Source organism: Arthrobacter sp. MMS24-S77, assembly GCF_054888235.1.
Map to the genome: position 1 here is coordinate 4292098 of NZ_JBTZRN010000001.1, position 57671 is coordinate 4349768.

Below are 57671 nucleotides of genomic sequence, written 5' to 3' on the forward strand. Positions count from 1 at the left end.
AATCCACCCCCTTTCTCCCGGCCAAGCGACGGTCCTGCTGCGCGGCAGCAGTGCGGATGAGCTATGCCTCGGGGACGAGATCCTGGACTTGTGCAGAAAACGCGGTGCCACACTCTTCCATCTCACAGGCCCGCGGTCCCCGAATCCTCAGAGTGCGTGGCTGCCTGCCTCGGCGGGTGCCACCAGACTGCGGGACTACGTGCCGGACATCGCCGACGCCGATGTCTACGTCTGCGGCCCATCCGCTTGGGCACGCAACGTCCTGGCCGAGGCAAAAAGCGCCGGAGTCCGGGAGGAACAGCTCCACTACGAAAGGTTCGACTGGTGAGACTCAGGGCAGGAATATCAGCGGCGCTGGCGTCGGCGGCGATCCTCCTGGTCGGTTGGCAGGCAGGTTCACATGTTGCGGACTCCAACGCTTCGGCGGTCACGACGTCCGCCGCGGGAGCCACGGGCGGGGCCGGCACCACGGGCGGCACCCCCGGCGGCACGGGCACGACGACGAACGGAACCACCGGGAGCAGCGCTTCCGGATCGTCCTCGGGAACCGGAGCCGGCTCCAGTTCCAGTTCAGGCACCGGCGCGAGCGCTAAGGCCGGCGCGGCGGCCAAAGCAGGCGGCACCTACGCTGGCGAGGCAGTGCAGACCCGGTTCGGAACAGTGCAGGTGCAGATAACGGTCAAGGCCGGCGTAATCACGGATGTTACTGCCCTCCATCTGACCGACAATGAGCAAAGGTCGGTCCAGATCAGCAACAGGGCGGCGCCCCTGCTCCGCTCCGAGGTCCTGAGCGCACAGTCGGCGAACGTCCAGACCATCGGCGGTGCCACCGTGACCAGCGATGCGTACTTGACGTCGCTCCAGGCAGCCCTCGATGCAGCCCATCTCTAAGCCCAGTGGTCCAGGGCAGGGCAATATGGAGCCGCGACTTCGCTCCCGCACGTTCCCCAGCATGGGCACTGTGGTGAGCCTGGCCGTCCCTGCAGCTCCGGCGACGGCTCCCCAAGCTGTAGTGGACGAGCTCGAGGCGGCCATCGCCGTCGTCGAGCAGTTGTTCAACGGGCTGGATCGGACGTTTAGCCTCTACCGTCCCGACTCGGAGGCGAGCGCGATGGCCCGCGGCGAGCTGGCCCTGACGGATGCCTCGGCGGACATGCGCCGGCTGTATGTCGAGGCCACCGAATGGCGCGCCCTCACGGAAGGTGCGTTCACAGCGGAACGGCCCGACGGCGTCGTGGACTTGGCGGGGATCGTCAAGGGACATGCGATACGGGAAGCCGGAACGTCGCTGCTCGCACTGGGCTTGGAGGACTGGTGCCTCAACGCGGGTGGGGATGTGCTGGTGGACGGTTCGCCGACACCGGGCAGCGCGCGGCCGTGGCTGGCGGGGATTGTTGACCCGGCGGATCGGACGACGCTCCTGACCGCGTTTCCGCTCGTCAACAAGGGCAAACACGCGCTGGCGACCTCCGGAACCAGCGAGCGCGGCCACCACATTTGGTCAGCAGGCCTTCAGACCAAGCGGGACGAGGGGTTCCGGCAGGTTTCGGTCACGGCAGCGGATATCGTCACGGCCGATGTCCTGGCCACCGCCATCATGGCCGGCGGCGCCCGGACCCTCGCGCTGGCCACCGCGCGCTGGGACGTGGACGTGCTTGCCGTGAAGAACGACGGCGGGTTGCTCGCTACGCCGGGATTCAGGAACCCTGCAGTTAGGGCCGGGTGAGCTGTGGGTACTTCGGGCTGAGGCCGTCGCCCGACGATTTGCCCGTCACCCGGCGGACGACCCACGGCGCGGCGTGTTCACGGGCCCAGCGCGCGTTGGCCCACAATGCTTCCACCCGGGCAAGCTGGGGCTGCGCAACGGGCGGCGGCACCTCAAGAGACCCTTCGTGTTCCAAGACAGCAAGGACGCGGTTGGCCATGTTGATGTGGCCAGCAGTGGACATGTGCATGCGGTCCTGCGCCCACATGTGCCAGTCGTGGTATTCGCTGAAGCGCCAGTAGTCCACCAGCAGCGCACCGTGTTTTTCGGCGATTTCCCGCACCAGTTCGTTGTAGATCGCCGTGCGTCCGCGCATGGTGCCGAAAACCTTGGAACTGCGCGCGTCGAAACCGGTAAAGAGAAGCAAGGTGGCACCAGTGGCGCTTAGCTTCTCGATGCCGGCTTCGTAGTCCTCCATGAGCCTGTCGATATCGACTTTGGGACGGAAGATGTCGTTCGCTCCCGCGTACATGGTCACCAGCGTCGGTTGAAGCGCGACGGCGGCGTCCACCTGTTCTGCCATGACTTGCCGGAGCTTCTTGCCACGGATGGCCAGGTTGGCGTAGCCGAAATTGTCGTTGCTTTGGGCCAGCTGATGGGCAACGAGGTCCGCCCATCCCCTGACTCCGTTGGGCCGCGAAGGGTCGGCGTCGCCAAGCCCTTCGGTGAACGAGTCTCCCAATGCGACATACCGGGCAGAAAAATCCATGGCGCCAGTCTTTCATCACTGCGGGGCGGCCGTCACCCGCGTCCTCGCCGGCACGCGGCCGAAGTGGCCGCGGTCGCCGCCGTCACCCAGCTCAGCGTTCGCGAAGGATCCAGTGATCGTCGTCCAGGCGCGCCACGATCTTCTCGCCGATCCGCGCGAGGTCCGCGACGTCGTCGTCGGTCATGGCGTCCAACATCAAGGCGCGGACCGCATCCACATGCCCCGGAGCGAGGGACACGATGGTGTCCATGCCGGCGTCCGTCAGGTGCGCCACCGTGACGCGGGCATCGCCCGGGTGCGCCTCACGTTCCACCCAGCCGCGTTTCTGCAGCTTGGTGACGACGTGCGACAACCTGGACAGGGACGCGCTGGTGCGGGCAGCAAGCTCACTCATCGGCAGGAACCGCCCATCTGCTTCGGACAGCATGGCGAGCACGTTGTAGTCGAACAACGACAATTTGCCGGCGGCTTGCAGCTGGGTGTCCAGTGCTGCGGGCAGCAGGGTGTTGATACTCAGGAGGGCCAGCCAGGCACGGCGTTCGTCGGCATTGAGCCAGCGCGGTTCGGTCATGGATTCATCTTAGAAGGAAATCAATGCTTGACACTTCAACTTAAGGTCATTATTATTTTAGTTGAAGCTTCAAGTAAGTGAATGCGGACCAATCCGCAGGACCATGAGCACTCAAACAAAGGAACAACAATGGCTGACATCACCATCATCGGCACTGGCAACATGGCGTCCGGGATTGCTGCCCGCGCCGCCACCGCAGGCAAGAGCATCCAGGTCCTCAGCCGCGACGCCGACTCCGCTGCTGCGCTGGCCGCGACGGTCAACGGGACCTCCGGCACTACGGGATCGCCGGTGGAAGGCAGCATCGTGGTGCTGGCCACTCCGTTCGACGCCTCCAAGGCAGTCCTTTCTTCCTATGGCTTGGCGCTCAACGGCAAGACGATCGTGGACATCTCCAACCCCGTTAACTTCGAAACCTTCGATTCCCTTACCGTCCCCGCCGGAACCTCGGCAGCCGAAGAACTCCAGGCCCTGGTCCCGGGCGCATCCGTGGTCAAGGCGTTCAACACCGTCTTCGCAGCCACTCTCGCCGAGGGCGAAGTAGACGGCCAGACCCTCGACGTGCTGGTGGCGGGTGACGACGCCGAGGCGACAGCCGCCGTCGTCGACTTCGTCAAAGGTGCCGGGCTGCGCCCGGTGAACGTCGGACCGCTGCGCCGCTCGCGTGAGCTCGAAGCCTTCCAACTGCTCGTCATGACCTTGCAGATCAGCGAAGCCCACCCGGACTACAACTGGAACTCCGCGGTCAAACTGCTGCCATAGTCCATTGCAGTTTCGGAGGGCGGCCCCTTGCGGCCGCCCTCCGCGTTGTAGGCTGGGCGGCATGTTCGTCGTTTCACTGACATACAAAGTTCCCGACGAGATCGTCGACTTCCACCGCCCCGCACACATGGATTGGGTCAAAGAAGCGTTCGACGCCGGCACTTTCCTTGCGTCCGGACGCCGCGTTCCGGCGATCGGCGGCGTGTTGTTGTCCAACGTTGACCGTGCAACACTTGACGCCTCCCTGGCGACGGACCCGTTCTACGTCAACGGAGTAGCCGACTTCGAGATCATCGAATTCACGGTCACCACGGCGTCCACCGGGTACGAAAACCTGCTGGACTAACGCGCGGTTCTCAAAGCCGGGCCGGTTCCAGGGAAGTTCCCAGACGCTCCGGCAAGACCACCGGCATGAGCGCCGGCCAGCGGGCGCTGAGGTGATCCCCGCTCGACACTCCCCTGAAGCGACGCGAAAGCCAGGGTGCCACGTCGCGCCTGAGCCACGCGGCGTCGTCGGCCATTTTCTCGACGCGGCCCCGCGGCTGCAGCGGCCCGAGCACCGGTGAGCCGAGCGAATGCGCGGCGCCCAAAACTTCCAAGACTTTCTTCGCCATGTATTCGTGTCCGATTCCGGACATATGCAGCCGGTCCGGGGCCCACATGCGACGGTCCTGGTACTTTTCGAAGCACCAATGGTCCACCAGGAGCGTTCCGTACGCGGCGGCGATACGCCGGATGTGCTTGTTGAAAACGGCCGTGCGGAGCTTGAGCGGTTCCAACACGGGCGAGAGCGGCACGTTGTACTCGGTGAACAGCAAGACTTGGGCACCACTTTCCGCGATCCGGGCAACAGCGTCCTCGAATCCACGGACCAGTATGCGCATGTCCAGCCGTGCGCCGAGGAGATCGTTGCCGCCGGCGTGGAAACTGACCAGCGTGGGAGCCAACGCAAGCGCGGGGTCCAGTTGTTCAGCCACGATCTGTTTGAGCCGACGTCCGCGGAGGGCCAAGTTGGCGTACTGCGTCTGCTGCCGGTGCCTCGCCAGTTCCTCTGCGACACGATCGGCCCAGCCGCGGCAATCGTTCGGAAGGCGAAGGTCAGTGTCGCCGACGCCTTCGGTGAAGGAATCTCCGACGGCGACGAATCGTAGCGGTGTACGCGTGGTCATCTCATGTCCCCCCGTTGTTTTGAGCTTTGCCCTCGGCGCCCGGAGCACCGGCGGCGCCCCTTCCGGCCACGTTGATCGTGGGCGAGCCGGCGGTGGCGGCCGCTGCAGCGTTGCTGGCGGCAACGGCCCGGCGTGCGGCTGCTGCGGCGGATTGGCGTTCCGCGAGTTTCCGTAGCCCGGCTTTCCGTGGAACCTTCACCAACTCCGGCCAGCGCGGGCTCAGCGTGTCACCGAGCGTGACGCCGCGAAGTTTACGGCCGAATAGAGGGAGGACCCAATCGTTCACCCAGCGGCGCTGCCGGCGTTCCCAATCCCGCAGTTTGAGCCGTTGCGGGGGTTCCCAATCCTTGGGAGAGAACTTATGCGGCACGCCGAGGTGATCCAGGACCTGCGCCGCCATGTATTTGTGTCCGGCCTTGGACATGTGGAGACGGTCCGAAGCCCACATCCGGCGGTCGTGGTAGGCGTCAAGGCACCAATAATCCACCAGCACGGCCCCGTATCTGGCAGCCAGTTCGCGGACGCGCTCGTTGTAGAGGGCGTTGCGCTTCTTGAAGGGTTCCAGCACGGCGGAGACTTTGACGTCGTACCCCGTGAACAAGACCAACGTGGCTCCTGTCGCTGCCAGGCGAGCCACGAGTTTTTCGTATTCGGCCATGAGTTGGTCCATGTCCGTGCCGAAGTCCAGGATGTCGTTGCCGCCGGCGTAGAGCGTGATGAGAGTGGGTTCCATGGCCAAGGCCCGGTCCAACTGTTCCTCAACGACATGGCGGAGGCGCTTGCTCCGGACGGCAAGGTTGGCGTACTCCCAGCCAGGTTCAGCCTTGGCCAGCTTCTCGGCGACGCGGTCGGCCCAGCCCCGGACGCCGTTCGGGAGCGTCTTGTTCCGGTCCCCCACGCCCTCGGTGAAGGAATCGCCCAAGGCAACAAACCGCCGTCGACCGCTCTGGTCAGCATGAAGCACGTTCCCAGCCACGACGCCAGCCTAGCCCGGCCCGGTTGCCCGCCGGCAAAGCCCAGGTTAATTCGACGCTCGCTCACTTATGTGGTGTTTTGACCAAACGCCCGCTCACTTATGGCGTGTTTCGGCCAAACGCCGGCTCACATGATGTGAGCGAGCGTTCCGGCTTTTGGCCGCATATGTGAGCGAGCGTCGGCGAAAAGGACCATATATGTGAGCGGGCGTCGCACGAGGGGCGGATTAGATCTCGGCTTTCCCTTTGCGCCAGTAGCCCATGAACGCCACTTGCTTCCGGTCGATCCCCACATCCCGGACAAGATACCGGCGGAGCTCCTTGATGACCCCGGCCTCGCCCGCGATCCAGGCGTAGAACGGCAACGCGCCAGCGGGAACGTTCGGGTTGCGGCTCGCTTCGATCGCAGCAGTGTCCATGCGCAGCGGGGTTTCCCACAGAATGTCCTGGTCCACGTTGACGTCTTCCGGTTCGGGGCCGGCGGCGCCGTCGAGCGAGATGATGCCCACCCAGCCAGGGGCGGGAACCGCTCCGCGGACCGCGTCCTTCAGCAGCTCGCCATGAGGCCGCGACCGGCCAATGACGGCGCCACGTGCGAGCCAGGTGATTTCGATATCGGCCTCGGTGGCGAGGTCCTGGAAGTCGCCCGCCTCGGGTACTTCGAGGAAGGCATGGCCGGTGATGCCTTCAGGCAAGGTCTCCAGGATGGCACTGACGGCCGGCACAGCCGTTTCGTCCCCGGCAAGGAGGACGCGCTGCGCCAAGCCGGGACGCCATTCGATACCCGAGTAGATTTCGGCCGTGATGCAGTGCGCTGCCCTGTTGTTGGGACCGATGATGGTCATCGAATCCCCGGGTTTCGCGGCGAGCGCCCAATTGGCTGCCGGACCCCCTGTCCGCTGGGCGGCCCCGCCGCCTGCCGGACCCCCGCCGTCGTCGTCGAAATGCATCACGAAGTCGACGTCGATCTCCGGATAGACGGCGTCCAGCCTCTCGTTCCGCACGGTGTAGGTCCGCATCGAACCTCGCACCGCGGGGTCCATGGCCAACCATTCCTGGTACCAACCGGCGTCGGCCGTTTCGAAGGCGGGCAGAGGCAGCGGGCGACCATCGGCGTCGAGCGAGGGAATCATGAGCTTGATGCGCAGGTCCAGGGTGCTGCCTGAAACTCCGAAACCGCGCAGGCAATATCCCCCGAACGTGATGCGGCGAAAATTGGGACTCAGATCCTGGACTGCGGTGACTGTGACGTCGAACGCGAGTGTCATTGGCTCCGTGGTTGCGTTCCGCACAGCGGGATCTGCGTTCATGAGGCGAACTCCAATTCCTTAGGTTTTGACGGAGCGACCGTGTGGTGCCGACCGATCGGAAGAATGAGCGGGGTGCCCGAAAGTGGATCCGGAACCACCCGGGACTCCAGGCCGAAAACGTCGCGCACGAGATCCTCGGTGACCACTTCCAACGCGGGCCCCTCGGCAACGATTGCCCCTGCCTTCATGGCGATGACGTGGTCCGCGTAACGGGCTGCCAGGTTGAGGTCGTGCAACACGATGGCCACGGTGGTTCCGCGGCTGCGGTTGAGATCGGTGACCAGGTCCAGCACCTCCACTTGGTGTGCCAGGTCCAAGTATGTGGTGGGCTCGTCAAGGAGCAGGACCTCGGTCTCCTGTCCGAGGGCCATCGCGATCCACACCCTCTGGCGTTGCCCACCGGACAATTCGTCGACGTTTCGTTCAGCAAGCTCAAGCGTTGAAGTGGTTTCGAGTGCGCGCTGCACGGCGAGATCATGCTCCGACAAGTCACCGGTTCGCCAGCTGCGGAACAATCCCTGGTGCGGATAGCGGCCGCGGCCCACGAGCTCGCGGACGGTAATGCCATCCGGGGCAAGGGGGTGCTGCGGAAGCAGGCCAAGCGTGCGGGCGAGTTCGCGGGCCGGACGGGAGTGGATGTCCTTGCCGTCCAACGTCACGACGCCGGCACTCGGCCTCAACAGCCTGGACAGCCCTCGGAGCAGCGTGGACTTTCCACAGGCGTTGGCGCCCACGATCATGGTCACTTTGCCTTCGGGGATCCGCGTCGAAAGTCCTTCGACCACCCGGCGTTGCTCGTATTGGAGCGTCAAGCCGTGTGCGCTGAGTTGTGCCATGTCAGGCTTCCTTTCGGTTGGACGTGACCAGAAGCCACAACAGGAATGGAGCGCCGAGGGCGCCGGTAATGACGCCGACCGGCAGGACGGTGCCGGCCAGAACCAGGGGCGCCACGTTGTACGCGAAGTAGTCGGCCGCGAGGACGATCAAGGCGCCAGTGAACGCCGACGCCGGGAGGCTGGGTCGCCCCACAACCCTCCGGGCGATCGGCCCGGCAAGGAAGGCGACGAAGGCGACCGGCCCGGCAGCCGCCGTCGCCACTGCTGCAAGCGCGACAGCGGTGATCACCAGCCCGAAACGCACTGCGTTAACGCGGATTCCCAGTCCGGCCGCGGCGTCGTCGCCGAGTTCGAGCATGCGCAGCGGGCCGGCAAGGAAGGCCAGCGCGGGAACGAGTACAACAAGCGACGCGAGCAGGACGCCGACTCGCTCCCAGTTGGCCGAATTCAAGGAACCGTTGAGCCAGATGAGGGCCTCGGAGGCTGTCCGGATATCTGCCCGGGTCATGAGGAAGTTCACCGCTGCCCCCAGCGCGGCGGCGATGCCTACGCCCGCGAGGATAAGCCGGTTGCCTGCCGCGTTTCCGCGCCGGCCGCCGTAACGGCCGCCGTCTGAACCCCCGCCGCCTCGCGAAATGGCGTAGATGGCGAGCGCGACGCCAATTGCCCCAACGAGCGCTGCCGCGGACACAGCCGCACCGGACGCGCCGAACACGACAATGGCCAAAACCGCTGCCGCGCTTGCTCCGTAGCTGATGCCGATGACGTCGGGGCTCGCGAGCGGGTTGCGGAGCATGGTCTGGAAGAGTCCGCCGGAGAGCCCGAATGCCACGCCGATCAGGATGCCCAGCACGGCACGCGGCAGTTTGTTCTCCATGACGATGAAGCTTGCGCCCGGGATCTTCTCGCCGCCCGTCAAGTGGGCAGTGAGGATCCTGAAGAAATCGGGGATGGTGACCGTGTAGCTGCCAAGGAGCACGGTCACCGCAAAGAGGACCACGACGCCGGCGCCTAGGAGCGCGGTCCTGTTGCGGGGGTTCACAGCGAGGCCCCCTTGCCCCGGCGGACGAGCCACACGAAGACCGGAGCACCGACGATGGCCGTCATGATTCCTGCTGGAACTTCCCCCGGCAGCAGCACCACCCGGCCGATCACGTCCGAAGCGAGCAGGAGTGCCGGTGCGAGAAGCATGGAGAACGGCAAGATCCGGCGATAATCCGGGCCGGTGAAAAAGCGCACCGCATGCGGAACCACGAGACCCACGAATCCGATGGGACCTGCCAGCGCCGTGGCCGATCCGCAGAGCAGCACGATTCCGAGCGCGGTGACGCCCCTGGCCAGCGCGACATTCTGGCCTAGCCCACGGGCAACGTCGTCACCGAGCGCCAGGCTGTTAAGGATCCGGCCGCTGCCGAGCACGATCATCGCGCCAATCAAAAGGAACGGCAGCCCGGTCAGCATCACCGACCAGTCGCTGCCGGCGATTCCACCCACCTGCCAGAAACGGAAGCGGTCCAGCGTGTCCTGGCTCGAAACCAAGATGACGTTCATGAGGGAATAGAGTCCAGCGCTCATCGCCGCCCCCGCCAAGGCGAGCTTCACCGGCGTCGCACCGTCACGCCCCATGGACGCAATCAAATAGACGACGACGGCCGCCGCGGCGGCGCCGACGAAAGCGAACCAAATGTAGCCGCTCGCCCCCGAGATACCGAAGAGGTAGATCCCGGTGACCACAGCCAGTGCCGCTCCCGCGTTGACGCCCATGATGCCCGGGTCGGCCAAGGGGTTGCGGGAGACTCCCTGCATCGCGGCACCGGCAAGGCCGAGAGCAGCCCCTGCCACCAAGCCGAGCACAGTGCGTGGAATGCGGGTGTGGACCACGGCGTGGTTGCCGTCGTCCGGGTTGAACTGGGTGAGGGCTTGCCAAACGGTTTCAAGGGACATACCCCTCGCACCGATCGTGAGCGAGGCGGCACAGACAAACACAAGCACGACGACGGCGGCCAACAGCCAGCCGGCCCTCGCGCGAACTGGCAGGTGTTGCCCCTTTGCCTCGATTTTGGGGTCATGAGCTGCCAATTCGCGCGTGGTTCCCCCAGGGGAAGGTGGGCCCGCCGCCGTCGTACTCTGTGTCATGTCAGGCGTGTCGCTTACTTCGCGGCCGCGTCGGCACCCTTGGCCAGCTGGGGCAGGAACGTGTCCAGTGCCCATGGCAGGCTCAGGGGCGAGGATGCGGAGATCGCCAGGGTGAGGGTGTTGTCAGAGTCGGCGACCAAGGCGCCCTTCTTGATGGCGGGGATCTGGCCCAGCAGGGGGTCCTGCTTGATCTGGTCCGCGGTCTTGGAATCCGGAACCCAGGTTACGAAGACGTCCGAAGAGAGCTCGTTGGCCTTTTCAGCGGACCATGGAACGAAGAATTCCTTGGAGCCCTTGCTGGCGTTCTCCACCACGGGCGCGAGCTTCATTCCGATTTCGGAGAGGAAACGCGGACGGTTGTCGTTGGCTGTGTAGACGTTGACGCCGTCGCCCTTGGCAGGCTCGAGGTTGCCGTAGATGAAGGACTTGCCGGCCAGCTGCGGAAATGCGGAGACCTTGGTCTTGATGGTGGCCTCGGTGTCCGAGACGAGCTTGGCTGCCTCTGAGTTTTTGCCCAGGGCCTTGCCGATGATCGTGGTGGCCTCCTGCCATGGCGTGCCGTACGCGAGTTCGGGCTGCGCCACCACGGGGGCAATTTCGGACAGCTTCTTGTAGTCGGCTTCGGTCAGACCGGAATAGGCGGCAAGGATGACGTCCGGGGCCAACTTGGCGATCTCCGTGAAGTTGATGCCGTCCGCCTCGGAGAACTGGGCCGGGGCCTTCGCCGTGCCGAAGCCGGCACCCAACTTCTCAAGCGCGGCGTCCTTCCAGGGAGTCGAGCCCTTGTCGTTGTTGCCCCAGGCGTTCTTCGGAACACCGACCGGAACGACGCCGAGGGCCAAGGCGACGTCGTCGTTGACCCACGAGACGGTCACCACGCGTTGCGGCTGCGACTTGATGGTGGTCTCACCGAAGACGTTCTTAATGGTGACCGGAAATTGGTCGCTGGGGGCCGGCGTCGCCGCGGAACTGGCGGTTGTTGAGCCGGTCGAGCAAGCTGTGAGGGACAGTGCGACGGCGGTGAGCGCTGCGGTCGCCGCACCTGCGGTCTTCAGCAGGGCACGGCGTGTTGGGCGGGAAGCCACGGGACTCCTTAGGTAAGTGATGCAAACCTAAGTAAGGCTAGCCTACCCTTCAGATAATTACGAAACGTTTACTTTGCGTAATTAAACCGCTTTGCCTGTGCCCCGACGCTCGCTCACCTCTGGCGGGTTTTCACCAAACGCTCGCTCACCTTTGGCCGGTTTACGCGAAACCCTCCTTCACATGAGGTGAGCGAGCGCCCTCAGGAAATACCCCGAAACTGAGCGAACATCGGGGCCGGCGGGGACTAGAGGGCACGGGGATTTTGGACACCGAGGATGGCTGCTTTGCAGTTCCCCTTGCGTGGGCCATCCCGTTCGGCGGCCTGGGGAACTAACTCCGCCGTCCCACGCAAGAAGCACAACAAGGTGAAATGGCTGCCCAGCGGTATGGACGCTCGCTCACCTCAAGTGAGCGAGCGTCCGCCGAAAATGCCACAAACGTGAGCGAGCATCCGGGAAAAACCCGCCAAAAGTGAGCGAGCGTCGGGGCTAGCGGAGCACGATGTCCACGGGGTTGGCTTCGGAACGCCATTCACCCGGAACGCCCGGGCCGCCGATCACAGGAGCGGTAAGCACGCCGGAGCGGTTGGTTCGCTTGTCGCGCAGGATCTCGGTGACCGAGCCAAGGTGCCGGGAAAGGTCGATCACATTCTCGGGCGCGGCCAGCAACAACTGGAAGCCGAACTCGTGCAACGCTTTGATGCCCGCGCCGGCGAATTCCTCCGAGGCCAGGACGAACGCCTCGTCCATCATCACCGTGCCGTAGGTCGTGAAACCCTGCTCGGCGATGCCAAGTTGGTAGCTCAGCGCCGCGGCCATGATGAACGCCGTGAATCGCTGCCGCTCGCCGCCGGACATCGAGCCGGTGTCCGCGTGCATGTACACCTCGGTCTTCTTGCCACCCCGCGGGCCTTGGACGGAGCGGTGCTCCTTGCACTGGATGAAAAGATGCCCCCGAACATCCAACACCTCTGCGCGCCACCGCCGGTCCTCCGGGGTTTGCGATCCGAGACGCTTGACCAGCGTTTCGAGCGACTTGTAGCGGTTGGTGAGCTCGATGTCGTCGTCCGCCTCGGGCGATGTGCCGGCACCCGAACCGGCGCCAGCCGCACGGGATGGCCGCGTGTGGCGCGTCTTCAACGCGTTCTGGATAGCGTCTTTGAACTGCTTTGCGGTGGCGGGCAGGGTCTGCTTGATGTCGAGTTCCAGGAAGCTTCCCTCATGGAAATTGACCTCGGACAGGATGCCGTTGAGGGGCAGGATCCGGCTGGTGATGGCGCGGCGTTCCTCGTCGAGCAGATGCAGCAGCGTGCTGAACGATTCGTGCGTGCGCTGGTTGAAGAACTGCCGGAATTCGGCTTCCTGCGCTGGCAACCCTTCGCTGACGATCTGGTGGTAGCGCGATTCGAACTCCCCCGCAGCGCCGATCGAGGTGCCGTGGTCCGCGGAAATGGCGGTGCCCCATTCGCGCACGAAACCTTCGAACATGCGTGTCAACCGCTCGGCCAAAGCCTGCCCGCGGGACTCTGCGGCGTGCAGCTCTGCCAAGAGCCTGCTCCGGACTTCGGCAGCCAGGGTATCGAGTTCGTGGAGCTCGCCCACCTCGGCGAATGCGCTGAAGTACGGTTCGAGGGCCGTAACAGTGGCGCTCGACGGCGGTGCCTGGTCAAGGCGGTTGCGCGCGGCATCGAGCAGGGCGTCAGCTGTGGTCATCTGCTGGTCGAGCGTCTTGTATTCGCTCTGGAGCACCGCCGCCGACCCTGTGGAGGACTGGTGCTTTTCGCGTGCGGCCTCGATCTTTGCACGCAAGGGTTCCAAGTCGGCCTGCGCGGCCAGGGCATCCTTGAGCCGCTGTTCGATCTTCGCGAGCTCTTCGGCGGCCACCGCCGCAGAGACCTGTTCCCAGCCACGTTCGTCGTCTGCAATGCGGCGCAGCGCCTCAAGCTGGCGGGTCATGCCCTGGTGGGAATCCTCGCGGCTCTGGGCAAGTTCGGCGGCCTTCGCAAGCTCGTTTTCGAGCTCTCCGACCTTCGCGGCCACGAGCTCCAGCTTGGAAGCATTGTCGAAGCCGAGAACGTAGTCCTGCCGGCTCGTAAAGCGGTCGTCCTTCTCTACCGTGTGCCTGTTGCGCTTGACCACACCGCCCAGGCTCAGGCCTTTGTCCAGCTTTGCGAGTTCGTCCGGGTCTTCCACACATGGGTAGGCGAAATCGAGGGCGATCCGCTCGCGGATCCACTCTCCGGCGTCGGCGTTCGCCCCCAAGGCGAGGATGTTCAGTTTCGTCAGCAAGTCGCCGTCGGACACGTCCTCCACAGCCAAAGCGCCGCCCGCGAGCGGTTTGGAGACGTCCACTGCGCGCAGCGCGCCGCGGACAGTGTTGTCGTTCAGGTAGCGCGTGACGGCGGCGAAATGCTCCCCCGGAACCAGCAGCGTCGTAGCGAGGTTCCGCAATGCACGTTCGGCCGCGGGCCGCCACTGTTCCTCCCCCTCTGCGAGGTCGATCAGCTCGCCGCCGAAGGGCATGCGCTCCTCGGGAACGCCCGTGGCTGCGGCGATCGCGGCACGGTTTTCAATGCTCGACGGCGGCAGCAGGGACTTGCGCATCTTCAGCGAGACGAGCTCCTGCTGGGCTGCGGCGAGCTCACGCTTCTTGGTGGCGTGGCCGTCGAACGCTTCGAACCGGAGTTCCCTCAGCGCTTCGGAATCGTCCTTGAGTTCGGCGGAACGGCTTGCGGCCTGCTCGTGGGCCTGCTCCCACCCTTCAGCTGTCCACTCAAGGTTGAGTCCGGCGTCGGCCAATGCCTGGCGGGCCGCTTCCTCCACTTGCTGGCGGAGCTTAAGGCCCACCCGGGCATTTTCCAACGACTGCTCGATCGCCGAAATCGCGTTGCCGCCCTGGTTGTTGTAATCCGATTCGAGCTGGCGCAACTCCTTGGCCAGCGCGTCGCGGACGCCTCGCTCGGCGCTGAGCTCCTTGGCTTTCGCCTGGGCGAGGTCCTTGAAACGGGCCAACGTCTTGGCATGGACCGTGACCGAGAGCTGCTGCTTGTAGGCGTCGAATTCCTCGCCGCTGAGTTCACGGAGTCGGTTGGCCTCCAGCAACGACTGGGCATACTCCTTGTTCATCCCGGGAACGGGAGCGAGCTGATCTCGCTGCTGGCGAACGTCCTCCAGCCGCTGCCTGATGGACATGAGGTTGCTGAATTCCTCGACGACGTCGTCCGCGGCGGTCAGCGTCGCGGGTGCATCCAGCACTTGATCGCGGAAGAACGTGTTGACGCTGCCGCCGAGCCCCTTACCGGCCTGGATCACGCGCAAAAGCGGGAGCGCCTGGTCCGAGTTGATGCCGAGAAGCCGGCGGAACCGCTCCGCAAAGGCTTTGTGCACATCGAAGATCTGGGCATCCGGGAAGATGGTCTCCAGCGCGCCCTTAGTGAAACGCTTCTCCGCGATGCCCTCGATCGCTCCGAGATCCAGAGGCTTGTTGTCAATCACGTAGAACCGGCCGACGCTGGACTCCGTGCCGTTCTTGGGCAGGTCAAAGAGGGCCGAGATAGTGATCTTGGTGCCGGCCGCGTTGTCGAACGTCAGCGCGACGGCGGACCACGTGGCACCGGGGCGCTGGAAGGCACTCGCCGAACCCTCGCCCACGGCCTTGTCGCCCACTTTTCCGCGCATGTACGTGAACGTGGTCCTCTTGTCCTCCACAGCCCCGCCAGCCCTCTGAGCCGCAGCCTCGTTGGAGCGCGGACGAGCATTGAAGACACGGAGCATGGCATCGAACAACGTGGACTTCCCGACGCCCGAATTACCCGTGAGCAGCGTGCCGTTGCGGTCCACGTGCATCGTGTGGGCGCCATGGAATGTGCCCCAGTTGACCACCTGGACCAAGGCAAGGCGCATCTGGCCCGGGTTCGTGAGTTCGCCGATCGGAAGCATCGTCGCTATGGTCACTTGGCTGCCTCCTTTGTTTCGCTCTCGGTTGAGTCAGCTGTGGTTGCGTTTGCCTCCGCAGCCGATGCCGCCCCCGCCCCTTCGCCGCGCAGCTGATCTTCGATCAGCTCAGCGCGCGGCTCCGACAGGCCCGATGCCACTCCCTGGGCGGCATCGGCTGCTGCGGCGGTGTTGACGTCGCCGCTGCTGCCAGTCACCGGATCGTCACATTCCTCGGCATCGGCTGCTGCGGCGTGTTCGTCACCATTGGTGTCATCCACCTCGGCGTCGGAGACAGCGTCGGCGCCGTCGGGCAGCTCGGGGGACTCGTCGTCGTCGTCCGTGTCCGTTAGTTCGATCAGGGGTTCCGTGCCCGATTCGTCGGTTGCTACCGCGATCAGTGCTTCGATTTGGGCTGGGATGTCGCCGATATTTTCGAAGGGGAGGGCTAGTGGGAGGGCCCTGGAGATCGCGAAGGTGTCTTCGATGCCCGTGGCCAGGAGGAGTTGGCGGGCTAGGAGCTTCGTGACCGTGCGGTTGACGACGTCGGAGTCGCGGAGGGCGTCTTGTTGGCCGGACGGCTGGTAGTGGGCCACGAGTTCGGCGATTTCTTCGCGGGTGATGACAGGGTCTGTCTGGGCCGTCACGTGGCGGTCGAGGAGGAGTCTCAGGCGCAGCAGCACGATGGTTTCCACGCGGCTCAACGCGCGCTGCTGGCGAAGAATGCTCGAGCGGGCGCTGCCTCCGATGGCTTCCGGATCAACAGGGCGGAGCACTGCGATCTTGCGCTCGTGGTCCAGTTGCAGGTTCAGGAAGAGCTCCGAAAGCCGGCTGCGGAGAATCACTTGGTTGTCCAGAAGGGTGGTCCAGAGCTTTTCGTCGCGGCCGCCGTCGATATACGGACCCTTGAGCAGCCGCACGAGCGCCTGGCGGACCTTCATGGGCAGCACGCCGGTGTCGCCCGGGAACAGTGCCGCGCCGTCGACGAACGTGTCGCGGGGCGTGACTCGGAAGGGATCCGGGTGGACATGTCCATCCGAAGAAGCCTCGGACTGGACATGCTGCGTTATGTCCACTCCTTGCTCCGAAGAGGGGGCATACTCGGCGGGGTGGGCTTCAGTCATCGGAATCCTTAGTCAGCGTCACGAGGGGCAGGTACGCGGTGCGTGTGCTGCCGTCGATTTGTTCGAAGTCGATGTCTTCCCAGGCGGCCCGGTCGAACGACGCACCGCTGTGCAGCGCTTCGGACAGGAGGGCCCGGACAGTGTTGATGTGCCGTTCTTCCTCCGGGATGTTTGTCCAAGCCTCTGCCAGCGTGGCGGCGCCTGCCATGGCGGAACGAACGACGGCGGGCCTCGCCTTCGCGGAGCGCAGCGACCGGACGCGGTCCGAATCGCTGAAGGCAATGGGATCGGCGAGCTTGGGAGGCGCCGCGAACTCATCCGGATCGAAGAGCTTGACCATCGCGAGTGATTCGAATCCCGCGTTGAACAGCACCGGTCCGCGGACCAGGCCGGGACGGTCGCGTTCGTAGGGCATGGAGCGGACAGCTTGTTCGGCTTCGCGCAGGACCTGCCGGAGCCGGACCGACTGACGGATGTCATCGCTTTGGATGTAGTTGTTCAGGCTTTCCGAAAGCCTGCCGTAGATGCGCTGGATCTGGCTGTGCTGGGTGCGCAGTTCCGCCACAAGGTTCTTGAGGGTTTCCCGGTCCTCGTGGCTGAGTTCGTCGGCGAACTGGCGGCTCAGCACGTCACCGATCGCCGAACGGAAGCGCAACTGTTGCTGGGGATCCTCAAGGAACGCAGTGAAGGAGCGGAAGGTGCGTCCTTCGGGGCTTTGCCGCAAGCGTTTGTCCGCCTCCAGCACCTGCGCCATGGTGGCGCCTTTGCTGAGGGACTCTTCGATGATCTGGTTGCGCAGCTCGCCCACCAGTTCCTCGATGCGGTCGCGCATTTTCTTGTAGTCCGCGGGCAGGCTCGCCGCCAGGTCCAGGATGTTTCCGGCCGCTTCAACGGCTTCTTCGTCATCCAAGAGACCGTCGAAGTCGCCAGAGCTAATGTCTTCGATCAGCTGCTGACGCTCTTGAATCTCCTCCGAGAGGGACTCCAGGCGGGCGCTTTGGTCCGGGTTGGTCTCGTTGGCGAGCTTCTCGACGTCGCCCAACAGCGTTCCGAGTCGGGATCCGTTGAGGGTTGAGCGTTCGCTGGAGAGACTGTCGAGGAAAGCAAGGACGCGTGCCGCAGCCTCGGTGATTTCGTAAACGATCTGGCCGGACTGGCTGCGACGGGTCAGGAACTGCTTGCGGGTCCATTCGTCGGCAAACGCCTTGCCGCTCGCCTGCCCTCCCAGCCCGGGGTCCTGCCTCCTGAGCTGCTCAAGGAAGGCGTCGACGTCGGCGTGGAACTCTTCAAGCGGAAGCTGCGGTCTTGTGCGGGTGAAAGAGGCTTGGAGTACCGCGATGACCCAGGGGGCTGAGCGTGTGAGGGCCCATGCGGGGCCTTTGGTGAGAAGTTCGAGGTCCCTGAGCCGTGCGCTAATTGCATCGGCTGAGGACATTGCTGAGCGGGACACTTACTCTCCTTCAGCTGCCGCGGAACCTTCTGGCAGCGGAAATCCCGAAAACTGCCCCGTACAAGGTTAACGCAGGGTGCGCCGCAACCCTTCCGTGATCTACCTACCGGTAGGGTTTCGATCGCGTATCGACACGCGCACAGGCCGGTGTTGTTGCTGGCTGAACCGCCGATATGGCCCCTAGTCTCAACCCAACGACTTCGACATTCCGACGTCGGCTTTGGCAGCGTTGCGGAGGGGACCCAATGCAGTTCGACCTTACGACTTTGGACACCAGCACATACGTCTTCGGCGGAACACTGATCTTAGGCCTGGTTCTGGCGGCATTCATCGTGGTAGCCGCCATGGCCACTCTTGCTTTGGTCGGAGCGGCGAGCTTGGCTTGGTTCACCGTGAAGAACGTGCTGGGTGGGCTGGTCCACGGCATCAATTTCGCGTGGGATCAGCTGGTCCACCAGGCCGGCAAGGTCGAACTGCCGGTGGAATTCCCATCGCAAACCTCCCCTAGCACAGGTACCTACCCGCGGGTAGCATTGAGGGACAGCTGAAGGGTCCCCCACCCGAGGCGGATCCTGGGCTCGAACCGGCACAACCGGCAAGAGGAGTCCTCCCATGACCTCCGCCACTGATAACAAGAGCACCGGTGTCACGGCGGCAGAAGCCCGCGCCGTCGCCGAGGCCGCCCGTGAAACCGAATGGAACCGCCCAAGTTTTGCCAAGGGGCTGTACCTGGGCGATTTCGACCTTGGACTCATCCATCCCTGGCCACAAGCAAGAGCCGAAGATGTCGAGCGCGGCGAAGAGTTCATGGCGAAGTTGGCGGAATTCTGCAGCACCATGTCCGGCCGTGTCATAGAGCGCGATGCCAAGATCCCGGACGAATACCTCGCTGGGCTCACTGGGCTCGGCGTCTTCGGCATGAAGATTCCGCGCGAATACGGCGGCTTGGGCCTGTCCCTGGTCTACTACGGAAGAGCCTTGGCGCTCCTGGGATCGGTGCACCCGAGCCTTGGCGCCCTGCTTTCCGCCCACCAATCCATCGGCGTCCCGGAGCCGGTCAAGGTCTTTGGCACGCCCGAACAAAAGCAGGAGTACCTGCCGCGTTGCGCCGCCGGCGCCATCACGGCTTTCCTGTTGACAGAGCCCGACGTCGGCAGCGACCCCGCCCGGATGGGCTGCACCGCAGTACCAAGCGACGACGGCGAGTCCTACCTTTTGGACGGCGTGAAACTTTGGACCACCAACGGCGTCATTGCCGAGCTGGTGGTGGTCATGGCAGTTGTTCCGGCCCGCACGGGCCCCGACGGCACGGTCCTGAAGGGCGGCATCACGGCGTTCGTGGTGGAAATGGACTCTCCCGGCATCACCGTCGAGAACCGCAATTCCTTCATGGGCCTGCGAGGCATCGAGAACGGGGTGACCCGCTTCCACCAAGTCCGCGTACCGGCAACCAACAGGCTCGGCCGCGAGGGCCAAGGACTCAAGATCGCGCTCACGACGCTCAACACGGGCCGTCTCTCCATCCCAGGGTTGTGCGTGGCTGCGGGCAAGTGGTCGTTGAAGATCGCCCGCGAGTGGTCCAACGCCCGTACCCAATGGGGACGTCCGGTGGGAAAACATGAGGCGGTTGGGAAAAAGATCGCCTTTATCGCCGCCACCACTTTTGCCCTCGAAGCCGTCTTTGAGCTCTCCGCCGAGATGGCCGACGCCGGGCAGAAGGATGTGCGGATCGAGGCCGCCCTGGCCAAGCTTTGGTCCACTGAACTGAGCTACACGGTGGCTGACGAACTCGTGCAGATCCGCGGTGGTCGTGGCTTCGAGACGGCGGATTCCCTGGAGGCCCGCGGGGAACGCGCGGTGGCGGCTGAGCAACTGCTGCGGGACATGCGCATCAACCGGATCTTCGAAGGCTCGTCCGAGATCATGCGCCTGCTCATCGCCCGCGAGGCCGTCGACGCCCACCTTTCGGCAGCGGGCGAACTCGCTTCCGCGGACGCGACCCTGCAGGAGAAGGCGCGTGCCGCCGTCGGCGCCTCAGGTTTTTACGCAAGGTGGCTCCCGAAGCTCGTGGCCGGAGCCGGCATGGATCCGCGATCCTACGGTGAGTTTGGGCGCCTGGCCAAGCAATTGCGGTATGTGGAGCGGGCTTCGCGCCGGCTCGCCCGGCAGACGTTCTACGGGATGGGCCGCTGGCAGGCGAGGCTTGAATACAAACAGGCGTTCCTCGGCAGGATCGTGGATATCGGGGCCGAGTTGTTTGCCATGGCGGCGTGCTGCTCACGGGCCGAGATGCTGCTGCAGACCGCTCCGGAGCAAGGCGCGGCGGCGTACGAACTTGCCGAGGCTTACTGCGAGCAGGCCCGGATGCGCGTGGACGGATACTTTGAGCAATTGTGGCGGAACACCGACGACGTCGATCACGAGCTGTCCTCGAATGTCCTGGCGGGCGACTACGCCTGGCTCGAGGCCGGAATCCTGGACCAGTCCGAAGGCACGGGCCCATGGATCGCCGATGCCTCCCCTGGAGCGTCATCGAAGGAGAACTTGCACCGGAAGTACCGCTGAGGCCCGCGGCTGATCGAGGCAGCGAGGACAGGGCTAGCCGACGTCGCCGTCGAGGTAGTACCAGCGCCGGTCGATCCGCACGAAGCGGCTGTTTTCGCGCTGGACCCCGCGTTCACCGTCGGAACGGTAGTGTGCCGCGAACTCGACCGATCCTTCAGGGTCCAAGGGACCGCCCTGCTGCGTTGCCAGGATGTCCAGCCGCCGCCACTCAATGTCCGGGTCCAAGTCCAGTGCCGCCGGGCGGGTGTCCGGGTGCCACGTGCGCAGAAGGTAATCGCTGTCAAGGACTACAAAGGCCGAATAGCGGGCGCGCATGAGCTGCTCAGCCGTCGGGGCGTCGGCGTCTCCGCGGTGGAAACGTCCGCAACACTCGGTGTACTGCTCCCCGGACAGGCAAGGGCAAACGCCGTGGCGGAGGCGAGCGGGATCGAGTGGCATTGACGCCCTATCTGGACTGAATGGTGAGAGCTAGGCAACAAATTTTGTCACACCAGATAACAGCTTCGAAACAACCTCGGCGAGCCGGAGTTTGGCGGATGATTCATCCAGATTTCGCCCGTAGTCTAGAAGACATGCCCGCGGACCGACGGTTGCGGCGCCCACCTCACAACTCTGGCTCGGGGAGGCTACGTGGAGGATCCAACAACACTGGCCCTCAATCTGACCTTTTTCGGCACGCTCGGACTCGCCTCGCTCATGTTCCTTGCTTTGGGCTTCCTGATGGTTGTCACCTTGGTGCTGGCCGGCGTCGCGAAACTTCTTTCGATCATCCTGCTCGCCATGGTGGGAGTCTTTCCGAAGCGCGATACGGTCCCGGTTGTGCACCTGCCGCCGCGGCCTCGGCGGGTCCCCGCCCTTGCGGAGCCTGGGGAATCGACGACGGCGGACGCCGGCTCCTTGGGGACGGGTGCAGTTGCTCCGGAGCAAGCGCGCCTTGGAGTCCTGGGGACCACGAGGCTGGTGTGGTCGGCGGGGTGGACCGCTTTGCGGAACTTCCCTTGGAAGTCGCTTGTGAATCCACGGACGTGGCCTAAACCCGCGCAGGTCAAGGCCGGAATCGCGGCCACTGCCACAGCCGTGGCCACAACCCAGGCCAAGGAACATCCCTTCGTGGTTGCCGTGAAGCAAGATCCTCCGGTCCTGAACAGTCAATGGGCCGCTGCCGTCGCCGAAGCCGATGCCCGGGCGGCCGCACGGGATGCTGAACAGGCACAGGAAGCGCCAACCCAAGAGGGAATGCCCCACGAGACTCTCGCGCCGGTCCGCGAACGCCAGGAAGACCCACATGGAGGCAAGCCGGCCTCATCCGGGCGCGTGACAGCCTCCGCCGGAGCCCGTCCCCGGGCGTAGCGCCCAAGTGCCCGGCTGACCCAACTAACTCGCACTTGTTGTCGTTTTGGAGGGGCAAAGTCAACTGGTCAGAGCAACGCTGGGGTTTAGGCTGCCTGCAGCAGCTGGTTGAGCCGGTTGGCTGGGGTTTGCAGGTTGAGGGTGGGCCGTGGCCGGCGGTTGAGTTTCGCGGCGACCCGGCGGAGATCCTCCGGGGTGTGAGCGGAGAGGTCCGAGCCTTTCTCGAACCAGAATCTCAGGAGCCGGTTGGTGTTTTCGTTGGTCCCGCGCTGCCACGGCGAGTGCGGGTCGCAGAAGTAGAGCGTGGTGTCGAGCGCGGTTTGGATCCTCGCGTAGTCGGCGAGTTCCGTCCCGCGGTCCCAGGTGATCGACCGTCGCAGGTGGTCCGGGAGGTTGCCCATCTCCCGGATCATCGCGGTAGCGACGGTCTCGGCGCTGTGGTTCCCGGGGAGGTGGAGCAGGATCGTGAACCGGGTCGAGCGTTCCACAAGGGTGCCGATCGCGGTCCCGTTGGAGCCGATGATGAGGTCACCTTCCCAATGCCCTGGGACGGCCCGGTCCTGGGCCTCCGCCGGGCGTTCACTGATCTTGAACGCCTCCTTGTAGGGGCTGTTCTTGGTCCTGTCCGCGGCGTGGGGAACGCGCTGCTTCCGTTTCAGGCTGAGCTTTTCGGCCAGATCTGCCCGCAGGAGCCCGCGGGATTGGACGTACAGCGCCTGGTAGATCGTCTCGTGGCTCACCTGCATAGTCTGATCATCGGTGAAGTAAAACACCAACATCGATGAAATCAGTTTCGGGCTCCACCCGTCGTCCATCCAGACCGCTATCAGCCGGCACAGATCCTCGTTCTCGACAAGCTTCAGCGGCTTGGGCCGGCGCCGGTTCTGATGCGCCTTAGCGTGGGCGGTCGACGCATGATAAACCCCGTCCTCCCCGGTGTGCCGCTTCACCTCCCGCCAGACCACCGACTTGTCCCGGCCAATCGCCTCCCCAATATCCGCGTAGCTCAGCCCGCACCGGCGGCCCATCTGGATCATCCCCCGATCGTCCAAAGTCAATGCCCGGCCACCCGGACCGTCCGCCGTCGGCGCCGGATCAGCAAGACCCCCGACGCGGCCCATGTTCACAGTCATCATGAGGCCAGACTGGGACCACCAGGTTCCCCCGGTCCGATGTGTGGTCCCGACGCGCCGGGAAGCCGCGAGAATCGACATCCCACCACACACCAAGTCCACAAACTCGTTGCGGGCACTCTGAGGAAATGACCTGACCATAAAACGCTCCATCAATCAGAGCGTTGCTACGACCATATGACTTTGCCAGGCTCATAACGACAACAACTGCGAGTCAGTTGGGGCCGTATCCGCTCAGGCGGCCAGTTGCCTGAAGCCGGCCCCGTGGTAGATGAGGGGCTCGGCGTCGTGGTTGATCTCCACGGACTTCACCTCGAGGACGACGATCGCGTGGTCGCCGGCAGGGGTCTCCGAGACCACTTCGCATTCAAGCAGCAGCGCCGCGCCGTCGATCAACACCGCACCGGCATCGCTCGTGGATGTCGCAAGTCCCGCGAAACGGTCCTGCGTCCGAGAGGAAAGCTGCAGGCACACGGCTTCCTGGCCCTGGGCCAGGACCGAAACGCCCAGCCGCGGGGCTCGCCGGAGCTTGGGCCACGTGGTGGAGGAGTTCTGCACCGCGAACATGACCAGCGGTGGTTCGAGCGAGACACCTACAGTGAAGCTGGATGCCACCAGTGCCTCCGGTGCGAAACCGACCATGGCACTGAACGCTGCCACGCCTGAGGGAAATTGGGCGAACGCCTGCTTGATCGAAGCGGCTCCGTCCACGGTTGCCTGGGTCATGGCGGTTTCCTTTCTCTGTAGTTTCGTGCCTGCCTTTCTACTAATTCACTCGACGCCGATAACGGCAATATTTGTGTATTCGCGTGTCGATTCAAGTCAATTCACAATTCGTCACGTGCTGTTTTCATTACTCCGCAATACGAAAAGCGAAGAATTTGTACGTTTTTCGAGTGCCCCGGCCACGACATGTGTAGCGTCGTGTCAATCCATTGCACAGCCTTGATTCTTCACGGAGGAAGCCGGAGATGAGCCTCAGCGAGCTTCGAACCCTGGGACGCACAGGCGCCCTGATCAGTCCCCTTACCCTAGGCACCCTCAACCTTGGGACAGGCTCGGCGCCCACGGGTGCCGAAGAAAGCATCCGTATTGTCCATGCCGCCCTCGACGCCGGCATCACCAGCATCGACACCGCGGACATCTATTCGCAGGGCGAGGCGGAGGCCATTGTGGGCCGGGCCCTCCATGGCCGGCGGGATGACGTTTTCCTTTCCACCAAGTTCCACGGACAGATGGGACCGAATCCCGCGCACGCGGGGAATTCCAGGCGCTGGATCATGAAAGCCGTGGAGGGCAGCCTGAACCGCCTGCAAACGGACAGGATCGACCTCTACCAAGCCCACCGCCCGGACTACAACACGGACGTCCTGGAGACCATCACGGCACTCAACGACCTCATCCGGCAGGGCAAGATCCTCTACTACGGAACGTCGGTCTTCACGCCGTCCCAGCTTGTTGAGGCGCAGTGGATCGCCACCACGAACCACCTCATACCGCCCGTTGTGGACCAGGTCCCCTATTCCCTGCTGGTCCGCGCGAATGAGCGCGACGTCTTCGCTATCACGCAGCAGTACAACCTCGGCGTCCTTAGTTATGGACCGCTCGACGGCGGCTGGCTCTCCGGAAACTACCGCGTCGGAGCGCCCCAGCCGGCAAGCTCCCGCGCATCGGCGGTCCCTGGGCGCTTCGATGTCTCGGCCCCTTTCAACAGGAATAAACTCCTGGCTGCCGATGCACTGGCCCGCGTCGCCGAACGGCATGGACTCACCCTCATCCAGTTGGCTATCGGCTTCGCGCTGAACCACCCCGCCGTCAGCAGCGTGGTTATCGGTCCACGCACGGAGGAGCACCTGACCGACTACCTCAAGGCCGCGGATGTTGTCCTCAACGAAGCCGTCCTGGATGCCATTGACGACATTGTGGCGCCTGGCACCAACTTCCTGGAGCGGGACGCAGGGACCGTCGTCCCGCACCTTGAATACGCGGAACTACGACGCCGGTAATCGCCGTCGCACACCGGCGGCAGCTATCCCCGCAGGACGGGAAGCTTACGCCGGACGGGAACCGACCGCGGCGTGACGCGGCGGCGCCGTGGTTTTGCGGACGATGAGCTTTGGCGGGACCACGATGTACTCGGACTCAGTGCGGCCCTCGATGCGGGACACGAGCAATTCCGCCGCCTGACGGCCCATCGCGACGCCGGATTGGTCCACGGTCGTGAGGCCGATGGGAGGCAGCGCCGTGGCGGGCACGTTGTCGTAGCCAACAACGGACAGGTCCTCGGGGATGCGGATCCCGGCCTCCAGAAGCACGGTGAACGCTCCGAGCGCGGCGACGTCGGCACCTCCATGGAGGGCGGTGGGCCGGTCCGTTCGGGCCGCGATTTCCCGACCGGCGCGTAGGCCGCCCTCAGTCCCCCAGCGACCCGGAACGTGGTCGATCCAGCGTTCGAGCCCATGCCGCGTCATCGCCAGATCGTAGCCTCGGGCTCGAACCGACTGTGGCATACTCGGCTCGTCTTGCGGCTCATGGTGGCCAAGGAACGAGATGCGCTCGTGGCCCAGGTCCACAAGGTGGTCGACAATGAGCCCACTGCCGGCGACGTCGTCACTCGCCACTGTGTCAAAGTGCTGCGCGGGTCCGTGACGGCCGAGCACGACCACTGGAATCGCCTGTCCGAGCCGCTCTAGTTCCGCATCTGTTCCGAACGGGGCGATGAGGAGGAGGCCGTCCATCCTGCGGTCCACCATCGCCTCAATGAGCTGGCGCTGGGCTTCGAGGCCATGCCGGGCTTGTCCGATGAGGACTTGGTACCCGCGCTCTTCTGCGACGTCGCGCACACCTTCAACCAGGACTGAGAAGAAGGTGTTTGAAAGATCGACCAGGAAAACGCCGAGCGTGTAGCTCTTGCCTCGCATTCCGCGCGCCGTCGCCAGCGGCCTGTAAGCGAGGGCTTCCATCGACGCCTCGACGCGGGCCTTCATGGAGTCACTGACTCCGTAGGCGCCACGGAGCACCTTGGAGGCGGCCGCCGTCGAGACGCCCGCATGGCGTGCAACATCGCGGATGGTCGCGCGCCGTTCGATTCCGGCCACGCCGCGCCTCCTCGTCGCCCCAAGCGGGCGGGTACGGCACCGCCCGACGTCGGGCAAGCGCTATCTTAACTCGAATCTCATCCTAGCCCTTGCGCTCAAGTGTGACGTGGCTTATATTCTTTCGTAGAACGGTCTACAAAACCGATCAAAATCCTCGAAATACGCCCGGTCAGGGCCTTTTCTCGACATATCAATTGAAACGTTCCAAAAGTGAGAACAAGAAGTTCCACACAAGCGGCAGTGCAGCCGCTTCACCCTCAGGAGATACGGATGATTAGCAAATTGACCCGGCGCCTAGCGCCGGCAGCCGCGGGCATGGTTGCCCTCGGCCTCGCCCTGACAGGCTGCTCCGGCGGCGCCAGCAGCGCCAGCAGCGCCAGCGGGACGTCGATCACCTGGCTCGTGGACAACGCGGAAAATACCGTGGCACAGGCCGATCAGATCGTGAAGGACTTCGAGGCCGCCAATCCTGGAATCAAGGTTGACGTGGAGACTCGTCCAGGTGGCGGGGACGGGGACAACATCGTCAAGACACGCCTCTCAACCGGGGATATGTCCGACGTGTTCTCCTACAACTCCGGCTCGCTGTTCCAGCAGATCAACCCCCAGCAGAACCTCCTCCCGGTCACGAACGAGGCTTACATGGCCAACGTCCTGGATACCTTCAAATCTGTGGTGAAGTCCGGCGACCAGGTCTACGGCGTGCCATTTGGTACGGGTATGGCCGGAGCAGTCCTCTACAACAAGAAGGTGTACGAGAAGCTAGGCCTGTCCGTTCCCAAGACGTGGAGCGACTTTGTTTCCAACAGCAAGAAGATCAAGGACGCGGGTATCGCGCCGATTATCCAGAGCTACCAGACTACGTGGACATCGCAGCTGTTCGTGCTGGGCGACTTCGCGAATGTAGCCAAGGCTGAGCCGAATTTCGCCGCGGACTACACAGCGAACAAGACCAAGTACGCCACCGACCCCGCAGCGCTCAAAGGCTTCCAGCATCAAGAAGAAGTTGCGAAGGCCAGCCTGTTCAACCAGGACTTCGCTTCGACTACCTACGACCAGGCCCTCCAGATGCTCGCCGACGGCAAGGGCGCGCAATACCCGGTCCTGAGCTTCGCCCTCGCAGCGATCAAGGTCGCTTCCCCGGACAAGCTCAACGACATCGGCCTGTTCCCGCTCCCGGGTGACGATGCGGCCAAGAACGCCCTCACCGTTTGGCTGCCAGGCGGCGCTTACATCCCCAAGGCCACGAAGCACCCCGAGGAGGCCAAGAAGCTTCAGGCCTTCATCGCGAGCAAGGCCGGATGCGATGCGCTCACGAACGCAGTGGGCGTGACGGGGCCGTACCTCGTGAAGGACTGCAAGCTTCCGGCGGAAGTGCCCGCGGCTGTGTCCGACATGCTGCCGTTCTTCAACGACCCCGCGAAGAACAGCCCCGCGCTGGAGTTCCTCTCCCCCGTGAAGGGCCCGGCTTTGGAACAGATCACCGTTGAGGTCGGCTCCGGGATCCGGAGCGCCAAGGACGCGGCCGCCCTCTATGACGAGGACGTCAAGAAGCAGGCCAAGCAGTTGAACCTGCCCGGCTGGAACTGATTTTCAGCCACCGCCTGTTGTCCGGGCCGGTTCCGCTGGCCCGGACAACGATTGGAGACACAAATGACTGTTAACACCCCCACAGCAACCACGGCGAGCGTCCGTCCTCGCCAGGCCGAAGCCGGCCCCAAGCGGCGCAAGGGCAAGTCCCCGTATCCATACTGGTTCTATCTCCCGGCAGCCGTCGTCTACGCCACACTGTTCCTGGTGCCGACGTTCGCATCGTTCTTCTTTAGCTTCACGCGCTGGTCCCTGACCGACTTCACCTTCATCGGCCTGGACAATTTTGTCCAGTTCTTCCAGGAGCCGGCGCTGATCAAGGGCTTGGTGAACACGTTCATCTACGGCGTGGTCACGTCCGGGCTCAAGGTGGTACTCGGCATGCTCCTGGGCGTGCTCTTGACCTCGCAGATCATCGCCCGTGGCTTCCTCCGCTCGGTTCTGTTCTTCCCGGTCTTGCTGTCGAGCATCGGAGTTGGCATGGTCTTCACCGTCCTGATGGACCCGCGTAACGGACTCATCAATGAGTCCTTGGCCGCAGTGGGTATCCAGGGACCGGCTTGGCTCACAGACCCCGCGTGGGCCCTGCTGTCCGTGGCGTTCGTGGACGTCTGGAAGGGCGTTGGCCTTGCGACGGTGATCTACGTCGCCGGCATCGTCTCCATTCCACAGGAGTACTTCGAAGCGGCCAAAGTCGACGGTGCCAGCTCCGTCAAGAGTTTCTGGAACATCACCCTTCCTCTGGCCCGTCCGGCCACCACCACGGTGATCATCCTGTCGCTCATTGGCGGGCTTCGCTCCTTTGACCTGATTTGGGCCATGACCAAGGGCGGCCCGGGCTTCACCTCGGACGTCATAGCCTCCGTCATTTACAAGCAATACCAGGCGGGCTTCTATGGCCTGTCGACGGCCGGCAACGTCGTCCTGTTCCTTATCGTCACGGCAGTGGTGGTGCCGCTGTCCATGTTCCTGAACCGCAAGGAGGTCGACCTGTGATCGCCGCCATCAAGCGCTACGGCCTGGGAGTCCTGGCCATCGCTGCAACCGTCGTGGTCTTCGTCATCCCGCTCCTGTTCATGGTGGTGAACGCCTTGAAAGACAGACGGGAGTCATCCAAGCTGGAATTCACCTGGCCCACCCAGATCCATTTCTGGGACAACTTCCAGGAAGTCATTTCCAAGCGCAACTTCATGCTGGTCACCGCGTTTATCAACAGCACCATCCTGACCGTGGTGAGCGTGACCATCTTGGTGGTCCTGGCCGCCATGGTTGCCTGGGTCTTGCAACGCCGCCGGACGCGGTGGAACGGTGTGGTGAACTTCCTCATTCTCTCCGGGCTGATCATTCCCCCGGCCGTGGTGCCCACCATTTGGGTCCTCCAGAGTCTCGGCCTGTTCAAGTCCCTTCCCGGGCTGATCCTGATCGAGGTGGCTTTCGGCCTCTCCTTCTGCGTCATGCTATTCCGTGCGTTCATCGCGGGCATTCCCAAGGAACTTGACGAAGCCGCAGTGATTGACGGCTGCGGACCCGTCCGGCTGTTTTTCCGGGTGGTCTTCCCCCTCCTGCGCTCGGTCATCGTGACAGTGATCGTCGTCCAGTCCGTCGCGATCTTCAACGACTTCCAGAACCCGCTGTACTTCCTCCCCGGCGACGCGAACGCCACCGTCCAGCTCACCTTGTTCAACTTCCAGAGCCAGTTCACCACCAGTTACAACCTGCTCTTCATGAACATCCTCTTGATCACCATCCCGCCGCTGGTCATGTACCTGTTCTTCAACCGCCAGATCGTGGCCGGCATGACCGCGGGCGCGGTCAAGGGCTGACCCCCGGCCGCCTGTTCACCCATTCCCTAGGAGACCCATGCCTGCCCTCTCGCAGCACCCCACCATCGCCCCCGTCACCTTCGAACACCTGCCCGGCGCCCTCGGCCTGGGCACCGGAACACCCCGTATCACTTGGAAGACCATGGCACCCGCGTTTTGGGTGCAAAGCGCCTACCAACTGTCCGTCACCCGTGGCGGTCAGGAATGGCTCGGCGAGCGGACGTCGTCGAACGAGTCCGTCCTGGTTCCGTGGCCGACTACGGCACTCGGCTCGGGCGAGCGGGCCGAAGTCCGTGTCCGCGCCTGGAGCGGGGTAGACGCCGAGCCGAGCGCCTGGAGCGTGCCGTCCGCCGTCGAGCCTGGCCTGCTAGAGCCCGGCGACTGGACCGCTCACGCGGTGACGCCCGCCTGGGACGAGGACCCGGATTCCGACCGCCGCCCGCCGTTGTTGCGGCGAGACTTCACGTTGACCCGCCCGGTAGCGGCTGCCCGGCTCTACATCACCGCGCATGGCCTCTATGAGGCGGAAATCAACGGCCACCGCGTGGGCAACGACGCACTCTCGCCCGGCTGGACCGTCTATGGTGAACGGCTGCGCTACTACACCTACGACGTCACCGAACACCTCACCGAAGGCCGGAACGCCATCGGCGCCTGGCTCGCGGACGGCTGGTTCCGCGGCCGGCTCGGCTTCCACGGCGGCCACCGGAACCTCTACGGCAGCAAGGCCGCCCTGCTCGCGCAGCTTCACGTCACGCACGACGACGGCACGGTCACCATCGTGGGCACCGACACCGAGTGGAAGGCCGGGTTCGGCCCGATCCGCTTCACCGGGCTTTACGAGGGCGAGGAATACGACGCGCGGGAGCTTCCGGAAGGGTGGAGCAGCGCAGGGTTCGACGACGGCGCGTGGTCACCGGTCGCCGTCGTGGACCGCGATCCGCGCACGCTCGTGGCCCCGGACGGCCCCCCGGTCCGCTGCACCCAGGAGGTCCGGCCCGTTTCCGCGCAGCTCAGGCCTTCCGGGAAGATCCTCTTGGACTTTGGCCAGAACCTCGTGGGGCGCCTGCGTCTAACGATCGACGGCGCGCCCGGTCACACCGTGACCCTTCGGCATGCCGAAGTCCTCCAGGACGGCGAGCTATACACCCGGCCCCTCCGAGGCGCCGCGGCGACCGACCGCTACACGCTTGCCGGCGGCGGGACCGAGACATGGGAGCCCCGCTTCACCATCCACGGCTTCCGCTACGCCGAAATCGACGGCTGGACCGGCGGCGACCCGCTCGAAGGCATCGTGGCGAGGGTCTACCACACGGACATGGAACGCACGGGCTGGTTTGAGTGCTCCGATCCTGACCTCAACCGGCTCCACGAGAACGTCCTGTGGAGCATGCGCGGGAACTTCGTGGACATCCCCACGGACTGCCCGCAGCGCGATGAACGCCTCGGCTGGACTGGAGACATCCAGGTCTTCGCCCCCACGGGAAGCTTCCTCTACGACTGCTCCGGCATGCTGACGTCCTGGCTCAAGGACGTGGCCGTTGAGCAACTGCCCGACGGGACCGTGCCTTGGTATGTTCCGGTCATTCCGGGCGGAGACTACTGGACCCCCATCCGGCCGGGAGCGGTGTGGGGGGACGTCGCCGTTCTCACCCCTTGGGCCTTGTACGAGCGCTTTGGCGACGCCGGCGTACTGGCGACCCAGTACGAGAGCGCGAAGGCATGGGTTGACCTTGTGGAACGGCTTGCCGGGCCGGGCAGGCTGTGGGAGAACGGCCAGCAACTGGGTGACTGGCTCGACCCCACTGCTCCACCCGAGGATCCGACCCTCGCGATGACAGACCCGTACCTGGTGGCGACAGCGTACTTCGCGCGCTCTGCGGAGCACCTCTCCAAGAGCGCCGGCGTCCTGGGGAAGCACGACGACGAGCGCTACTACGCCAATCTCGCTTCTGAGATCGCCTCGGCCTTCGCCAAGGAGTACGTCCACGTCGACGGCATCATGGCTTCCGATGCCCAGACCGCATACGCGCTGGCCCTTGTCTTCGGCCTCATTCCGGATGAGCCGTCACGTTCTGCCGCTGGCAGGCGACTGGCGGAGCTTGTGAAGGAGAACGGGTACAGGGTCGGGACTGGCTTCGCCGGAACGCCCGTGGTGTCAGACGCGCTGACCCTGGCCGGCGAGACCGAAACAGCCTACGGACTCCTGATGGAGACGGAATGCCCGTCCTGGCTGTACCAGGTGGCGCAGGGCGGGACGACCATCTGGGAGCGTTGGGACTCGATGCTGTCCGACGGTTCTATCAATCCCGGCGAGATGACTTCCTTCAACCATTACGCCCTGGGCGCTGTGGCCGACTGGATGCATCGGGTTGTAGCGGGAATCTCACCGCTTGAGCCGGGCTACCGACGGATCCAGTTCAAACCTCAGCCGGGCGGCGGGCTGACGCACGCATCGGCTAAGCATGAGACCCCGTACGGCACGGCGTCGATCGCTTGGAAGGCCATCGACGCCGGCGGGCTGGAGGTCGAGGTAGTGGTCCCGACGGGCACCACTGCCGAGCTTGTCCTGCCCGGGGAAGACGCGGTGGACCTCGGCCCCGGTACGCACTCCCGATCTACCGTGGTCGCCTACCGCTGAACAGGCGCCAAAGCAGCAAAATGGAACGGAAGATGACGACGGCGGTCCCCCGCCGTCGTCATCTTCTTGCGTTGCTGGGGTCCCATGGATGCCGGCAACGCAAAAGAGCGCCGACTATACTCGTTCGCAATCATGACTAGCCTTCCGTCTTCCCCCGAAACATCAAAAGCCGGCAATGTGCGCGTTGACGCCTGGCTCTGGGCCATCCGCGCCTACAAGACCCGTTCCGCGGCCACAACCGCCTGCCGGGCAGGACACATCCGAATCAACGGGAACCCGGTGAAGGCCTCGCAATCCGTGATTATCGGCGACACCATCCGGGTCCGCCAGCCCGGCTTCGAGCGCATCCTTGAGGTCCGCCGACTCATTGCCAAAAGGGTAGGCGCCGAAGCGGCGTCCCACTGCTTCACCGACCACACTCCGGAGCGGCCCGCGGCGCCAGCACTCGGGCTTCCCCAGCGGGACCGCGGCGCAGGACGGCCCACCAAGAAGGACCGTCGCGATATGCAGAAGCTGAAGGGCCAGTAGCCCCCACTCCGAAAGGGCCGTTTGGAAACCCGCGGCGAGGCCCGGCGTCGGGCGGTTTCGTCCCCCGGCTCTGCAGGAGCGTGAGCGACGCGCAAAGTGACGGCGTAAAGTGGCAAGGGACGCCGATTCTGGACGCCGCGCTGCCGAAGGAGAGAACGTGACCATTGACTGGGACGAAAAAAGGGCCTTGCTACAGGAGCCCAACATTGCTGCCGTGACGCAGCTGTGCGACGAACTGATGGCCAAAAGGCCAGGTTCTTCCGTGCCTTACATCGATCCTGTGCATGACGAAGATGAATGCCGGATCGTCACGCTCCACACGAGCCCGGGCAAGGGCACTGCCTCGGGTTTCGTTTCGCACCTGAACGACGACGACGCCGCCCGCCGTGCCCAGCTGATCTATGACTCGGCAGAATTGGACGTGCGTTATGTCATGCCGTGGAACTCCTACCCCTGGGTCCGCGACCCGGATCTGCCGCCGGCACTAAGCGCGCAGGAGAAGACCGACGGGCTCCGCCCGTTCCGCCAGTTCCTCAAGATCAACAAGAGGGTCTCGGCGATCGTCGCGCATGGCGCGGAAGCTGCCGCGTTCCTGGCCCTCTACGAAAAGACCTACCACTCGCCGCTCCGGCAGCACGGGATCAAGGTCTACAAAGCCAGCGCGCTCGGCGGACGGGCATTTGCCCTGTCCGAGGCGAAGCAACAGGAACTCCTCGCCAAGAACATCGAGATCTACCGGGACGCCATGCAGCGGGCGGGGATCCAGCACCTATAGGACCGGACCTATAGGGCGGTGAAGCCCTTACGCCGCTGAGACGGCGCGAAGAACCTCCCGTGCCGTGTCTTCCCATCGCGGCAACGCCCCGCTGGCTGGCGTGGAGGGCGAACTCCATGTCCAGAGCTGCGCGCCGGCGGTAGATTGTGGGCATGGGGCACACTTCTTCAGACGCTCGGGATGCGTTCACTGATCGGCTCTTGAGTGTCGCGGAGTTCACCCACGCGCACTGGTTCTTCGGCAACCTCTACGAGGCCATCGTCAGAATCCCGGACCGGGTCGCGGCCTCTGAAGCTAGCCGTGAACTCCCTCGAACCCCCTTCGGGGCGGGAAGCCCCGGCCGCTACTACGCACCGATCGCGCCGCTCAACGTCCCCGCCGCCGTCGCTGCGCTCGTCACCGGGTGGAAGCACTCCGACAGCAGGGCCTGGCTGATAGTGGCTGCCGCCAGTTCCGCCACGGGCGCGGCCGCTACGGGGTACTTGCTGCGAGTCATCAACCCGAAGCTGTTCTTCGGCCCCCAGCCGCTCGACGAGACGCACCGCAATCCGCTGGCCGATGAATTCCTCGATCTGGACCTGCACCCCGGCGAAGCCCACCCCTTGGTGCCTGGCGCCGACCCCCATGGAAAACAACCCATCGGCCTCGGGCCCAGGGTTCCACTTGTCGTCATCTCACCCTGGAGCAAGGGCGGATGGGTGTGCTCAGAAGTGTTCGACCACACCTCAGTCATCCGATTCCTGGAAAAGCGATTCCGCGTGCCAGAGCCGAACATCAGCGACTGGCGCCGTTCCGTCTGCGGCGACCTCACATCGGCGTTTGACTTCTCCAGAGCGCAGGCTGACTTCACGGCAATGAATCCACCTGCTCCCATCCAGGGGCAGGGCCAGCCATTCTCGGTCCAGAATCCGCAGTCAATGCCGCAGCAAGCACCTGGAGTCCGGCCGGCGCGCCCGCTTCCGTATCTGTTCGGCGTCGAGTTCGTACGCTCCGGTGGCTCGGAACTCAGCCTGGAATTCGCAAATCAAGGAGAGGCCGGCGCCCATTTCTTGGTCCGCAACGGACGAACTCCGCAGGATGCGCCGCGCCGTTACCAGATTGCCGCGAAGGACATTGTCCGCGATTCATGGTCCGGCGACTCTGACTACGACCTGGGGGTCTGGGGCGCCAACGGGTACCTTGCCGAATTCAAGGGCACTCTTACGGACCCTGACGAACTCCAAGTCAAGATGCATGAGGACGTCGCCGGCACCCCGGTGCAGCTCGTGCTCAGCAATTCCGGAACGCGTCCCCGGAAAGTCCGCATTTCCAACGCCTACGACCAAGGCAAAGCGCTCAAAGTGACGGTCCCGACCAGGAAGACCGTGACCAGGGAAGTAGAACTGGAGTCCAGCCACGGCTGGTACGACGTGAGCGTTGCCGATGAAGACGCCCCGCAGTACCTGCGACGGTTCGCCGGCCACCATGAAAACGGCAAACCCAGCTACAGCGACCCCGCCGCAGGCGGCGGCCTCAACCACCAGTAAAGGCCCGGTTCCATGCTGGGCCGGTAGACGTCCTGGTGGTCCAGGACGTCTACCGGTTGTTTGGTAGGCAGCTACTTCTAGGTTTCCGGCCTAATTTTAAGTCCCCAGCCGGCACCGATATCCGGAAGGAATTGGCGGTTCCTGATCCGTGATTCGCCGAAATCGACTCCGACCCGGGTGATGTCCCAAGGCCCGCGGCCCCGATACATTGGCCTGCCCACGGCCACATGGGGTACCCATCGTGGCGAGCGGAATCCAAGTGCCGGAGAGCTGAGAATGAAGTCGTCGATGTTGTCCACAAGCAGTTCGTCCAAAAGTTCGTGAAGGGCATACACCAGGGAGACTTGATAGTCATGCACGGTAGCGGGTACGTCTATCTCCAGTCCGCACACCCCACCTGCGCCTAATACGATCAGCCTTTCGGCGCTACCTGAAAAAGCTTGCAGCACAGGCAGCCCCTCCACCCAGGAGACCATCCTGGCCATCGCCGACTCAGGACTGGTGTTGCCCTTGGTCCAAACAGCCACATCACGGCAAAAGTCCTCCGCGACGCCAAGGTGCAACAGTGTCATATGGAGCCCGCGGGGCCTGCGCAGCACCCCGACGTAGCTTCCCAGTTCTTCGTAGGCAGATGGACCTGAGCCAATGCCGAGGACCGGCACCTCCACCGTGATGGGCGGTGCTGTCTGCGTCGTTGAATCCCATCGCCCGTGCGGACGGTTGGCCATGGATGCAATTATGCTCCGGCAACAGTTCGTTCGCCTCAGGTTCGACCGGCTGGCCTATTGAGTGTCTCTTAGTATCTGAGGCAGGAATCCCATCTGATCGAGACGCCATGTCAGCAACGGTGTCAACTCACTCGGCACGAGGCGGAGGCGGTAAATCCACCTGCCATCGCCAATCGGCTCGATGACACCTCGATCAAGGAGCTTCCGGATGTTCTGGCTACGTGTCGCAGCCGTCGGGAAACTCGATGGGCTTCATCGCATCAGGATTTTCGCCAGGGTAGTCATAACAATTAAGTCTATGCCCGCCTTCGCCCCTAGAAATCAACCCTCCGGACATCATGAGAGCATCAGACAATTAATCCGGGACATTCAGCATTTAAGTCGAGGGCCACCCCTGCCCTCGTGCCCTCGCGAAAGCTCTGACTAAGACGCGTGGCTGCTTAGCCCAGTGACCCGATCTGCGTCGCCCGGACAGCAAGCCGTCGATCATTCCGGGAGTAATAATGGTCCCACGTTGACACCACCCTGTGACCCGTGCCATATTTTTAAGCGTGAACCTGTCAGACAGCCGGACAGCCAGACAGGCCGCCACTGGACAGTCAGCCGTCAGCCAGAAAGCTGCGGCTGGCCAGCGCACTGCCACAAGCGGCGCCGTCCCCCGGCCGGCCCAAGCGCCGAGGCCATCAAGCCCTCGGCCCCTCGCTCGCTTCAGTGCCGCGGAAGCCGTTTTCAGTGCCATCCGCCAGGACATCGAAGACGGAACGGTGGAAGTGGGCGCCAAGCTCAGCTCCGAGGCCACTTTGGCAGCGCAGTACGGAGTAAGCCGCTCGGTCGTCCGGGAAGCCCTCCGTTCCTGCAATGCGCTCGGACTGACGGTCACGAAGACCGGCAAAGGCACGTTCGTCGTCGCGGACCGGGTGGCTAATGACCTCACGCTGGGCCAGTATTCAGCGCGGGACCTGAACGAGGCCCGCCCACACATCGAAGTCCCCGCAGCGGGCTTGGCCGCGAAACGCCGCAGCCCGGAAGATCTTGAACACCTCAAGGAAATCGTGGCGTCAATGCTTGCCGAGACGGACCCCGAGACCTGGGTCAGCCTCGACGCCAGTTTCCATTCCGCCATTGCCCGCTCCAGCGGCAACAAAGTCTTCGAGAGCGTTGTCGCGGACATTCGCGAGGCGCTGGCCCACCAATCCGAAACCTTGAACATGGTGGCTGACCGCCAGCACGTTTCAGACGATGAGCACCTCCGCATTGTCGAAGCCATCGAATCCGGCGACTCCGCAGCCGCCGAAGCAGCGATGGCCGACCATCTCAGCGCCGTCAGCGTTGCCTTGGACACCATCCTCAGCAAATGATCCACCAACTGAAGGAAGCCATGCCCACCCCGCATGCAACGCGCACCGCTGCGCAAAAAAATACTGCCGCGCCGGAAAACACCGCCGCGCCAAAAAGCACCCCGGCGCCCCCCATCCAAACACAGGCAAGCCCTAACCATGTCCCGCTTGCGGAACAGACCCGGGACGGCATGGTCGAGAGCATCCACTACGGTTCCCTCATCGCTGTCGGAGCCGGCGGCGAGACACTTCTCGAGGCAGGCGAACCCGACGCCGCGTTCTACCCACGGTCTTCCCTCAAACCGCTGCAGGCGGTCGCCATGCTCCGCGCCGGGCTCAAGCTTCCGGAGAACCTCCTCGCCCTCACCGCGGCAAGCCACTCCGGCGCTGCGATGCACCTCGACGGCGCCGCACGCATCCTCGAACTGCACGGCCTGGACAAGAGCGCGTTGGAGAACAGCACCGACCTCCCTTACGGCACCGCCGAGCGCGAAGAATGGCTCCGCGCCGGCGGTAAGCCCACCCAGCTCGCGCAGAACTGCTCCGGCAAACACGCCTCCATGGCCGCGACCTGCGTGATCAACGGCTGGCCCGTCCAGGGCTACCTGCACCCCGAGCACCCCCTCCAGATGCTCGTCAGGGACACCATCACCGAGCTCACCGGCGAAGACGCCGCTGCCGTCAGCACGGACGGTTGCGGCACCCCGCTCTTCGCCCACAGCCTGCACGGCATGGCGCGGGCCTACAGCCGCTTGGCGGCAGCGGACGCGAACACCACAGAAGGCCAAGTAGCCCACGCCATGCGCACCTACCCCGAGATGGTGGCCGGCGAGGGGCGCGACGTCACGGCCATCATGCGCACCGTTCCCGGACTGCTGGCCAAGGACGGTTTCGAAGGCCTCCAGCTGATCGGCCTGCGGAACGGCACCGGCGTCGCCATCAAGATCGCCGACGGCGGCGACCGCGCCCGCATGCCCGTCACCGTGCGCGTCCTCGAAGCATTGGGGCTCGACGGCGGCCAGCTCGCGACGCTTGCAAGCCCACCCGTGTTGGGCGGCGGCCACCCGGTGGGTGTGCTGCGTGCCGCGAACTTCCTCGCATCCAACTGACGCAGTCAAACAAGCACAGACGACCAAAGGACAGCAATGACAACCGTCAATCACGCACGCCCGTTCCGCTCTGAACATGACCTCCTCGGCGACCGCGACGTCCCTGCTGATGCTTACTGGGGTGTGCACACCCTGCGCGCCATCGAGAACTTCCCCATCACCGGCCAGCCGTTGGCCAGCAACGCCAACCTCGTCAAGGGCCTCGCGGCAGTGAAGCTCGCCGCCGCGCGCACCAACCGCGAGCTTGGCCTCCTGGATGATGAGCGGGCAGACGCCATCGAGCAAGCTTGCAAGGACATCATGGACGGCAAGCTCCACGAGCAGTTCATGGTGGACGTCATCCAGGGCGGAGCCGGCACCAGCTCCAACATGAACGCAAACGAGGTCATCGCCAACCGCGCCCTCGAAATCCTCGGCCACCCCAAGGGCGACTACGCCAGGCTGCACCCGAACGACCACGTCAACCTCAGCCAGTCCACCAACGACGTGTACCCCACGGCCGTCAACCTGGCCACCATTTTCTCGGTCCAGGGCCTTCTTGCGGCTCTTCAGGAACTCCAGGTCGCCTTCGCGGAGAAGGGCGAGGAATTCCGCGCAGTGGTCAAGATGGGCCGCACCCAACTGCAGGACGCCGTCCCCATGACCCTCGGCCAGGAATTCGGCGGTTACGCCGTGACTGTCGGCGAGGACCGGGCTCGCCTGGCCGAATCCCAGCTGCTGATCCACGAGATCAACCTTGGCGCCACCGCCATCGGCACCGGCCTGAATGCCCCGGCTGGCTACGCCGAGGCAGCTTGCAGGCACCTGGCCGAGATCACCGGCCTGCCGCTGGTCACGTCTGTCGACCTCATCGAGGCCACCTGGGACGTGGGCGCGTTCGTCCACCTCTCGGGAGTGCTCAAGCGAGTGGCCGTCAAGCTTTCCAAGATTTGCAACGATCTCCGCTTGCTGTCCTCCGGACCGCGTGCGGGACTGGGCGAGATCAACCTCCCGGCTGTGCAGTCGGGCTCGTCCATCATGCCAGGCAAGATCAATCCGGTGATCCCGGAAATGGTCAGCCAAGTGGCCTATGAAGTCATCGGCAACGACGTCACGGTCACCATGGCGGCCGAAGCGGGCCAGCTCCAGCTGAACGCCTTCGAGCCGATTATCGTCCACAGCCTCCACAAGAGCATCTCCCACCTGGAAGCCGCGTGCCGCACACTCACGTCGCGCTGCATCCGGGGCATCACCGCGAACACCGAACGGCTGCGCCTCACCGTAGAGCAATCGATCGGACTCGTCACGGCCCTCAATCCGCATATCGGATACGCCTCCGCCACCGCCATCGCCCAGGAAGCGCTGGCAAGCGGCAAGGGTGTGGCCGAACTCGTTCTTGAACACGGATTGCTGACCTCGGAGCAGCTCGATGAGCTCCTCCGTCCGGAACGCCTCGCCAATCTCAGCAAGTAGCTGAGCGGAGCACACTGTGCGACGACGGCGGCGCTCACCAGCCGCCGTCGGGCCTGAGCGCCCGAACAGACAGGCCGGACGGCGAGATCCGGACCCCCACCAGGACACCCTAAGGATTCCCATGACCAATGCACCCATCACGGACCACACGGTCCCGCCACAGGCGCACGCCACTGAAAAGCTCCTTCACGCCGAGGACAAGGGCTACCACAAGAGCCTGAAGCCGCGTCAGATCCAGATGATCGCGATCGGCGGCGCCATCGGCACCGGCCTGTTCCTCGGTGCCGGCGGCCGCCTCAACGCCGCGGGCCCCTCCCTCGTCATCGCGTACGCGGTCTGCGGATTCTTCGCCTTCCTGATCCTGCGTGCCCTCGGCGAACTTGTGCTGCACCGCCCGTCGTCGGGCTCCTTCGTCTCCTACGCGCGCGAATTCTTCGGCGAGAAGGCCGCGTTTGTGTCCGGCTGGTTCTACTGGATCAACTGGGCCACCACCACGATTGTGGACATCACTGCCGCGGCCCTCTACATGAACTTCTTCGGCAAATACGTGCCGTGGATGGGCGTCGTTCCGCAGTGGGCCTGGGCCCTGATCGCCCTGGTGGTGGTCCTCAGCCTGAACCTGGTCTCCGTCAAGGTGTTCGGCGAGATGGAGTTCTACTTCGCGCTCATCAAAGTGGCCGCGCTGGTGGTGTTCCTCGTGATTGGCACCTTCTTCGTCATCTTCGGCACCCCGGTACCGGGCCAAGAGGTCGGCTTCAGCCTTCTCACGGACCACGGCGGCATCTTCCCCAACGGCTTGCTGCCGATGATCATCCTTATGCAGGGCGTGCTGTTCGCTTACGCTTCGATCGAGCTCGTGGGCACCGCGGCCGGCGAAACCGAGAACCCCGAGAAGATCATGCCCAAGGCCATCAACTCCGTGGTCTTCCGCATCGCCGTCTTCTACGTCGGTTCCGTCATCCTGCTGGCCCTGCTGCTGCCGTACACCTCATATGTCAAGGGTGTCAGTCCGTTCGTGACGTTCTTCGGCCACATCGGCATCCAAGGCGTGGACGTGATCATGAACCTCGTTGTCCTCACAGCCGCGCTGTCCTCCCTGAACGCCGGCCTGTACTCCACCGGCCGCATCCTGCGCTCCATGTCCGTGGCGGGTTCGGCTCCGAAGTTCGCCCAGCGCATGAACAAGGCCGGTGTCCCCTACGGCGGCATCGCCATCACTGCCGGCGTCTCGCTGCTCGGCGTCCCGCTGAACTACCTCGTCCCGGCCGATGCCTTCGAGATCGTCCTCAACGTCGCATCGGTGGGCATCATCGTCACCTGGGCCACGATTGTCCTGTGCCAGATGCAGCTCAAGCGCTGGGCGGACAAGGGTTGGCTGAAGCGTCCGTCCTTCCGGATGTTCGGTGCCCCCTACACCGGCTATCTTTCGCTGCTGTTCCTGGTGGGCGTATTGGTGATGGTGTTCATCGACTCCCCCCTCACCATGCTGGTCACGGCAATTGCCTGCGCCCTCATGGTGGTCGGCTGGTACCTGTGCCGCAAGCAGATCCACGAACTCGCCGCAGCCCGCGACGGCTTCACCGGCAGCTCCCCCGTGATCGCCAACCTGCCGGTTGCTGGTGCAGAGGACAAGATCTAGCCCTTCACTACTGAGTGCCCGACGGCGGCACCTGCGGTTCCGTTCGCGCGGAACCGCAGGTGCCGCCGTCGTGCGTTAGGTCCCTCACCCCCGTAGGTGCGCCGCCCAACTGACTCGCATTTGTTGTCGTTATGAGGCCTCTAAGCGACAACAAATGCGAGTTAGTTGGGTGCCAAACATCCGATCATTCGCCGTTAGGATATAGCCATGGCTGTCACAGATGAAGCGATCAGCAAGATCAAGGACATGCTGATCCGCGGCGAACTCAAGGCCGGCGACCGCCTCCCGCCGGAGAAGGAGCTGAGCGAGCGGCTCGGCCTTTCCCGTAGTTCCCTGCGCGAAGCCGTCAAAGCCCTCGAACTCATCCGGGTCCTGGACGTGCGGCGTGGTGACGGCACCTACGTCACCAGCCTTGACGCCAAGTTGCTCAACGAGGCCGTGGCGTTCGTGGTGGACCTCCACCAGGACCGCTCCATCCTGGAACTCTTTGAGGTCCGACGAATCCTTGAGCCTGCCACCGCGTTCATCGCCACGGGCAAGATCACTCCCACGGCACTCACGGCCCTGCGCGCCACGATGGACGGGATCGACGAGAACACCGACGTCGAAGAACTCGTCGCCCACGACCTCGAATTCCACGGCATCATCACCCAGGCCGCAGGAAACGACTACCTCGAGGGTCTTCTTGAGGCGCTCTCCAGCAGCACCGTCCGGGCACGCATTTGGCGCGGCCTGACCCAGGAAAAAGCCGTGGCGCACACCCTCGCCGAGCACAAGGCCATCGCCGACGCCCTGGAACGCGGAGACGCCGAGCTGGTCCGGGCACTTGTTACAGTCCACATCAGCGGCGTCGAAAGCTGGCTGCGCCAAGCGCTCTAGCTCGCGCCGGTGCCTCGCTTGTGAAGCCCATACGTCCGCACCGCGGTTCCCTCAAGGAACTCCTGGCGCTCCGCTGAAGTGAGCTCCCCGGCGAGTTCCACCAGCACATCCATTGTGCGTCCGTATGGCGCTCCCAAAGTGCTGACGGGCCAGTCGCCACCGATCATGAGCCGTTCCGGACCGAAGGCATCCATGGCCTCGTCCCAGAGCGGACGCAAGGCCTCAGCCGTATAAGGAATCCCCGGCAAGTGCAGGCCGGACACCTTGGCCACCGTGTTGGGCAGCTCCGCCAAGGCCCGGAAATCCGCTCGCCAGAGGGCCATCGCCGCTGCATCGGCCAACGGCGGCTTTCCGAGATGGTCCAGCACGATCGTCAGCTCAGGCACATCCCCTGCCAGCTGCACCGTGCGCCCGAGGTGTCTCGGAAAGGCGTCCGGGACGTCGAACGCCAAACCCTGGCCCGCAAGCATGCGCAAGGAATCGCGGACTGCGGGCAACTCGAGGAAATCGTCCCGGGGATCGTCGTGGACCAAGTGCCGGACGCCCCGGAACGCGGGGTTCCGGAGGAACCGTTGCAGCTCTTCCTCCGCCTCGGCGGGCTTTTCGAGGGGAATCCAGCCCACGACGCCGAGTACCCAGGAGTTGCGGTCAGCGACAGCGAGCATGGACTCGGTATCCGCGACGGTGTCGTCAGCTTGGACGAGAACCGCTCCACCGACGTCCGCCGCGTCCAGGGTCTCCCAGGCCTCGGCTTCGCCGTAGCTGCGGAACAGCCCGCTGTGTTGCGGGCCAAGCCACGCGTAGGGCCGGCGGCCGGTGTCGGGTCCTCCGGTGCCGACGGCCGGCCCCGTCCCGAGCTCCCACAGATGCAGGTGGGAATCGATCACCCGGGCACACCCGCCAAAGCCGCCCACAGCTCCTCCGGCACATCCTCATTCATCCGCGCCGCGTTGGCGACAATCTGCTCCGGGCCGCTTGCCCCCACCGCCACGTTCACCACAGCGGGATGTCGCAAGCTGAACTGGAGTGCCGCCGTCGGGAGCTCCACCCCGAAGTCCCGGCACACGCCGGCGAGCGCCCGTGCACGCTCCACGAGCGCGCGCGGGGCGCGCGCATAGTTGTAGTGGGCGTCCTCGGGGACCTCGGGCCGCGCCAGCAGGCCGGAGTTGAACACTCCCACGTTCACGACGCCGATGCTGCGCTCAACACAGCGGTCCAGGAGCGGAACGCTGGGCTGCTCGAGTAGCGTGTAGCGGCCAGCGAGCATCACGAGGTCCAAGTCTGCGGCCTCGACGCATTCGAGGGCGGCCTCCGCCGAGTTCGTGCCGACGCCGATGGCCTTGACCACGCCGTCCGCTCGCAGCTTTTCCAGGGCAGGCAGGGCTTCGCTGACCCCCTTGGCGAGGTCGTGGACATCCGGATCATGCAGGTAGGCGATGTCCACGTGGTCCAGGCCGAGCCGTTCGAGCGATTCCTCGATGCTCCGGCGGATGCCTGCCTCGGAGAAGTCCCATTGGCGCTTGTTCGTAGCCGGGACGTCGAAGCCTTCGTCGTCCTTCGCGTTGGCTCCCGCGGCATTGGGCACCAGCAACCGGCCCACCTTGGTAGACACCGTGAACTCGCTGCGGGGCTTCTCCCTGAGTACGGCGCCGAGCCTGCGCTCGGACAGTCCCAGGCCATAGTGCGGGGCGGTGTCGAAGTAGCGGACTCCGGAGTCCCAGGCCGCCTTGACCGTGGCAATGGCCTGGGACTCCGGCATGGCACGGTACAGATTGCCGATGCCGGCCGCCCCGAAGCCGAGCTTGCCTAGCTGGCCAGCCCACCGCGCGCCGCTCATGCCAGCTCCCATACCAACGGGATCCCCGAGTCGTTGCCCGAATAGTCATCCTGGACTTCAAGAAGCTCCGCCATGCGGGCTTGCCACGGGACATTGGCTGGATGGTCTGCGAGCGCCCGGCGCATGGCCTGGTAGTCCTCCACCTCAACAAGGTGGAAGAGGTCCTGGCCACTGCGCCAGATCCGCCAATTGCCCACGCCGGCCTCATTCAGGGCGGCGACGAGCTCGGCGGGGATCCCCGCATGGGCATCCGCATAGTCCTGCTCAGCACCCGGCTTGAGCCGGGTGTGCAGGGCAATGGTTTCCGGCACGCTACACCCCGGGCTTCAGGAAGAGTTCGACGACGGGCACCGCCACGTCCGGTCGCTGGACGGGCAGCTTCAGTGTCAGGGTACCTGCCGGCTGTCCTCCTGGGGTGGTGTTGATTGCTTCTCGGTCCGGTGAGATCTCGAGCATGGCGACTTCGGAGGCATCGTTGAGCAACTGGGCGTATTCGACCTTGCCCGCGAGATCGGGCAGGTGGACGTATTCGAACGGCCACGCGAACAAGTGCACGTAGAGGCGATCTCCGCGGCGCGTGTACCGGGCGTCCGCGGGCGGAGCCCAGGCCGCGGGTCCAGCTCCGTAGATGGCGCGGGAATGCAGCTTCATCCAGTCGCCGATGCCCCGGAGCGACTCCACGGCCCTCGGATCGAAATTCCCTCGGGCTGTGGGGCCGACGTTGAGGAGCAGGTTTCCGTCCTTGGACACCCCGTCAACGAGCATCCGCACCAGCAAGTCCACGGACTTGTAGTCCAGGTTGTCCCGGTCATAGCCCCAGCTGCCGTTGAGGGTCTGGCATGCCTCCCAAGGAACCTCGACGCCGTCCACCACCATTGGTCCGGAAGGCTGGTACTGCTCGGGCGTGGCGAAGTCGCCGGGAATGTCCAGGCGATCGTTCACGATGATGCCCGGCTGCAGTTCCCGGACCATCTTCAAGAGTTCCACGGAACCCCATGCCTCACGGCCTTTGCCGCCCCAGATGTCCTTGTGGTCCTCGCTGGTGTAGGAGAAGTCGAAGAAGAGGTAGTCGATCTGGCCATAGTTGCTCAGCAGCTCGCGCACCTGGCCGTGCAGGTATTCGCGGTAGCGGGCCATGTCGCGGCCTTCGTTGAGCTTGGCTGCCTCAGGGTTGTCGCGCTCGGGGTGGAAACCGTCGATGGTGAAATCCGGGTGGTGCCAGTCAATGAGGGAGTGGTAGAAACCGACCTTCAGGCCAAATTCCCGCAACGCGTCGACGTACTGGGCCACGAGGTCCTGACCGGACGGTGTCTTGGTCGATTTGTAGTCAGTGAGTGCGGAATCCCAGAGGCAGAAGCCCTCGTGGTGCTTGGTGGTCAGCACCACGTACTTCATGCCGGCGTCCTTCGCAGCGCTGGCCCATTCTCGCGGATCGTAGAGATCCGGGTTGAAGTGCTGGAAGTACTTTTCATATTCCTCGGCAGGGATACGTTCCCGATTCATCACCCACTCGTGCCGGGCTGGCAGGGCGTACAAGCCCCAGTGGACAAACATGCCGAACCGGGACTCCGTGAACCAAGGTGCTTGGGCGATCATTGGTAGTTACTCCTTCAAATTTATTGCGTGTCTTGGGTTGTTGAACGTTGTGTGCCCGGCGGGCGGACTACCGGTCTGGCGCGCTAGCGGCCGCCAAAACCGCTCGTGACGATGCCTTTGACAAGGTGTTTCTGTAGGAGGATCAGCAGCAAAAGCGTGGGCGCCATTGAAATCACCGAGGCGGCCATGACCAGGTGCCATTGGTTGCCCTGTTGGCCGAAGAACATCTGCAGCCCCAACGGTATGGTTCCGAGGTTGTTGACGTCGTTGATCACCACCAGCGGCCAGAGGAACGAGTTCCAGTAGCTGATGAAGCTGAAGACAGCTAGGACGGCCATAGTGGGCTTGGCCAAAGGAAGCATGACCAGCAGGAAGGTCCTGAGGGTTCCGGCGCCGTCCACCCGGGCAGCGTCGTCGAGTTCCTGGGGTACGCCAAGGAAGAATTGCCGCAGCAGGAATGCTCCGAATGCGGTGAAGGCCCAAGGCACGATGAGCGACTGGAAAGTGTTCACCCAGCCCACCTTCTGCATCATGACGAACATCGGGACGATCAGGACCTCCTGGGGAATCATCAGGGTTCCAAGGAAGATCATGAACACCAGGTTCCGTCCCCGCCAACGCTGCCGGGAGAAGGCGTAACCGGAGAAGGCAGAAACCACCAGAGTGAGCGCCGTTCCAGCGGCCGAGACCAACAGGCCATTGCCCATGAAGCGCAGGAACGGCATGTAGTTCAAGGCCTCCTGATAGTTCTGCCACCGGAATTCCGATCCGAAAAGCTTCGGCGGAACGCTGAAGATCTCCGCGGGCGGCTTGAAGGACGTCGCGAACATGTAGATCAGGGGCGAAAGAAAAGCCAGGGCAATGAGGCAAAGGATCACGTAGCCGATCAAGGGCCGGATCCTTGCGGTCCGTCGTCTTCCTGGAACTCCGGAGGCGAGGGGGCGTACCCGGCTGGTTGTCTCAAGCATCGTAGTGGACCCACTTCTTCTGTCCGAGGAACTGGACTGCCGTCACGCCCAGGATGATGACAAAGAGGATCCAAGCGGCCGCGGAAGCCAGACCGAGCTGGTGGAACTGGAAGCCCTGGTTGTAGATGTACAGGACGATCGTCGAGGTGGCCGAGCCTGGTCCTCCCTTGGTGAGGATGAATGGCTGGGCGAAAACCTGGAAAGAGGTAATGAGGGTCATCATCGTGCCAAAGAAGATTGACGGCGAAATGAGCTTGAGCTTGATCCGCCAAAAGATGGTCCAAGCGTTGGCCCCATCGATTGCGGCCGCCTCTGTGAGGTTTTCGGGGACAGCGTCCAAAGCGGCCGAGAACACGAGCATGTTGTAGCCGAATCCTTGCCAGACGCTCATGACGACAATGGCCATCATTGCCCAATGTTCGTCTCCCAGGAAGTTGGGAGCCGACACCCCGGTGGTGCTTTTCAGGGTTCCGTCGATGAAACCGCCGGGCTGGTAAAGCATCCGCCAGACGACCACGTTGGCCACCACGGGCGTGATCGAAGGAATGAAGAAGATGACCCGGAAGATGTGGCGCCCCCTGATGCGTGGGGTCAGCCACGCGGCAAGGCCCAGGGAAACAACCAGGTTCAGGGGCACATAAAGGACCACGAACAGTACCGTGTTCCCGACCACCTGCCCGAAGATGGGATCGCTGAACAGCCTCTGGTAGTTACCGAGGCCAAGGAAACTCGGCGTCCCCAGGAGCGGCCAGTTGAAGAGGCTGATGACGAGGGAAACAACGATCGGCAGCAGGGTGAAGAATGCCAGGCCGAGGCCATGCGGCAGGGCAAAGGCCGGTCCCCACATTGTCCTCCGGCCAAGCTGGGCATCCGGCTCTGCCTTCGCCCTCCCGCTGGCGATGGCAGCCGTTGCCTCAGGAAGTGGCGGCTTGGCGGGCTTGAGTAGTGTCATTTCTCATTCCTTTGCGAAAAGTGTGCGCCTGCCCGGCGGTTGTTCGGGAACTGCCAGGCAGGCACCACACTGATCATCGGGGCAGCTGGGCGGCAATGTCCTTCATGACATCGGCTGCGCTCTGCTGTCCATTGATGGATTTGACGAGGTACTGGTTGAAAAGCTGGCCCAGCTGGTCACTGTTGGTGTTGCTTGGCATGGGCACTGCTGTGGCTTCTGCGCTCTTGAGGGTCTCCGCGACTCCCGGAATGCCGGCGTTGTCAATCCACTTTGGCTGCTGGGCGGTGCGTGCGGCCAGTGCGCGCCCAGCTGCCGCAAGGTCCCCCAGGACCTTGTCGCCGGTCATTTCCTTGAGGGCGGCAAAAGCCTTGTCCGGAGTAGCGCATTGCTTGGAGATGCCCCAGCCGGAGCCGGCGCTAAAGGTCTTCCCGCCGCCTGGTCCGGCGGGAAGCGTGGTGACGCCTACCTTGAACTTGGCTTTGGCCTTGACGTCCAGCAGGGACCACGGGCCGTCAATACTCATCGCAGTATTGCCCGCCATGAATTCATTGGCACTGAACGCCGTGTCACCGCCGGGCAGTTGGGGGAGACCTTCTCCTTGGTTGTCAGGTCCGAAACCCACTGGAGTCCCGTGGCAAATGTCGGATCGCTCGCGTCCATGGTGCCATCTTCCTTCAGGACACGTCCGCCGTTGTAGGCGAGGACTTGCGATTCGACGAAGAGGTCAGCCGTGTTTGGTGCGATGGCATGCTTTCCGTTGACGGACAGCTTCTTCGCGGCGGCAACAAATTCATCGGCCGTCCAGCCTGCTTTCGGTGCCGGCACGCCGGCGGCGTCGAACATGTCCTTGTTGTAGAACATCATCACCGGGCCCACGTCATACGGCAGGGCGTAGAGATTGTTGTCGGCGCTGAGCCCCTTGATCATGGAAGGATCGAAGGCGCCCAGATCCAGGTTGTTCTTCTTCACCAGGTCATCGAGCGGAAGCATGCCATCTTTGAGCTGCGCTGTGCGCAGGCTCTGGACGGCCACGAGGCACGGGGCCGTGTTCGAGCTGAGCTGGGTACTCATTTTGGTGAAGTAGTCCTGGAAGGTGGATCCCTGCAGCGTAATCTTTACGTCGCCCAGGGTGTTGCTGACATTCTCGGCAACCTTCTCCCAGTTCTTCTGGTCTTCCGTGCCACCGACCCACATGGCCCAGGTCATGGCGGTCTTGCCGTCCGAGGTGCTGCCGGAAGAGCTGCCCCCGCAGCCAGTGAGTCCAATCAGGCCCAGTGCCAAGGTACCTGCCACCAACGCTTCTTTGCGCATATCTTTCACCACGTGCTTTCAGTAGGGAACTGTGCTTTCAAGGGGAATTTCGATGAAGGTTACTGCTGTGGAGTCAAAGGGTTGGATCCCGCGGCCCACACAGGACCGCCGGGAAAGCTGTAGTCAGCCAACGTTCGGCCGACCATTTCGCTGCCGCCTCCGGGCGCCGATGGAGGCCAATAGGACCCATCGTGGACATCCACCGGAGTGACGAAGTGCTCGTGCAGGTGGTCGACGAATTCAATCATCCGATCATTCTTATCGCCGGAAACCGCCACGAAATCGAACATCGACAGGTGCTGGACGGCTTCGCATAGACCAACGCCACCCGCGTGCGGGCAGACGCGGACACCGAACTTCGCCGCGAGGAGGAGGATGGCGATGTTCTCGTTCACTCCTGCCACCCGCGCCGCGTCCAATTGCAAGACCTGCAGGGATCCGGCCTGCAGCATCTGCTTGAACATCACGCGGTTCTGGACATGCTCGCCGGTGGCCACGGGAATCGGTGCCACACCACGGGCAATAGCGGCATGACCCAGCACGTCGTCGGGACTGGTTGGTTCCTCGATCCACGCGATGTCATAGGGCGCCAGGTGTGCCATCCAGTCAATGGCTTCCTGCACGTCCCAGCGCTGGTTCGCGTCCACCGCGATCTTGATGTCCGGTCCCACGGCATCGCGGGCCGTTCGGACCCGCCTGATGTCGTCCTCCAGGGAGGCCCCCACCTTGAGCTTGATCTGCCCGAAGCCGTCCGCAGCCGCTTCCTTTGCCAGACGCACAAGCTTGTCGTCGCTGTAACCCAACCAACCCGGCGTCGTGGTGTATGCGGGGTAGCCCTCCGCAAGAAGCGCTGCCCTGCGGGCGGTACGCCCGGGTTCCGCCGCGCGCAATATTCCCAGCGCGTCCTCCGGTGTGAGGGCATCGCTGAGGTACCTGAAGTCCACGAGCGCCACGATCTCCTCCGGACTCATTCCGGAAAGCAGTTCCCAGAGTGGGAGCCCGGCCCGCTTGGCCTTGAGGTCCCAGAGGGCGTTGACGACGGCGCCGATCGCCATGTGCATGACGCCCTTTTCGGGACCGAGCCAGCGGAGTTGGGAATCGTGGGCGAGGAGCTTCCACGTGCCGCCCATGTCGCCGAGTAGTTCCTCGACGTCGCGGCCCAGGATGTGGTGGCGGAGTGCTTGGATCGCCACAGCCTCCACCTCGTTGCCGCGCCCGATGGTGAAGACGAAACCGTGGCCCTCGTGACCGTCACCGGCGTCGGTCCTGATCACCAAATATGCCGCCGAATAGTCCGGATCCGGATTCATGGCATCCGATCCGTCTAGTTCCTGAGAGGTGGGAAAGCGGATATCGAAGGTGTCCACCGCTGTGATGACGCTCATTGTGCTCCTTGCTTCGCAGCAGGTCGTTTGCTTGGACGAGCGTAAACATCCGATGTCTGCATTGTCAATGGGTCACATTTCCGTATTATGGAGAGCAGCAGCAGACTAGAGCTCGGATGTTAGAGCCAGAGCACGGAGGAATACATGCACATGAAATTCGCCCGGCTGGGCACTGCCGGAAATGAAATGCCGGTTGTCATCGCCCAAGACGCCAACGGCACCGAAAAGTACTTCAGCCTTGACCCGCTGACGAAGGACATCAACGGAGAGTTCTTCGCCACGGACGGCATTGCACGCACGCGGGAAGCCCTTGCAGCCGGGAATCTGCCCGAGATTTCAGCCGAGGGCCTCCGGATAGGTTCGCCGGTCGCCCGCCCTGGAAACGTCGTCTGCATCGGCCTCAACTACACGGCGCACGCAGCCGAGTCGGGCGCGACGCCCCCGGAATCACCGGTTGTGTTCCTGAAGCCAAGCAACACGGTCAGTGGCCCGTTCGACGCCGCGCCCATCCCGCCGTCGTCGGAAAAGTACGACTGGGAGGTTGAACTCGGAATCGTGATCGGCCGCGAAGCGTCATACCTTTCCGGCGCGGACGAGGCTGCCGACTGCATCGCGGGCTACGTGGTCGCCAATGATCTCTCCGAGCGCGACTACCAGTTGCCCGGCGCCGCGGGCCAGTGGACCAAGGGCAAGTCCCTTCCGCAGTCCACTCCCCTGGGCCCATGGCTGGTTCCGGCAGATGAGCTCGACGCCGGCCACCTCGGTTTGCGCACGTGGGTCAACGGCGAGATCCGCCAATCGTCGGACACCTCGGACATGATCTTCGACGTTCGCACTGTGGTCCACCACCTCAGCCAGTACATGGTCCTGGAGCCCGGCGACGTCATCCTCACGGGCACTCCGGAAGGCGTGGCACTCTCCGGCCGCTTCCCGTACATCCAGCCTGGCGACGTGGTAGAGCTCGAGGTCGACGGGCTCGGCCGGCAGCGCCAGGAGTTCTACCGGGCCCGTGGAGCTTCGCTCGCCGCGGTAGGCACTGACAAGGCCGCGCAGTGAGCACGGAGTTCGAGGGGCTCGTTGCCTTGGTCACCGGCGGGGCGTCCGGCATCGGCGCGGCCATCGCGGACCGGCTCGCCGCCGGCGGCGCTCAGGTAGCAGTACTGGACCTCAATCCGGCCGGAACACCGTATTTCGGCGTCGAATGCAACGTGGCCGACGACGCCTCGGTGCGCGCCGCCGTCGACACCGTCGCCCGGAAGTTCGGCCGCCTCGACGTTGTGGTCAACAACGCCGGGATCGGCGCCCAAGGTGATATTTCGGCGAACGACGACGACGAATGGCACCGCGTGCTGGACATCAACGTGGTGGGCATCGCCCGCGTCAGCCGTGCGGCACTCCTCTACCTGCGCGAGTCGCCGGCGGCCGCGATCGTCAATACGTGCTCCATCGCAGCGACGGCCGGGCTGCCGCAGCGGGCCTTGTATTCGGCGTCGAAGGGCGCAGTTTTGTCCCTGACGCTGGCCATGGCGGCCGATCACGTCCGCGAAGGAATCCGCGTCAACTGCGTCAACCCCGGTACCGTGGACACCCCCTGGGTGGGCAGGCTGCTCGAATCTTCCGCCGACCCCGCCGCGGAGCGCGCCGCGCTCAACGCCCGCCAGCCACACGGCCGTTTAGTGGAAGCGTCAGAGGTGGCCGGCGCCGTCGCCTACCTCGCCAGCCCGCTGTCCGGCTCGACGTCGGGCACGTCCCTGGCGATCGACGGCGGGATGCAGGGCTTGCGGTTGCGGCCGGTGGGGTAGGGCTACGTAACGCAACGCCCGCGCAACCCCGCTGCGCCACCTGTTCGCCTATGCTCAACACCAGGCAATCGATGGCGATCCACCAAGGAGCAGGGCATGAGCAATTGGCGCATCAGGGACTTCCATTCGTCGGACATGGACGGCATCCTGCACCTTTGGGAGTCGCTTAAAGCGGACAATGTCGAGCCGGTCTACGCACTCTCCGAGGTGCTGGCGTCGTGCGAGAAGGACCACGCCGTGGTGGCCGTGCAGGGCGACCAGGTGGTGGGCGCCGCCGTCGGACGTGCTGCCCATGACCAAGGCTGGATCGTCTTCCTGGCCACCCTGCCTGAGTTCCGCGGCCGCGGGATCGGCACTTCGCTGCTGGCCGCCGTCGAGAATCGGATGGCTCCGCACGGCCTCAACAAGCTTTCAGCGCTGATGCCGGAAAGCGAAACCCGTGTGGAAGCGTTCCTGGGCCGCGGCTTTGTGGTGAAGAAGAACCTGCGCTACTTCGAGCGGACCATTCCGGTGCAGCGCCAGGAGCTCGAGCCGCTCAGCCTGCTGGGTGGCCGGATCCTCGCCCGCGACCTGTGGGAAAACGTCGCCGGCATGCGGCGCGAGAAGGAACTGCTGGAACGCCGGCTGGTCCTGCCGCTGGCTGAGGCCGATCTCGCAGATGAATACGGCGTGGTGCCGCCGCGCGCCGTCGTGCTCTTCGGCCCACCGGGGACCGGCAAGACGACGTTCGCCAAGGCCATTGCCTCGCGGCTTGAGTGGCCCTTCGTGGAAGTCTTCCCCTCGCGCCTGGCCGCAGATCCCAAGGGCTTGGCGGGGGCACTGCGCGAGACGTTCCTGGAAATCGCCGAGCTGGAGCACGCCGTCGTGTTCATCGACGAAGTGGAGGAGATCGCGTCCCAGCGGTCCGGTGAGCCGCCGTCGCCGCTGCAGGGTGTCACCAACGAGCTCCTCAAGATCATCCCGGCCTTCCGTGAACAGCCCGGCCGCCTGCTGGTATGCGCAACCAACTTCATCCGTGCCCTGGACACTGCCTTCTTGCGCCACGGCCGCTTCGACTATGTGATCCCCATCGGCCTGCCCGACATCCACGCCCGCGAGGCCATGTGGCAGCGATTCATCCCGGCCACGGTGGTGGATTCCGTGGATATCGCGTTGCTGGTGGACCGTACCGAAGGTTTCTCTCCCGCGGATATTGAGTATGCGGCGCGCAGTGCCTCCCAGCGCGCTTTGGAAAAAGCCGTGTACGACGACGGCGGCGCCTCCGCCGGGGGCCCCGCACCGGCGTCGAACGGTCGCAAGGGACCGGTCACGCAGGACTATCTCGACGCCATCGCCGACACCCGCACGACGGTCAGCGACGAGGTCCACCAGGACTTCCTCGAAGACATCGATTCTCTGGCCCGGGTTTAGAGCAACGCGGGGTCACTTACGGCCCATGTTCGGGCCCGGAACGGGCGCTAAGTGACCCCGCGTTGCAGAAGGAGGAACCGTGAACCTGTTTCTGACAATCCTGAGCGGCGTCGCCTGGACGACCGTTTACGTTTGCGCGATCCTGGTCGGATTTCGTGACAAGAGCTATGCGATCCCGGCAGCAGCCCTGGCTCTGAACTTCGCATGGGAGGTCATCTACTCGGTGCATTCGCTCAGCACGAGGCTCTCCGTGCAGGGAGTCATCAACATCGCCTGGGCGCTGGCCGACGTCGTGATCGTGTACACGTTCCTTCGGTTCGGCAGGCGGGAGCTTCCGGGGTTCGTCACGCGGCCGCTGTTCATCGGATGGGCGGTCCTGCTGGGCCTGGCAGCCTTCGCCGTGCAATGGCTGTTCATCGCCGAGTTCGATTGGGATCCCGCTTCCCGGTATGCGGCTTTCCTGCAGAATCTCCTGATGTCCGGCCTGTTCATTGCCATGTTCGTCGCCCGGCGCAGCCTGCGGGGCCAATCCATGCTGATCGCTGTGGCCAAGTGGATCGGAACCCTCGCGCCCACCATCACCTTCGGCATTCTTGAGAATTCACTGTTCATCCTGGGCATTGGCACCCTCTGCAGTGTGTTTGACCTGACGTACATAGGGCTGCTGTTGTGGGCCAAGAGAAACCCGGGGGCTCTCGCCCGGGCCCGGGACTCTGGGGGCCTCCCAGCGGTACCCTGAAACCATGTCCCTGAATCCACTGCGCCATGCATTGTCGCGCATGGGCGGGCGCGATCCCCACGAGCTGCATCGCACAGCCACGCCCCTGGAACTCTTTTTTGACCTGACGTTCGTGATTGCTTTTGGGGTTGCCGGTAGCCAGTTCGCGCACGAACTAGCCGAGGCCCGTTTCGGCTCCGGTTTGATGGGTTTCACCTTCGCGATGTTCGCCGTCATGTGGGCCTGGATCAATTTTTCGTGGTTCGCCAGCGCCTACGACACTGACGACTGGATTTTCCGGGTTGTCACCATGGTGCAGATGGTGGGCGTGCTGATTCTTGCCATGGGCATCGAACCCATGTTCCATTCGCTTGCCGAAGGCCACCATGTGGACAACTCCACCATGGTGCTGGGTTACATCATCATGCGATTGGCGTTGGTGTTCCAGTGGCTCCGCGCGGCGAGGCAGGATCCGGAGCGCCGACGCGCTTGCCTCACCTACGCGAAGTTCCTGGTGGTGGCTCAGGTCGGATGGGTGGTGGTGCTGATTGTCCAGGCCGACATCCTGACGAACTTCCTCATGGCTGCCCCGCTGTTCCTGCTCGAAATGGCGACGCCGTACATCGCCGAGCGGAAGGCCAAGACGCCCTGGCACGCCCACCACATCGCGGAACGCTACGGACTCCTGGCCATCATCGCCTTGGGCGAGTGCCTGATTGGTGCGATCGAAACCCTTCGAGCGATCGTTGCCCTGCACGGTTGGTCCGTTGATGCAGCACTTGTGGGCCTCGGCGGAACAGGGCTGGCATTTGGAATGTGGTGGATCTACTTCATCCTCCCCTCCGGCCACGCCCTGCATTACCAGCGGCACCGGGCATTCGCCTTCGGGTACGGCCACATGTTCATCTTCGGAGCGATCGCCGCCACTGGTGCCGGACTTCATGTGGCCGCCCTATTCATCGACCACGAGGCCCACATCGACGCCGCTGCAGTTGTGGCCACGATCGCCGTCCCTGTGGCCTTGTTCAAAGTGGCCCTGAGTTCGCTGTACAGCTACCTGCTTGGTTTCGAGCGCGCACTCATCGGAGTCACGGGCCTCGTGGTCGTCTTGCTCTCCGGCAGTGTGGGCTTGGCCGCCCTGGGTGTCTCTGTGCCCGTCTGCATGATGGTGATTGTGGCGGCCCTGGCGATCTCGATCGTGATCGACGAAAGGCGCGGGGCCGCGCGCCGGGAGGCGGCCCTGGAAAGGCTGAAGGCGCGCCCGGCAAGCTAGGCGATTCGTGGGTCTGGGCTCCAAATCGCGGTACCGGAACGCAGCGAACGGCCCGCACCCACGAAGTCGACGCGCGGCGCACCGGCACATCTGCGCACCGGCACGAACGTACCGATTCTCACCGGAGAGTCCTTGATTCGCCTCCCAGCGAGGCGGAAAATGGTGAAACCGGCACGAACGTACCGGACGCGCGCACGCGCATGCCCACAAAACACGAGGAAGGGTGGACATGTCCCCCAAGGAATTCACCGAGTCCCTGGGCGCCAAGGTCCGTGCCCGCCGTGCCTCACTGAGCCTGAGCCAGTCCGATCTCGCCGACCTCGCAGGCGTCTCGGAGCGTTTCGTCCGATTCGTGGAGCAAGGGAAGACCACGGTCCAGTTAGAACCCCTCTTGGCTGTGCTCGGCACGCTGGGCCTCGAGCTCACGGTGAAGACCGCGGGCAGCCAGACTGCGAACAGCCAGTCATGACATTCCACCGCATCGCCGACGTCTACAAGCAAGGCGTCCTGGCTGCCCGCATCGAGCGGCATGAAGGCGGCACCAAGTTCAGTTATTTGCCGCGGTACCTCGAATCGGGCCGTCCTGCCGTGGCCACCACCCTGCCACTCACGCCCGAACCCGTCTTCACGCCGAGCGGCGCCGTTCCGCCCTATTTCACCGGCCTCCTCCCGGAAGGCCGCCGCCTGAATTCGCTGCGCCGGGCGGTCAAGGCCAGCGCCGACGACGAGCTCGCGCTCCTGATGGGCGCGGGAGGAGACGCCGTGGGCGATGTCCAGACGGTCCCCCACGGCGAGCCGCCCACCGAAGGGGGCTCCGCCGTCGTGCTCGATTCGAAGCTGCCCCTCGACTTCGAAGCGCTGCTCGGCGATTCGGGCCTCATCGATCCGGTTGCGCTGGCGGGTGTGCAGGACAAGTTGTCGGCCGGGATGATCTCCCTCCCGGTGGCGCAAGCGGGCAAGCGCTTCATCCTCAAACTCAACGCTCCCGAGTTCCCGTTCGTCGTGGAAAACGAATTTCTCATGTTCCGTTATGCGCGCAAACTGCGGATCCCCGTGAGTGCCGTTCAGTTAGTGCACGACGTCGGAGGGCGGGCCGGGCTGCTCGTGGAGCGTTTCGATCGCCTCACCGGAGCCGACGGCACCGCGGTGCGTCTCGCCGTCGAGGACGGGGCCCAAGTGCTGGGACTATATCCGGCGGATAAGTACAGCGTGCCCTTCGGCGAGGTGTGCGCAGCGTTGGCAGCCCACTGTTCCGCACCCCTGCCGGCCTTGCGGAACCTTGCCCTCCAGCTGGCCTTCGCATGGCTCAGCGGCAACGGCGACCTCCATGCCAAGAACGTGTCCATGCTTCAGTCGCAGGCAGGGGTTCAGTCAAAGGCAGGGGTGCAGTCGCCGCAGGGCGAGTACACCATCGCCCCGGTCTACGACATCCCCTCCACCGTGGTCTACGGGGACAAGACCCTCGCGCTAGGCATCGGCGGGAAGAAGAGTGGCATCTCCCGGAAGCATTTCCTTGCCTGGGCAGGAAAACTAGGGCTAACAGGGCGCGCGGCAGAGGGAGTCTTGGAGCTCGCGCTCAAGGCGTCGGGTCCGCTGATCGCAGACCTCGACGCCGGATCCTCACCTTTCGGGCCGATCCAGACCAGGGACTGGGTCAAGGAGCTCAAGCATCGGCGAAGGTTGATGGGCGGGGACTAGTCCGCGTCTCCTAAATATTCGCGACATTGGCAACATGAATCGTCTCCTTGCGACACAAGTTAGGCATGAAGATTCAACCAGCGCCTGCGGTTCCCGTTGGGAACGCCATGTGGTCGCTTCTGGACCTGTGGCGGGACCAAAGCCTTCGCGATGGCTGGCGGTATATCCAAGACTGGTTCGCACCGGAAGTCGAAGTAATGGCCTTCTCGGTGATGAACGAGGTTTCCTCTGACGGCGCGGCCCGGGACCTGGGCGCATCGCGTTCCTTCCACGGTGTGGGTATCGCCGAAACGATGACCGATCTACGGTCCCTCTTCGCAGCCGCCGGACTACCCGTGGACCACAGCGCACTGCAGGAAATCGCCGTCGGATGGGCAGAGGCCAGAGAGCAAAACCAGCCTTCATCCTGCACGGATGTCACAACAGGCCTGGCGACCACGGCCCATTTCGAACGCGTACTCCATGACGCGCGTCGAACGGCGAACGGGGCCTGCAAGTTCGTCCTGGGGACATTGCTGTTTCCCCTCATGGATCAACAGCTGAAGGGCTCCTGGACCCTGTCCGTGGAAGTGGGCCGAATCTGTGCCGAGGAATTCACTGGCCAATCAGCGACACAGGTGTACCGCCATGACAGGGTGGACTTCCTCATCCAGGGTTCAATGAGAAATCTTGCAGATGCTGTCAGATGCAAGAAAAGGCTTGAGGCACTACGGAACGGGGTTCT

General features: G+C 64.0%; 54 protein-coding genes and 1 pseudogene (2 of these 55 only partly in view). 29 read left to right on the plus strand and 26 right to left on the minus strand.

The genetic code is table 11. The features are described 5' to 3' along the window. The 3 genes from ACX5I4_RS19820 to ACX5I4_RS19830 form a co-directional block, all read left to right on the plus strand. Positions 1-593, plus strand: partial view of a ferredoxin reductase family protein gene (locus ACX5I4_RS19820; protein WP_461838168.1) — the final stretch only. 1183 nt of this gene lie to the left of the window's left edge; 593 of the gene's 1776 nt are visible here — the last part of the coding sequence; its start codon lies beyond the left edge, outside the window; the stop codon is at positions 591-593. Positions 594-639: 46 nt separating this feature from the next. After that, positions 640-891 (plus strand): FMN-binding protein, encoded by a 252-nt coding sequence (locus tag ACX5I4_RS19825; RefSeq protein ID WP_461838169.1) that lies wholly within the window; start codon positions 640-642, stop codon positions 889-891. Between the two features lie 61 nt (positions 892-952). After that, entirely contained in the window at positions 953-1726 is a 774-nt protein-coding gene (locus ACX5I4_RS19830; protein WP_461838170.1) for an FAD:protein FMN transferase, read from the plus strand. Here ACX5I4_RS19830 and ACX5I4_RS19835 read toward each other — a convergent pair. After that, entirely contained in the window at positions 1713-2474 is a 762-nt protein-coding gene (locus ACX5I4_RS19835; RefSeq protein WP_461838171.1) for an SGNH/GDSL hydrolase family protein, read from the minus strand. The two genes, ACX5I4_RS19830 and ACX5I4_RS19835, sit on opposite strands and share 14 nt — an antisense overlap. Positions 2475-2565: 91 nt before the next feature. Then, positions 2566-3045 carry a MarR family winged helix-turn-helix transcriptional regulator gene (locus tag ACX5I4_RS19840; RefSeq protein ID WP_461838172.1) on the minus strand — a complete coding sequence of 160 codons (480 nt, stop codon included), beginning with the start codon at positions 3043-3045 and terminating at the stop codon, positions 2566-2568. A 129-nt stretch (positions 3046-3174) separates the two neighbouring features. On the opposite strand from ACX5I4_RS19840, the gene ACX5I4_RS19845 reads away from it, so the two are divergent. Together ACX5I4_RS19845 and ACX5I4_RS19850 are read left to right on the plus strand one after the other, a co-directional pair. Then, positions 3175-3807, plus strand: a complete 633-nt coding sequence (locus tag ACX5I4_RS19845) for an NADPH-dependent F420 reductase (RefSeq protein WP_461838173.1) — start codon at positions 3175-3177, stop codon at positions 3805-3807. A 61-nt stretch (positions 3808-3868) separates the two neighbouring features. Then, entirely contained in the window at positions 3869-4153 is a 285-nt protein-coding gene (locus ACX5I4_RS19850) for a YciI family protein (RefSeq protein WP_461838174.1), read from the plus strand. Between the two features lie 10 nt (positions 4154-4163). On the opposite strand, the gene ACX5I4_RS19855 is transcribed toward ACX5I4_RS19850, so the two are convergent. From ACX5I4_RS19855 to ACX5I4_RS19900, 10 genes and pseudogenes are all read right to left on the minus strand, one after another. Next, positions 4164-4976 carry an SGNH/GDSL hydrolase family protein gene (locus tag ACX5I4_RS19855; protein WP_461838175.1) on the minus strand — a complete coding sequence of 271 codons (813 nt, stop codon included), beginning with the start codon at positions 4974-4976 and terminating at the stop codon, positions 4164-4166. 1 nt (position 4977) lies between these two features. Continuing rightward, on the minus strand, positions 4978-5952 hold the full coding sequence (locus ACX5I4_RS19860; RefSeq protein ID WP_461838176.1) for an SGNH/GDSL hydrolase family protein: 975 nt from the start codon (positions 5950-5952) through the stop codon (positions 4978-4980). Between the two features lie 225 nt (positions 5953-6177). Beyond that, the gene (locus ACX5I4_RS19865) at positions 6178-7260 is read right to left on the minus strand and encodes a siderophore-interacting protein (protein ID WP_461838177.1); all 1083 of its coding nucleotides are present in this window, start codon (positions 7258-7260) and stop codon (positions 6178-6180) included. Next, complete coding sequence (locus tag ACX5I4_RS19870; RefSeq protein ID WP_461838178.1) at positions 7257-8096, minus strand: ABC transporter ATP-binding protein; 840 nt, start codon at positions 8094-8096, stop codon at positions 7257-7259. Before ACX5I4_RS19870 ends, ACX5I4_RS19865 begins: the two co-directional genes overlap by 4 nt. 1 nt (position 8097) lies before the next feature. Continuing rightward, positions 8098-9138 carry a FecCD family ABC transporter permease gene (locus ACX5I4_RS19875; protein WP_461838179.1) on the minus strand — a complete coding sequence of 347 codons (1041 nt, stop codon included), beginning with the start codon at positions 9136-9138 and terminating at the stop codon, positions 8098-8100. Then, positions 9135-10232, minus strand: a complete 1098-nt coding sequence (locus ACX5I4_RS19880) for a FecCD family ABC transporter permease (RefSeq protein WP_461838180.1) — start codon at positions 10230-10232, stop codon at positions 9135-9137. The genes ACX5I4_RS19875 and ACX5I4_RS19880 overlap by 4 nt, the downstream gene beginning before the upstream one ends. 14 nt (positions 10233-10246) lie before the next feature. Beyond that, positions 10247-11317 (minus strand): iron-siderophore ABC transporter substrate-binding protein, encoded by a 1071-nt coding sequence (locus ACX5I4_RS19885; protein WP_461838181.1) that lies wholly within the window; start codon positions 11315-11317, stop codon positions 10247-10249. Positions 11318-11806: 489 nt separating this feature from the next. Beyond that, positions 11807-15271: an ATP-binding protein gene (locus ACX5I4_RS19890; RefSeq protein ID WP_461838182.1), complete on the minus strand. Its 3465-nt coding sequence runs from the start codon at positions 15269-15271 to the stop codon at positions 11807-11809. A 236-nt stretch (positions 15272-15507) separates the two neighbouring features. After that, a pseudogene (locus tag ACX5I4_RS19895) lies at positions 15508-16374 on the minus strand (DUF4194 domain-containing protein); the annotation flags it as partial. Further along, positions 16367-17824 carry a DUF3375 family protein gene (locus tag ACX5I4_RS19900; RefSeq protein ID WP_461838183.1) on the minus strand — a complete coding sequence of 486 codons (1458 nt, stop codon included), beginning with the start codon at positions 17822-17824 and terminating at the stop codon, positions 16367-16369. The gene ACX5I4_RS19900 and the pseudogene ACX5I4_RS19895, both read right to left, overlap by 8 nt. 245 nt (positions 17825-18069) lie before the next feature. Here ACX5I4_RS19900 and ACX5I4_RS19905 point away from each other — a divergent pair, with 245 nt between their 5' ends. Then, positions 18070-18372: a hypothetical protein gene (locus ACX5I4_RS19905; protein ID WP_461838184.1), complete on the plus strand. Its 303-nt coding sequence runs from the start codon at positions 18070-18072 to the stop codon at positions 18370-18372. A 64-nt stretch (positions 18373-18436) separates the two neighbouring features. Next, a complete protein-coding gene (locus ACX5I4_RS19910) occupies positions 18437-20389 on the plus strand; it encodes an acyl-CoA dehydrogenase family protein (RefSeq protein WP_461838185.1) in 1953 nt (650 codons plus the stop codon). Between the two features lie 33 nt (positions 20390-20422). Here the strand turns inward: ACX5I4_RS19910 and ACX5I4_RS19915 are convergent, their stop codons facing one another. Further along, positions 20423-20827 (minus strand): YchJ family protein, encoded by a 405-nt coding sequence (locus tag ACX5I4_RS19915; RefSeq protein ID WP_461838186.1) that lies wholly within the window; start codon positions 20825-20827, stop codon positions 20423-20425. A 192-nt stretch (positions 20828-21019) separates the two neighbouring features. Between ACX5I4_RS19915 and ACX5I4_RS19920 the strand changes: the two genes are divergently transcribed. Continuing rightward, positions 21020-21739, plus strand: coding sequence for a hypothetical protein (locus ACX5I4_RS19920; RefSeq protein WP_461838187.1), 720 nt, complete (start codon positions 21020-21022; stop codon positions 21737-21739). 86 nt (positions 21740-21825) lie between these two features. On the opposite strand, the gene ACX5I4_RS19925 is transcribed toward ACX5I4_RS19920, so the two are convergent. Continuing rightward, positions 21826-23013: an IS30 family transposase gene (locus tag ACX5I4_RS19925; RefSeq protein WP_461837844.1), complete on the minus strand. Its 1188-nt coding sequence runs from the start codon at positions 23011-23013 to the stop codon at positions 21826-21828. A 93-nt stretch (positions 23014-23106) separates the two neighbouring features. Next, positions 23107-23598 (minus strand): flavin reductase family protein, encoded by a 492-nt coding sequence (locus ACX5I4_RS19930; protein WP_461838188.1) that lies wholly within the window; start codon positions 23596-23598, stop codon positions 23107-23109. Between the two features lie 245 nt (positions 23599-23843). Between ACX5I4_RS19930 and ACX5I4_RS19935 the strand changes: the two genes are divergently transcribed. Next, complete coding sequence (locus tag ACX5I4_RS19935) at positions 23844-24878, plus strand: aldo/keto reductase (protein WP_461838189.1); 1035 nt, start codon at positions 23844-23846, stop codon at positions 24876-24878. Between the two features lie 45 nt (positions 24879-24923). Here ACX5I4_RS19935 and ACX5I4_RS19940 read toward each other — a convergent pair whose 3' ends face one another. Further along, positions 24924-25970 (minus strand): LacI family DNA-binding transcriptional regulator, encoded by a 1047-nt coding sequence (locus ACX5I4_RS19940; protein ID WP_461838190.1) that lies wholly within the window; start codon positions 25968-25970, stop codon positions 24924-24926. A gap of 270 nt (positions 25971-26240) precedes the next feature. On the opposite strand from ACX5I4_RS19940, the gene ACX5I4_RS19945 reads away from it, so the two are divergent. The 7 genes from ACX5I4_RS19945 to ACX5I4_RS19975 all read left to right on the plus strand — a co-directional run bounded on the left by ACX5I4_RS19945 (position 26241) and on the right by ACX5I4_RS19975 (position 34853). After that, positions 26241-27560 carry an ABC transporter substrate-binding protein gene (locus tag ACX5I4_RS19945; RefSeq protein WP_461838191.1) on the plus strand — a complete coding sequence of 440 codons (1320 nt, stop codon included), beginning with the start codon at positions 26241-26243 and terminating at the stop codon, positions 27558-27560. 63 nt (positions 27561-27623) lie between these two features. After that, positions 27624-28556: a carbohydrate ABC transporter permease gene (locus ACX5I4_RS19950; RefSeq protein WP_461838192.1), complete on the plus strand. Its 933-nt coding sequence runs from the start codon at positions 27624-27626 to the stop codon at positions 28554-28556. After that, a complete protein-coding gene (locus ACX5I4_RS19955) occupies positions 28553-29383 on the plus strand; it encodes a carbohydrate ABC transporter permease (RefSeq protein WP_461838193.1) in 831 nt (276 codons plus the stop codon). Before ACX5I4_RS19950 ends, ACX5I4_RS19955 begins: the two co-directional genes overlap by 4 nt. Before the next feature lie 37 nt (positions 29384-29420). Beyond that, the gene (locus ACX5I4_RS19960; protein WP_461838194.1) at positions 29421-32024 is read left to right on the plus strand and encodes a glycoside hydrolase family 78 protein; all 2604 of its coding nucleotides are present in this window, start codon (positions 29421-29423) and stop codon (positions 32022-32024) included. A gap of 132 nt (positions 32025-32156) precedes the next feature. Next, entirely contained in the window at positions 32157-32552 is a 396-nt protein-coding gene (locus ACX5I4_RS19965) for an RNA-binding S4 domain-containing protein (protein ID WP_461838195.1), read from the plus strand. Between the two features lie 157 nt (positions 32553-32709). Further along, positions 32710-33327: a uracil-DNA glycosylase family protein gene (locus tag ACX5I4_RS19970; RefSeq protein WP_268020082.1), complete on the plus strand. Its 618-nt coding sequence runs from the start codon at positions 32710-32712 to the stop codon at positions 33325-33327. Between the two features lie 152 nt (positions 33328-33479). Further along, on the plus strand, positions 33480-34853 hold the full coding sequence (locus tag ACX5I4_RS19975; protein ID WP_461838196.1) for a phospholipase domain-containing protein: 1374 nt from the start codon (positions 33480-33482) through the stop codon (positions 34851-34853). Positions 34854-34930: 77 nt separating this feature from the next. Here the strand turns inward: ACX5I4_RS19975 and ACX5I4_RS19980 are convergent, their stop codons facing one another. Next, positions 34931-35581 (minus strand): hypothetical protein, encoded by a 651-nt coding sequence (locus ACX5I4_RS19980; protein ID WP_461838197.1) that lies wholly within the window; start codon positions 35579-35581, stop codon positions 34931-34933. A gap of 551 nt (positions 35582-36132) precedes the next feature. Here ACX5I4_RS19980 and ACX5I4_RS19985 point away from each other — a divergent pair. From ACX5I4_RS19985 to ACX5I4_RS20005, 5 genes are all read left to right on the plus strand, one after another. Further along, positions 36133-36939 (plus strand): FadR/GntR family transcriptional regulator, encoded by an 807-nt coding sequence (locus ACX5I4_RS19985; protein ID WP_461838198.1) that lies wholly within the window; start codon positions 36133-36135, stop codon positions 36937-36939. A 20-nt stretch (positions 36940-36959) separates the two neighbouring features. Then, on the plus strand, positions 36960-38027 hold the full coding sequence (locus tag ACX5I4_RS19990; RefSeq protein ID WP_461838778.1) for an asparaginase: 1068 nt from the start codon (positions 36960-36962) through the stop codon (positions 38025-38027). Positions 38028-38063: 36 nt separating this feature from the next. Then, positions 38064-39479 (plus strand): aspartate ammonia-lyase, encoded by a 1416-nt coding sequence (locus ACX5I4_RS19995; protein ID WP_461838199.1) that lies wholly within the window; start codon positions 38064-38066, stop codon positions 39477-39479. Positions 39480-39600: 121 nt separating this feature from the next. Further along, positions 39601-41118: an amino acid permease gene (locus tag ACX5I4_RS20000; RefSeq protein ID WP_461838200.1), complete on the plus strand. Its 1518-nt coding sequence runs from the start codon at positions 39601-39603 to the stop codon at positions 41116-41118. 207 nt (positions 41119-41325) lie between these two features. After that, complete coding sequence (locus ACX5I4_RS20005; RefSeq protein ID WP_461838201.1) at positions 41326-41997, plus strand: FadR/GntR family transcriptional regulator; 672 nt, start codon at positions 41326-41328, stop codon at positions 41995-41997. On the opposite strand, the gene ACX5I4_RS20010 is transcribed toward ACX5I4_RS20005, so the two are convergent. The 9 genes from ACX5I4_RS20010 to ACX5I4_RS20050 all read right to left on the minus strand — a co-directional run bounded on the left by ACX5I4_RS20010 (position 41994) and on the right by ACX5I4_RS20050 (position 50046). Further along, positions 41994-42884, minus strand: a complete 891-nt coding sequence (locus ACX5I4_RS20010; protein WP_461838202.1) for an amidohydrolase family protein — start codon at positions 42882-42884, stop codon at positions 41994-41996. The genes ACX5I4_RS20005 and ACX5I4_RS20010 overlap by 4 nt on opposite strands. After that, positions 42881-43834 (minus strand): aldo/keto reductase, encoded by a 954-nt coding sequence (locus ACX5I4_RS20015; RefSeq protein WP_461838203.1) that lies wholly within the window; start codon positions 43832-43834, stop codon positions 42881-42883. Before ACX5I4_RS20015 ends, ACX5I4_RS20010 begins: the two co-directional genes overlap by 4 nt. Next, the gene (locus tag ACX5I4_RS20020; RefSeq protein WP_461838204.1) at positions 43831-44145 is read right to left on the minus strand and encodes an L-rhamnose mutarotase; all 315 of its coding nucleotides are present in this window, start codon (positions 44143-44145) and stop codon (positions 43831-43833) included. Before ACX5I4_RS20020 ends, ACX5I4_RS20015 begins: the two co-directional genes overlap by 4 nt. Position 44146: 1 nt before the next feature. Beyond that, on the minus strand, positions 44147-45430 hold the full coding sequence (locus tag ACX5I4_RS20025; protein WP_461838205.1) for an alpha-L-fucosidase: 1284 nt from the start codon (positions 45428-45430) through the stop codon (positions 44147-44149). An 83-nt stretch (positions 45431-45513) separates the two neighbouring features. Then, complete coding sequence (locus ACX5I4_RS20030) at positions 45514-46320, minus strand: carbohydrate ABC transporter permease (protein ID WP_461838206.1); 807 nt, start codon at positions 46318-46320, stop codon at positions 45514-45516. 70 nt (positions 46321-46390) lie between these two features. Then, positions 46391-47350 carry a carbohydrate ABC transporter permease gene (locus ACX5I4_RS20035; RefSeq protein WP_461838207.1) on the minus strand — a complete coding sequence of 320 codons (960 nt, stop codon included), beginning with the start codon at positions 47348-47350 and terminating at the stop codon, positions 46391-46393. 73 nt (positions 47351-47423) lie between these two features. Continuing rightward, positions 47424-47891, minus strand: coding sequence for an extracellular solute-binding protein (locus tag ACX5I4_RS20040; protein ID WP_461838208.1), 468 nt, complete (start codon positions 47889-47891; stop codon positions 47424-47426). Then, positions 47870-48661 carry an ABC transporter substrate-binding protein gene (locus ACX5I4_RS20045; RefSeq protein WP_461838209.1) on the minus strand — a complete coding sequence of 264 codons (792 nt, stop codon included), beginning with the start codon at positions 48659-48661 and terminating at the stop codon, positions 47870-47872. Before ACX5I4_RS20045 ends, ACX5I4_RS20040 begins: the two co-directional genes overlap by 22 nt. Positions 48662-48720: 59 nt before the next feature. Then, a complete protein-coding gene (locus tag ACX5I4_RS20050) occupies positions 48721-50046 on the minus strand; it encodes an L-fuconate dehydratase (RefSeq protein WP_461838210.1) in 1326 nt (441 codons plus the stop codon). A 144-nt stretch (positions 50047-50190) separates the two neighbouring features. Between ACX5I4_RS20050 and ACX5I4_RS20055 the strand changes: the two genes are divergently transcribed. The 8 genes from ACX5I4_RS20055 to ACX5I4_RS20090 form a co-directional block, all read left to right on the plus strand. Then, positions 50191-51102, plus strand: coding sequence for a fumarylacetoacetate hydrolase family protein (locus ACX5I4_RS20055; RefSeq protein ID WP_461838211.1), 912 nt, complete (start codon positions 50191-50193; stop codon positions 51100-51102). Next, the gene (locus ACX5I4_RS20060) at positions 51099-51848 is read left to right on the plus strand and encodes an SDR family NAD(P)-dependent oxidoreductase (protein ID WP_461838212.1); all 750 of its coding nucleotides are present in this window, start codon (positions 51099-51101) and stop codon (positions 51846-51848) included. The genes ACX5I4_RS20055 and ACX5I4_RS20060 overlap by 4 nt, the downstream gene beginning before the upstream one ends. A 96-nt stretch (positions 51849-51944) precedes the next feature. Further along, entirely contained in the window at positions 51945-53258 is a 1314-nt protein-coding gene (locus ACX5I4_RS20065) for an ATP-binding protein (RefSeq protein WP_461838213.1), read from the plus strand. A 79-nt stretch (positions 53259-53337) separates the two neighbouring features. Next, the gene (locus ACX5I4_RS20070) at positions 53338-53997 is read left to right on the plus strand and encodes a transmembrane-type terpene cyclase (RefSeq protein ID WP_461838214.1); all 660 of its coding nucleotides are present in this window, start codon (positions 53338-53340) and stop codon (positions 53995-53997) included. Between the two features lie 4 nt (positions 53998-54001). Next, the gene (locus ACX5I4_RS20075; protein WP_461838215.1) at positions 54002-55249 is read left to right on the plus strand and encodes a low temperature requirement protein A; all 1248 of its coding nucleotides are present in this window, start codon (positions 54002-54004) and stop codon (positions 55247-55249) included. A 229-nt stretch (positions 55250-55478) separates the two neighbouring features. Beyond that, positions 55479-55718 carry a helix-turn-helix transcriptional regulator gene (locus ACX5I4_RS20080; RefSeq protein WP_461838216.1) on the plus strand — a complete coding sequence of 80 codons (240 nt, stop codon included), beginning with the start codon at positions 55479-55481 and terminating at the stop codon, positions 55716-55718. Further along, positions 55715-56947, plus strand: coding sequence for a type II toxin-antitoxin system HipA family toxin (locus ACX5I4_RS20085; RefSeq protein ID WP_461838217.1), 1233 nt, complete (start codon positions 55715-55717; stop codon positions 56945-56947). The genes ACX5I4_RS20080 and ACX5I4_RS20085 overlap by 4 nt, the downstream gene beginning before the upstream one ends. A gap of 65 nt (positions 56948-57012) precedes the next feature. After that, positions 57013-57671 carry the 5' portion of a hypothetical protein gene (locus ACX5I4_RS20090; RefSeq protein ID WP_461838218.1) on the plus strand. 103 nt of this gene lie beyond the right edge of the window, so only the first 659 of its 762 coding nucleotides appear in the window; its start codon is at positions 57013-57015; its stop codon lies beyond the right edge, outside the window.

Coding starts and splice junctions, on each gene's coding strand:
- ACX5I4_RS19850 (WP_461838174.1), top strand. CDS start 3,869: ATGTTCGTCGTTTCACTGACATACAAAGTTCCCGACGAGATCGTCGAC.
- ACX5I4_RS20035 (WP_461838207.1), bottom strand. CDS start 47,350: ATGACACTACTCAAGCCCGCCAAGCCGCCACTTCCTGAGGCAACGGCT.
- ACX5I4_RS19910 (WP_461838185.1), top strand. CDS start 18,437: ATGACCTCCGCCACTGATAACAAGAGCACCGGTGTCACGGCGGCAGAA.
- ACX5I4_RS20085 (WP_461838217.1), top strand. CDS start 55,715: ATGACATTCCACCGCATCGCCGACGTCTACAAGCAAGGCGTCCTGGCT.
- ACX5I4_RS20080 (WP_461838216.1), top strand. CDS start 55,479: ATGTCCCCCAAGGAATTCACCGAGTCCCTGGGCGCCAAGGTCCGTGCC.
- ACX5I4_RS19995 (WP_461838199.1), top strand. CDS start 38,064: ATGACAACCGTCAATCACGCACGCCCGTTCCGCTCTGAACATGACCTC.
- ACX5I4_RS19930 (WP_461838188.1), bottom strand. CDS start 23,598: ATGACCCAGGCAACCGTGGACGGAGCCGCTTCGATCAAGCAGGCGTTC.
- ACX5I4_RS19935 (WP_461838189.1), top strand. CDS start 23,844: ATGAGCCTCAGCGAGCTTCGAACCCTGGGACGCACAGGCGCCCTGATC.
- ACX5I4_RS20025 (WP_461838205.1), bottom strand. CDS start 45,430: ATGATCGCCCAAGCACCTTGGTTCACGGAGTCCCGGTTCGGCATGTTT.
- ACX5I4_RS20055 (WP_461838211.1), top strand. CDS start 50,191: ATGCACATGAAATTCGCCCGGCTGGGCACTGCCGGAAATGAAATGCCG.
- ACX5I4_RS19990 (WP_461838778.1), top strand. CDS start 36,960: ATGCCCACCCCGCATGCAACGCGCACCGCTGCGCAAAAAAATACTGCC.
- ACX5I4_RS19855 (WP_461838175.1), bottom strand. CDS start 4,976: ATGACCACGCGTACACCGCTACGATTCGTCGCCGTCGGAGATTCCTTC.
- ACX5I4_RS19960 (WP_461838194.1), top strand. CDS start 29,421: ATGCCTGCCCTCTCGCAGCACCCCACCATCGCCCCCGTCACCTTCGAA.
- ACX5I4_RS20045 (WP_461838209.1), bottom strand. CDS start 48,661: ATGCGCAAAGAAGCGTTGGTGGCAGGTACCTTGGCACTGGGCCTGATT.
- ACX5I4_RS19880 (WP_461838180.1), bottom strand. CDS start 10,232: ATGACACAGAGTACGACGGCGGCGGGCCCACCTTCCCCTGGGGGAACC.
- ACX5I4_RS20040 (WP_461838208.1), bottom strand. CDS start 47,891: ATGGCGGGCAATACTGCGATGAGTATTGACGGCCCGTGGTCCCTGCTG.
- ACX5I4_RS19905 (WP_461838184.1), top strand. CDS start 18,070: ATGCAGTTCGACCTTACGACTTTGGACACCAGCACATACGTCTTCGGC.
- ACX5I4_RS19950 (WP_461838192.1), top strand. CDS start 27,624: ATGACTGTTAACACCCCCACAGCAACCACGGCGAGCGTCCGTCCTCGC.
- ACX5I4_RS19830 (WP_461838170.1), top strand. CDS start 953: ATGGGCACTGTGGTGAGCCTGGCCGTCCCTGCAGCTCCGGCGACGGCT.
- ACX5I4_RS19980 (WP_461838197.1), bottom strand. CDS start 35,581: ATGGCCAACCGTCCGCACGGGCGATGGGATTCAACGACGCAGACAGCA.
- ACX5I4_RS20015 (WP_461838203.1), bottom strand. CDS start 43,834: ATGAGCGGCGCGCGGTGGGCTGGCCAGCTAGGCAAGCTCGGCTTCGGG.
- ACX5I4_RS19915 (WP_461838186.1), bottom strand. CDS start 20,827: ATGCCACTCGATCCCGCTCGCCTCCGCCACGGCGTTTGCCCTTGCCTG.
- ACX5I4_RS20065 (WP_461838213.1), top strand. CDS start 51,945: ATGAGCAATTGGCGCATCAGGGACTTCCATTCGTCGGACATGGACGGC.
- ACX5I4_RS20005 (WP_461838201.1), top strand. CDS start 41,326: ATGGCTGTCACAGATGAAGCGATCAGCAAGATCAAGGACATGCTGATC.
- ACX5I4_RS20000 (WP_461838200.1), top strand. CDS start 39,601: ATGACCAATGCACCCATCACGGACCACACGGTCCCGCCACAGGCGCAC.
- ACX5I4_RS19925 (WP_461837844.1), bottom strand. CDS start 23,013: ATGGTCAGGTCATTTCCTCAGAGTGCCCGCAACGAGTTTGTGGACTTG.
- ACX5I4_RS19865 (WP_461838177.1), bottom strand. CDS start 7,260: ATGAACGCAGATCCCGCTGTGCGGAACGCAACCACGGAGCCAATGACA.
- ACX5I4_RS20075 (WP_461838215.1), top strand. CDS start 54,002: ATGTCCCTGAATCCACTGCGCCATGCATTGTCGCGCATGGGCGGGCGC.
- ACX5I4_RS20050 (WP_461838210.1), bottom strand. CDS start 50,046: ATGAGCGTCATCACAGCGGTGGACACCTTCGATATCCGCTTTCCCACC.
- ACX5I4_RS19840 (WP_461838172.1), bottom strand. CDS start 3,045: ATGACCGAACCGCGCTGGCTCAATGCCGACGAACGCCGTGCCTGGCTG.
- ACX5I4_RS19975 (WP_461838196.1), top strand. CDS start 33,480: ATGGGGCACACTTCTTCAGACGCTCGGGATGCGTTCACTGATCGGCTC.
- ACX5I4_RS19835 (WP_461838171.1), bottom strand. CDS start 2,474: ATGGATTTTTCTGCCCGGTATGTCGCATTGGGAGACTCGTTCACCGAA.
- ACX5I4_RS19945 (WP_461838191.1), top strand. CDS start 26,241: ATGATTAGCAAATTGACCCGGCGCCTAGCGCCGGCAGCCGCGGGCATG.
- ACX5I4_RS19845 (WP_461838173.1), top strand. CDS start 3,175: ATGGCTGACATCACCATCATCGGCACTGGCAACATGGCGTCCGGGATT.
- ACX5I4_RS19870 (WP_461838178.1), bottom strand. CDS start 8,096: ATGGCACAACTCAGCGCACACGGCTTGACGCTCCAATACGAGCAACGC.
- ACX5I4_RS19965 (WP_461838195.1), top strand. CDS start 32,157: ATGACTAGCCTTCCGTCTTCCCCCGAAACATCAAAAGCCGGCAATGTG.